The following is a 57,671-nucleotide window of genomic DNA, read 5'->3' as shown; positions in this document are numbered from 1 at the left end:
GCACCCGCGCGTATCGGAAGTAGCGGTAGGTCATCCGCAGCGCGCTGAGGAATGCGATCTCCAGGAACCAGTAGAGGACGATGGTCACCTTGCCGACAAAGAAGCTGCCACGGACGTTTGGTGCAACGAAGATGTAGTCCAGCACGAGCAGGGCCACCGTCAGCACGGTCGCGGCGCGGATGATGTTCAGCGCATCCGGCAGCGAGATGAAGCGCCATTTCGTCGTAGTCAGGTTTAAGGTGAAGAACACAACCACGCTGAAGGCGAGGAAGTAGGGCAGCATCTGCAACAATAGCGGCAAGCGTTCGAAGAAGCCGTCGCCACCTTCAAAGCGCAAATAGAAGGCGGCAAAGAGCGCCGCCGCGGTCGCTAGCAAGTCGTGGAGCGCGATCAGGAAATTGCGCGAGGTGAGATGCGAAAGATGCGTCATCCGCCGACCAATGAAACCCAGTTAGATTGCAATCTGACGCGCTGATAGCCCATCTGAACCAGACTTGCCAGCCGCGCGACGCTCAGGAACTGGCTTCCCTCATCTTGGCCTCGACCTGATGTGCCCGAATCACCATTCCGCCGGCTACGCCGACGCCAATGACGTACATCCAGCCCTCGTGGAAGTCGAACAGGTGGGAGTTGAACAACGAGGTGAAGACGTTCTGCACTACGACTAGCAATCCGATACAGTTGGCAAGTCCGCTGCCGCGAAACAGCCGCAGATGCAGCATCCAGATAGCGTAGAGGACGACGATCCCGATGACGCCCCATTGCACGGCAACGTTCAGCGTCTGATTATGCGGATTGCCGATCACCTCGGCGGATGCCAAGTACTGGCCTTTGGGCGTTGCGACCCGCTCGAACAATCCGCGCGTCGAGCCCGTGCCGTGTCCTTTGATGGGCGCCTCCGCGAAGAAGCCGAGCGACTTCCGCCAGAATTCGAGCCGTAGGCCCAGCGAGGTGGGCTCGCCCCTTTCCACATAGCGCGTGTAATCGTCGGTAAACCTCTCAGCCGTCTGGCGCAAATGCGGCGAAGCCTGCCAGGCCAAAAAAGCGCCGGCGAGCAGCGCAGCGGCGACGATCGCAATGTTGCGCCATTTGAGATGAACCAGCGCAAACACGCCGAACATGATCGGAATGGTGACGAGTGCGGTGCGCGACACCACCACGAAGATCATATTGACGAAGAAGCTCAGCGCAACCGCCGTGAGCACCCCGGCTAACCAGTATCGCTTTTTGCGCAGCAGCGTCACGATCGGATAGGCGAGCGCGACCGCGCTGAGGGTGAATTCCTGGCTCTGGTCGATGTAGTTCTTAACGAAGATGCCGCGTTCGGGCGCATCGGTCTTGAGCGCGAGGTCCGGGTAGAAGGCCACCAGCCAGGACATCATCGACAACAAGGCGCAGGATGCCAAAAAGGCGATGAAAATCCAGTGCCCGCGTGGCGAGCGCTCGAAATGGTAGAGCAGGACGGGTAGCACCAGCAGCTTGATGGTCGGATTGACCGCATAGAATCGCGCGCCCCAGGTCGCATCCGACCAGAGTGTCCCCACCAGCGCGATCAGCACCAGCGCGATCGGCGCGATGCAGATCGGCCGCTTCAGCGATTGCAGGAACGCGCGGACGTCGAGGAACGGCACCATGCACAGCAGCATCAGCGCGTTGAAGATCCCCGCAAGCGAGGTCGACCAGGGCAGGGAAGCCGCGGTCAGGACCGCAAATATATCAACGGTCTCGCGCCAGGCCATGGGGCTGCGCAGCCGGCGAAGCACCATCTCGCCCATCGTCTCGCGTGCGAGCGCTGTCACTTGTCCCCTCCCCGGGCGCGATGCACCAACGCGGTCGTACTGAAGCCCTGGAGGATGTCGACCAGCACGACCGTTCCGCCCGCGGCCTCGACGACCTCATGGCCGACCACCTGCTCGCGGGTGTAATCGCCCCCTTTGATCAGCGCGCTCGGCTTGATGCGGGTGATCAGGTCGATCGGCGTATCCTCATCGAAAATAACGACGAGATCGACCGCTTCGAGCGCCGCCAGCACTTCCGCACGCGCTCGCTCGTCCTGAACAGGGCGGTCGGCGCCCTTCAGCCGCCGCACCGAGGCGTCGCTGTTGAGGCCCACGATCAGGCGGTCGCAGGCGGAGCGCGCCGCTGTCAGCACCTTGACGTGGCCGGGATGCAGGATGTCGAAGCAGCCATTGGTGAAGCCGACGCGCTGGCCTTGCTTCTTCCATTCCGCGAGCTGCGCGTCGATCGCACCGGGCTCGAGCACGATCTTCTCTTCGGCCGCGAGATAGGCATGCGGCAATATCTTTCGCTTCAGCTCGGCCACACTCACGCTGGCGGTGCCCTGCTTGCCGACGGCGACGGCGGCCGCGGCACTGGCCATGCGAAGCGCCGTGTCCCAGTCTGCGCCGGCGGCGAGCGACACCGCGAGCGCGGCGGCAACGGTGTCGCCGGCGCCGGAGACGTCGCGCACCTTGACCGGAAACGCCGGAACGTGAACGGCCTCGCCATTGCGCGGCACCAGCGTCATGCCGTGCTCGCCTTGGGTGACCAGGATCGCCTCGCAATCGGCGAGCCGCATCACGTCCTCGCTGGCATCGACGATGCTCTGCGGCGTGTCGGCGCGGCTTCGGGTCGCTTCCGAAAATTCCTTGCGATTGGGCGTGAGCAACGTCGCGCCGCGATAGATCGCCCAGTTCAGGCTTTTGGGATCGACGATTACGGGCTTGCCGAGTTTTCGCGCGGCATCGATGGTGTGGCGGATGACGCGGGCAGTCAGCACGCCCTTGGCGTAATCGGATAGCAGCACGATGTCGGCGCGCGCGATCTGCGGCAGGATCGCCTCGATCAGCTTGGTCTCGATCGGATCGGAAGCAGGCTGTGCCTGCTCCCAATCCGCACGCAGCATGTGCGTGGAAAAATGCTCAGAGACGAAACGGACTTTTCGCGTGGTCGGACGCGAGGGATCGCACACCAGCACGCTTTCGATCGCGCCCTGCTCCGCAAGCGTCGAGGCGAGCTGCCTGCCCGCCTCGTCGTCACCGACGAGGCCGACGAAGATGCAGCGCGCGCCGAGCGCGGCGACGTTGCGCGCGACATTGCCGGCGCCGCCGATATGGATCTCGCTGCGCTGTGCCGCGATGACAGGCGCCGGCGCTTCCGGCGAGATCCGCGATACCTCGCCATAGACGAACTCGTCCAGCATGATGTCGCCGATGCACAGCACCCTGCGGCCCGAGATGGCTTGTGCGAGGGCATCGAAATCGAGAATGGGCGTCGGCATGGTGATGGGCCTCAGCGGAAGCGGTCGGGCCGGTCGAGATAATCCCCGACATAGGCCTTCACCGCGTCCTCGAGCGTCGTGAAACCGCCATTATAGCCGGCGCGGTGGAGGCGATCGACCTCGCTCTGGGTGAAGTACTGGTAGCTGCCGCGGATCTGCTCGGGCATGTCGATGTATTCGATGTTGGGGCTGGCGCCGAGCGCGGTATAAGCCGCCAGCATCAAATCCTTGAAGCTGCGCGCTTTGCCGGTGCCGACATTGAAGATGCCGGACACCGAGGGCGTCGCCAGCAGCCACATGATCACGCGCACGACGTCGTCGACATAGATGAAATCGCGGCGCTGATCGCCATCGGCAATGCCCTCGCGATGCGACTTGAACAATTGCACGACGCGGCCGGCTTTGACGTCGTCGAAGCGGCGCGCCAGCACGCTCATCATCGAGCCCTTGTGGTATTCGTTGGGGCCGAACACGTTGAAGAATTTCAGCCCGGCCCATTGCGGCGGCAGCTTCTCGCCGTTCGCTGCGCGCTCGGCGACGGCGAGATCGAACAGGTGCTTGCTCCAGCCGTAGAGATTCATCGGCCGCAGTTTTTTTAGCGCAGGCACGGAGCTGTCGTCGTCAAATCCTGCCTCGCCGTCGCCATAGGTCGCCGCCGAGGAGGCGTAGATCAACGGCACGGCATTCGCCGTGCACCAGTCCAGGAGGCGCATCGATAGGCGGAAGTTGGTCTCGAACACCAGGTCGCCGTCGGTCGCAGTGGTTGCGGAAATCGCCCCGAGATGGATCACCGCATCGAGCTTGCGGCCCTTCAGCCAGTCCGGCAGCTCAGCCGGCGGCACGATGTCCACAAGCTGCCGCTTGGCGAGGTTGCGCCATTTGCCCTCGTTGCCAAGGAGATCGCAGACCACGACGTCGCTGCGGCCGGCCTCGTTCAGCGCGGCGACGACATTCGATCCGATAAAACCGGCCCCGCCGGTCACCAGCAACATTCCAACTTCCCTGCCAGATTTTGCCTGCCCGAAGTTTTGCGGCCCGGTTCTGCCCTAGCGCATGATCCGCCAAAGTGTAAGCGGTTTTGGGATTGCCGCTCGGCCGGCTTTACCTGCCGGTCCGGAGCGGCTAACCGAAACCGCCACATCAGCGCACCTACGGCCCTATAACTAATGAACCAAGATTCGCAGCTTAGTGGACATGTAGATCGGAGCGACACGCGCCCGATCCTGATCGTCCCCTACATGTGGATCGGCGATTTCGTCCGGAATCACACCGTCGTGCGGGTTCTGAACGAGCGCTGGCCGAACCGGCCGGTCGATCTGCTCACGACCTCTCTATGCGCGCCCTTGGTCGATTACATGCCGGGCGTGCGCGAAGCGATCGTCTGGGACCTGCCGCGCGGCCGGCTCGCCGTGGGCCGCCAGCTCGGCCTGGCGAAGCTCCTGCGCGAGCGGAACTACGGCACCGCCTTGGTGCTACCCCGGACCTGGAAGGCCGCAATTGCGCCCGCTTTGGCCGGGATTCCGGAAAGGGTCGGCTTCGTCGGCGAGTTCCGATTCGGCCTGCTCAATCGCTGGCGCTGGGGCGAAAAGAAGCTGCCCCGCTTCATCGACAAGAACGCCGCCCTCGCCCAGCCCGATGGCGCCCCGCTGCCGGCGGAATGGCCGGTGCCTCAATTGCGGGTCCCGGCCGAGGACGTCGTTCGCTGGCGGCAGGCCAATGGCCTCAGCGCCGGCGCTGCCGTAGCGCTCGCCCCCGGCTCGGTCGGGGTGTCAAAACGCTGGACCTATTATCCCGAGGCCGCCCGCTTGCTCGCCGAGCGCGGCCTTGAGGTCTGGGTTGTCGGCGGCCCCGGGGAAAAGGGCCTGGCGCAGGAGATCGTCGCGGCTGGCGGCGCCGGGGTGCGGGACCTTACCGGCAATGATCTGCGCAACGGCGCGCTGGCCATGGCCGCGGCCGGCGTCGCGATCTCCAACGATTCCGGCCTGATGCACATCGCAGCCGCCCTCGGCACGCCGACAATGGGCATCTTCGGCCCGACCAGCCCCTATCTCTGGGCCCCCCTCAACGGCCTGGCCGCGACAGTGGTCCAGGGCAAGAGCGTGCTCTCCTGCCAGCCATGCCAGAGCACGATCTGCAAGATGAACGACCACCGCTGCATGCGAGATATCGCGGCGCAGGAGGTGGTCGAGATCGCGAGAGACGTGCTTGTGAGGACGCAGGGACTTGGAAATGTTTGACGGCCGCGCGGCGAAGCCCGCCGCATTCCTCGATCGCGACGGCGTCATCAACCATGACGATGGCTATATCGGGACGCAAGACCGCATCCGCTGGATGCCCAACGTTGCCGGGGCCATTCGCCGCCTCAACGAGGCCGGCTATTGGGTGTTCGTCTTCACCAACCAGTCCGGCGTCGCGCGCGGCCTCTTCACCGAAGTCGATGTGAACCGGCTGCACGGCTGGATGCGTGACGAACTCGCCCGTGACAGCGCACGGATCGACGACATCCGCTTCTGTCCATACCATCCGCAAGGAACGGTCGCCGGCTACATCGGAGAGCATGATTGGCGCAAGCCGGCACCTGGTATGTTGCGCGATCTCGTCCAGCACTGGCCGGTGCAACTCGACGGCAGCTTCGTAATCGGAGATCAGGCCCGGGACGTCGAGGCCGGCAAGGCGCTCGGACTGCCGAGCTTTCTCTTTCCAGGCGGTGATCTCGACGCGTTCGTGACCGAGGTGCTCGCCCGGACCAAGCGACCTTAGATTGCGGCGATCCGGCGGGACAATGAGTGGAGAAAGAACGTCAACGGGTCCCGTGCCGGAGCGCATCCCCGGAGGCCGCGCACAACCTGCAATGTCCCCTACTGACCTTAGGTGTCTCGTCCGACGGCTCAAACAAGCTCGTAAAATTCGCATTTGCATTGTATGGGCCGCGAAGCCATTGATTCCGCTGCCCCAGCTACTGTGCCGGGAAATGTTTTCTCCGCTCGCTCAGAGCAATGGCCGATAGACCTCACCGATCCGGGCCGCCTCGGCATCGAGGCTGAACCGTTCGAGCACCCGTGCCCGCCCGCGTTCGCCCATCGCGGTTGCGGCAGCCACATCGCGCATCAGCGGCTCCAGCGCTGCGGCCAACGCATCCACATCACCGGTGGGGATCAGCACGCCTGTCACGCCATCCTCGACCACGAGTTCGGCCGCGCCCGCGCGCGCGGCGACCAGCGCGCTGCCGGCCGCCATCGCCTCGATCAGCGTCAGGCCAAAACCTTCGTTGCGCGAGGTGAAAGCGTAGATCGTCAGCCGCTGATACCAGCGCTGCACGTCTTCGATCGGGAGTTCGCCGGTGATGACGATGCGCGATTCCAGACCGGCGGCCTCGATCCGCTTCTTCAGGTCGTTTGCAAAAGCGGTTTGCTCGGCTGTGACCTGACCGACGATGATTGCGGTGAAATCCGGATAGCGCGGCAGCAGGCGGCACATCGCATCGACAAACACATCGGTGCCCTTCTGCGCGCGCACGCGGCCGAAACAGCCGATCGCGTAGCGGCCCGACAGCGCGGCTTCCGCGAAAGTAGCCGTGCGGTCGAGCGGCGGCGCATAGATTTCGGTGTCTACGCCATGCGGAATCACCGTCGCCTTCACTTTCAGGAACGAGGCCGAAAGATCCGATGTCGCGATGATCGCGTCCATGCGCCGGATCAGCCAGCGCGTGATCCAGCTATGATGGCGCTGTGCCGCCGAGGTGAAGACGAGCTTGAGCGGCCAACCGAGCGCGCGCAACAGCACGCCCGCGATCATCTCGTTGTTGCGGCGCGCGTGCCAGATCACCGGGGCCTTGCGGCGCCATAACTTCAGGAGATCGCCACCATTCAGGCGCGCGATCCCCTCCGGCGCGTCGGAGCCGAACCACGCGGCGCGAAACAGCTTTGCCAGCCGCGGCGCCACCATCCGGTTGGTCGCGGTGACCCCGGAATAGCGCCTGTGCAGATTTGGCACGATCACTTCGAGATCGCCTGGGGAATTCGCCACGCCACGCTCCGTTTCGAAAGTCCCTATACGCAACATTAAGCATAGTGACCAGTTCAGCCGCGCCGATACCCACTCTTCACCACGTAAACGTTAGCTTGGAGCATTGATCGAAGACGGGTGAGATCATGACTGTGCTTGTCACCGGCGGTGCCGGCTATATCGGAAGCCACACGGTTCTGGCGCTGGCGGAAGCCGGCGAGGACGTCGTCGTGATCGACGATCTCTCCACCGGTTTCTCGGCCTATCTGCCCGAAGGCGTGCCGCTGTTCATTGGCGATGCCGGCGACGAGAACCTGCTCGAAGGCGTGATCGCCCAGCACAACATCGAGAGCATCATCCATTTCGCGGGCTCGGTGGTCGTGCCGGATTCGATGCGCGATCCGCTCGGCTATTACCGCAACAATTTCACGACCGCTCGCAACCTGCTCAATGTCGCAGTCAAGCGCGGCATCGACCGCTTCATCTTCTCCTCGACCGCGGCGGTCTACGGCGATCCGGACCAGGTGCCGGTGCCCGAGCATGCGCCGACACGGCCGCTGTCGCCCTACGGGTCGTCGAAGCTGATGACCGAGATCATGCTGCACGATGTCGCCGCCGCCTACGGCATGCAATACGTGACCCTGCGCTATTTCAACGTTGCGGGCGCCGATCCGCAGGCCCGCATCGGCCTTGCCACCATCGGCGCCACGCACCTGCTCAAGATCGCGGTGGAAGCCGCGACCGGCCAGCGCGCCAAGATCGACGTGTTCGGCACCGACTATCCGACCCCGGACGGCAGCTGCATTCGCGACTTCATCCATGTCACGGACCTGTCGCAGGCGCATCGCGCGGCGCTCGCTTATCTGCGCAACGGCGGCGCCTCGACGACGCTCAATTGCGGCTATGGCCGCGGCTACTCGGTGCTGGAGACCATCGACGCAGTGCGCCGCGTCTCGGGCCGCAGCTTCGCCGTGCAATACGCCCCGCGCCGGCCCGGCGACATCATGACCATGGTCGCCGACACCAGCCGCATCCGCGGCCTGCTCGACTGGAAGCCGCAATACGACGATCTCGAGACCATCGCAGCCCATGCGCTGGCCTGGGAGGACAAGCTGTTCCGCGAGCGTCACGGCGAGCTCCGCCACGCCGCCTCGGCCTAGATTCAATCCGGGCGCAAGCCCTTAATTGGGCTTGAAAAGCGCTGGCTTAGCGGGCACAGAGGCCGTTCGATCCCTGACGCGCGGGCAGGCTTATTCCTGTGCCGTCAATGGACTGCGGATGGCTCAGTTTCCAAAGAAAATCACCGACGATCCCTATGCGGCAGCAGTGCTGATTCGCCGCCTGGTCACGGAACAGGGGATCCTCTACTGGCGGCGCTACCTCGTCGCCTTCGCGCTGATGGCGCTTGCCGCCGGATCGACCGCGGGCGCGACCTACGTGCTCGGCCAGGTCATCAACCAGGCCTATGTCGACAAGAACATCCCGGGCATCGCGATGTTCTCGGGCATTACCGTGATCCTGCTCTTCATCAAGGGCGTAGCGACCTACGGTCATATGGTGATCCTGACCAAGATCTCCAACGCGATCCTCGCCACCAACCAGCGCCAGCTGTTCGCCAAGCTGATGCGCGAGAGCGTCGGATTCTTTTCCGAGCGGCATTCGTCGGAATTCCTGGCGCGGCTGACCGCCGGCGCAAAGTCCATCACCGATGTCCTCAACATGCTGGTCAATGCGGTCGGGCGCGACCTCATGATGCTGCTCGCCATGATCGGCGTGATGGTGTGGCAGGATCCGGTGATGTCGTTCATCGGCCTCGTCGCCGTGCCGCCGGCCATGCTGGTGCTGCGCAAGCTGGTCAAGCGCATCAAGGGGCTCGCCTACAACCAGTTCACCGGCACCGCCGACATCCTGGAGACGATGCAGGAATCGCTGCAGGGCATCCGCACGGTGAAAGCGTTCACGCTCGAAGACACCATGCAGAACCGCATCGACGAGAACATCGCGATCGTCGAGCGCAACGCCAACAAGATGGCCCGCGTCGCCAACCGCTCCAATCCGCTGATGGAGATGCTCGGCGGCTTCGCAGTCGCCGGCTGCCTGCTCTATGGCGGCTATAGCGTGGTCGCCCTCAACGCCACGCCCGGCGCGTTCTTTTCCTTCATGACCGCTTTCCTGATGGCGACCGAGCCGGCCAAGCGGCTGGCGCGGCTCAACATCGACCTCAACAGCCAGCTCGTCGGCGCTCGCATGCTGCTCGAAGTCGTCGACAGCCCCGCGAGCGAGCATTCCGACGACGACAAGCCGGCGCTGAAACTATCGACTGCACGCATCGAGCTGCGTGAGGTCAGCTTCTCCTATCGCAACGGTGAGACCGTCCTCAACCGCATGAGCTTTGTTGCCGAGCCCGGCAAGGTCACTGCGCTGGTCGGCCCCTCCGGCGGCGGCAAATCAACCGTGCTGGGGTTGCTGCTGCGCTTCTACGAGGTGACGCAAGGCGAGATCGTGATCGACGGCCAGTCGATCGGCGCCGTCTCGCGAAAATCGCTGCGGGCCCAGACCGCCTATGTCGGCCAGGACGTCTACCTGTTCCGCGACACCATCCGCAGCAACATCGCCTTCGGCCGCGCGGGCGCGACCGAAGAACAAATTATCGATGCTGCGAAAGCAGCCTGCGCGCATGATTTCATCATGGGCTTCCCGCTCGGCTACGACACGCCCGTCGGCGAGCACGGCACGCAACTGTCCGGCGGCCAGCGCCAGCGCATCGCGGTCGCGCGCGCGCTGATCAAGAACGCGCCAATCATCCTGCTCGACGAAGCAACCGCCGCGCTCGATTCCGAGTCCGAGCGGCAGGTGCAGGAGGCGATCGAGCATCTTTGCCAGAACCGCACCACAATCGTGATCGCGCATCGCCTGCACACCATCATGCACGCCGATGCGATCCTGGTGGTCGAGGGCGGCGAGATCGTCGAGCAGGGCCGGCATGACGAGCTGCTCCGCCGCGGCGGGCGCTACGCCTCGTTCTTCCGCCTGCAACATCACGACGCCGGCGCTCTGGCGCCGATCAGCGCAACCGCATAGAGTTCCTTTCACCTCAAGAGCAGCGAGATCGCACCATGAACGCCGCCTCCTACGTCATCCCGCTTCCGACCCAGGCTTCGCTTCCCGTCGTCGGGGAAAGCGGCCGTTATCCCGTGCGCCGCATCTGGTGCGTTGGTCGCAACTATCTCGAGCACATCCGCGAGATGGGCAATGACGAGCGCGCCCCGCCGTTCTTCTTCGCCAAGCACGCCGACATGCTGGTGCCGGACGGCGCCACCATTCCCTATCCGCCGCTGACCAAGGATCTCCATCACGAGGTCGAACTGATCGTCGCAATGAAGAGCGGCGGCCTCAACATTCCCGCCGAGAAGGCGCTCGACCATGTCTACGGCTATGCCGTCGGCATCGATTTGACCCGCCGCGACCTGCAGATCGCTTCGCGCAAGAAGGAGCGTCCGTGGGAGGTCGGCAAGTCGTTCGACTATTCGGCGCCTTGCTCCGCGGTGCAGCCGGCATCGAAGATCGGCCACCCTGCCAAGGGCAAGATCTGGCTCACGGTCAACGGCAAGGAAGCGCAGAAGGGTGACCTCACCGAGCTGATCTGGAACGTGCCCGAGATCATCTGGCAGCTCTCGCAGCAGGTGAAGCTCGCCGCCGGCGACATCATCATGACGGGCACGCCGGCCGGCGTGTCGCAGCTCCAGCCCGGCGACAAGCTCGAATGCGGCGTCGACGGCGTCGGTACGCTGAAGGTGAGCATCGATCAGCCGGAATAAGGCTGAGCTCGAGATCACGGGACAGCAAAGCCCCGGGCATCGCGTCCGGGGCTTTTTTGCGGATTCAAGTTCGTCGCTCGTACGCCCCTGCCGCGTTGATGTCCTTTCCGGTGTAATCGGTCATCATCGCCGTCGCGACCAGCGTCACGACCGCGCAGATCGCGATGTAGACCGCGATCGCGGTCGCCGAGTGGAAGGTGCCGTACAGCCAGGTGGCGATCAGCGGCGCGGGGCCGCCGGCGATCACGGATGCGAGCTGATAGCCGAGTGAGGAGCCGCTGTAGCGCAGGCGTCCGGTGAAGCTCTCGGCGATCAAGGCGGCTTGCGGTCCATACTGCATGTCGTGCGGAATCAGCGACAGGATGATCGCGAGGAAGATGATGGTCAGCGACCCCGTATTGAGCATGGCGAAATAGACGAAGCCGAAGATGCCCGTCACGGCAGCGCCGAGCATATACATGTTCTTGCGGCCGATCTGATCGGAGATATGTCCGCACAGCGGGATCGACACGAATGACAGCACCGAGGCCGAGAGCACCGCGGTCAGCAGGAAGTCGCGTGATACGTGCAGGGTGCCGATGCCATAGGAGAACACGAAGGCCGTGAAGATGTAGAACGGGGCCTGCTCCGACATGCGCGCAAGCGCAGACAGTAGAATCTCCTTCGGATATTCCCGGATCACCGTGAGCATCGGCGTGCGATCGACCTGGCGTTCGGCCACGAGCTTGGAGAACACCGGGGTTTCGAGAATGCCGAGCCTGATATAGAGGCCCACGCCGACCAGGATGATGCTGAGCGCGAAGGGAATACGCCAGCCCCATGCCAGGAACTGATCACCCGCCATCTGGCTGAACACCAGCACGGCAAGATTGGCCAGGAAAAGCCCGCAGGGCACACCGAACTGCGGCCATGATGCGATCAATCCACGGGATCGGTCGTTGCGCGCCCATTCCATCGACATCAGTACCGAGCCGCCCCACTCACCGCCGACGCCGACGCCCTGAATGAACCGCAGCACGGTCAGGATCACGGCGCCCCAGATACCGATGCTGGCATAGGTCGGCACCACGGCCACGGCAGCGGTCGCCAGTCCCATCAAGAGCAGCGTCGCGATCAGCGTGGATTTACGTCCGATGCGGTCGCCATAGTGGCCAAAGATTGCCGCGCCGACGGGCCGCGCGGCGAATCCGACCGCGTAGATCGCAAACGCCTCCAGCGTGCCGACCCAGGGATCGGAGTGAGGAAAGAAGAGCTTTGCGAAAACCAGACCCGTGACGGTGCTGTAAAGAAAGAAGTCATACCACTCGATCGCGGTCCCGATTGTGGAGGCGATCACGGCGCGGCGAAGCTGGCGCTGATGCTCGGGGGCAGAAAGCCGGGTGGCGTCGAGATCGAGTGTTGCCATGGGAGCGCATCCTCAGATTGGCCCCCGCTTGCGTGTTTTCACCTGTTATTGTTGCCGAAAAAACGACGTTGGGTTCCAAGAGTTCCAACCGGCGTGAAATGGGAGGCTAAAACTTTAGTCGGTCGATAAGCCCCGCGAGGGGGGCACTACCAAGCCTTCACCGGCCGATTGGCGTGGCTTGTCTGCGGCACACCGCGATTGAGCGACATGTGCGAATGCACGCAGAGCCAGCTATCGCCATGTCTTGAAAACACCATCGTGGCCCGGCCGGGGCGTGGAAACGCGCTGCCGTCGGGATGATAGCCCGTGCTCGTCCACGGCACGATCACTGTCGCCATTGTGCCATCGGACGATGCCAGGATCGAGGCCTGGTCGATGACGAAACGGAAGTCGGACGTCTTCGGCCAGACGTTGTCCCATTGCGTGGTGACCCATTGGTCGAGGCCGGGAATGACGTCGTTGTGCGTGCCGAACGCCAGCACATCCGGATGGAAGAGCGGCCGCGCCGAAGCATAGTCGACCTCGCGGACATAGCCCGCGAAGGTCTCCAGCCAGTGGCGAAAGAACTGCGTGATCTCGGTATTCGCGGTCGGCAAGGAGGCCATCGCCTGCTCCATGTTCGGCAACTCAATCGCGGCAATCTTTGTTGCCATGAGGCGAACCGTCCAGCAAGATATGTGGAGAGCACCGGTGGAGATCGATCCACGAACCGGGCCGATTTCATGGAGCAGACTCATGAGACGCCTTCTCCTGCTTGCGGCCACGCTTATCGTCTCGTGCAACGTTGTCGGCGCGCAGTCTGGTCAGCCCTATGCTGGCCTTGAGCATCGGCCCATCAAGGCACTCTCGCACCAGCAGATCGAGGATCTTCGAGCCGGACGTGGTATGGGTCTGGCGCTTGCCGCCGAGCTCAATGGATATCCCGGTCCGAGCCATGTTCTCGAGTTCGGTGATCGACTTGATTTGACCGCGGATCAGCGCATCCAGGTTCAGCGCCTCTTGGATGCCATGAAGCAAGAGGCGCTCCCGCTGGGTAACAAGCTGGTCGAGCAGGAAACGGAGTTGGACCGCCTCTTCTCCGCCCGCGTCGTGACATCGGAATCACTCAAGGCGGCCCTCATTGCCATTTCGGAAACCCAGGCACTGCTCCGCGAAAGCCACCTCAAATACCATCTATCGACAACTGCCTTGCTCGACCGGAGCCAAATGCAGCGATACGCGGAGCTGCGCGGTTACCAACGCCCTGATGGCTCTGAAGAACACAAGCACCGTCACTAAACGCGATCACCGCAATGCCGACAGCACGATGAGGCCGAGGATCAGCGCCGTCAGCGAATATTTGAGCGTGTAGTAGACGTTGCGATTCCATTGCTTGACCTTGCGGCTCGCGAGATGGATCTCGTAGAGCTTGCCGAATACCTTGTTGAGCACGCCGACGCTCTCGCCGTCGACGTTCTGGGTTGCAGAGGCCTTGACGATGTGGTGGCTGACCCAGCGGTTGATTGCGGTCATGAAGCCGTATTTCATCGGACGCTCGACGTCGCAGAACAGGATGATGCGATTGACGTCGGTGGCATTCTCGGCGCTGTGGATGAAGGTCTCGTCGAACATGAAGGCCTCACCGTCGCGCCAGATGCATTCGACGCCATCGACCAGGATCCGGCACCTGTTCGAGTTCGGCGTGACGAGGCCGCGGTGGTAGCGCAGCGAACCGGCAAAGGGATCGCGGTGGGCGCCGAGCTTGCCGCCGGGCGGCAGCATCGCAAACATCGCACCATGCACGCTCGGAATGGAGTTGAGCAGCTCCACCGTCTTCGGGCACAGCGTGCGCGCCGAGGGCAGGAAGTCATCGTACCATTTCAGGTAAAAGCGTTTCCAGCCGCTCTTGAAGAACGAGTAGAAGCCCCAATCGTTATTCTTCGCCGCCGCGCGAATGAAGCCTTCGTCGAACAGGCGAACGGCCTCATCGCGAATGGTCTCCCAATTTTCGCTGAGGGCTTTCAGCTCGGGAAACTGATCGACCGGGATCACCGGCTTGTTCGGCACCGCCGAGCCCGCATACATCAGCACATTGTAGGGCGCGAGATAGGTGGAGTGGTCGCCAAGCTGGCGCGCGAAGCGCAGCCGCTGCTTGCCGCGGAAATGAACGTAGATGGTCGATGCCGCCAGCACATAGAGAACGACGAGTTGCGGCGCAAAAAGCAGTTTTAACATCTCCCCAGTTCCCGGTGATTTAACCGGGGACGTGATCTATCCCGACGCGGCCCGAGTGGCAAGATATCGACATGCATCCTGAGGCTGCTCCGCAGGTTGTGATTGGCACGGCCCTGGGCGGGGCGGCGCACAAGGACAAATCAAAGCCGCGTCCACCTCAATACCGGCGTTGCAGCCGCTTTCGGTCGCGTGGTATCTTGGGTTCCACAGGTTGGGAATCTGGAGTTGCGTCTTGGGGATATGGCGGTCGTTGGCGGGCTTCGCGCTCGCGCTGTCTCTGCTTGGAATATCCGTACCCGCGAATAGCCAAGGCGTTCAGCCGCGGCCACAGCAGGGCAAGACGCCAGATCCGGCGCTGCGGGGCCAATGGCTGCGGCAAGGGCAGACATTCGCCTGCCGCGTCGAAACCAAGAAGGGCGCCGCCCCGCCGGATCCTGATTTACTCAGCTTCGCCTGCCAGCGCATGGGCGCGCTGGGCGTCGGCATCTCGGAGGCGTCACTGAAGGCCGCGCTCGGCGAACCGCACCGCAAGCTGCCGCCGGCGAACAACGCAACGAACTATGTGTACTTCCTCGGCAAGGCCGATCAGTCTCCTTATCTCGCCGCAACCGTGAAGGCGAACCGCGTGATCGCGCTTCAGGTCAGCGGGCCGGCACCTGCCCCCGGCTACAGCTTCAACCACATCAATCTCGGCGACAGCACCGAGAAACTGGTGGCGCAGTTCGGCGGCCCCTTCCATGTCGGGCCGAGCGGGCTGGAGAAGACCGAGCTCTGGACCTATCACCCATGGCCCTTCTCATTCGAAGTGCAGGCGGACCGCGTCACGTCAATCCGGATCAGCGATCCGACCGTCTAGTAAACAGATTGTACGGGACCCTGGTCACGCCCGTGACAGGGCCTGGAGACCCTTGAAGGTCAGGCGCTTCGGGTCGGTGACGCCGGCGAGATACAGGCGGCGAATGAACGTGATCACGGCGTCGCGGTCGCAATCGGTCAACGCGACGACGGCGTCGACCGCGATTCTCTGGGCTTCCATTGGGCTCACCTCGGCCTTGCAAGTAACCCCGGCCGAGACAGGCTAGGACTCCGCGGTTAATCCGGCGTTAACCGTTCGGGCAACATGGCCGATTCACCCGAGCGGCCGTATACGCAAAACAACGCATTGCCGGTGCACGCAGCGGCTCACCGCGCGGTGATGCTGTTCTTGAGCTGAGCAAACTGCTTCTTCAGCCGTGGCACCGCAAAGTCCGTGAAGGTCCGCACCTTCGGCACCGAGAGCCGGCCCTGCGGACAGATCAAATGCGCAGGGATCTCGGGATCCTCGTCGCCGGCCAGCACGATCTCGAGCTCGCCGCGCGCGACCTGCTCGCCCACCTGGTACGAATACATTCGCGCCACACCGCGGCCGGCGACGGCCGAGGCCACCGCCGCGTAGGTGCTGTTGACGACGAGCCGCGGCGTGAACTGCACCGTGCGGGCAGCCGACGAGCCGGCCTGCGGCGCAAAGGTCCAGGAATTGGGAAGGTGGGCCATCGCGACGATCTGGTGCTTGGCGAGATCGCCGGGCTCGGTGATGCGCGGGTGCTGCTTCAGATAGCGTGGGGATGCCACCACGACGCGGCTGATCTCGCCGACCCGCATCGCGACCATTGCCGAATCCGCGAGATGGCCGATGCGGAGCGCGACGTCGACCCCCTCCTCGATCAGATTGACCGCACGATCGAACAGCAGGAGTTTTGCCGACACGGTCGGAAAGGCATCGAGAAAAGCATCGAGGATCGGCCGCAGCACCATCTCACCCGACGCCACGGGCGCAGTGATCGTGAGCGAGCCACGGGGCGCCGTGCGGGGCCCGGCCGCAATGTCGTCGGCCTGCTCCAATTCGGTGAGCACGCGGCGACAGACCGCGACATGGCGCTCGCCCTCCTCGCTCAGCTTGATCGAACGTGTGGTCCGGTGCAGCAGCTCGGCACCGACCCGCTGCTCCAGGAAAGCAATGGCGCGGCTCACTGCCGCCGGCGAGCGGCCGAGCTTGCGGCCCGCGGCTGCGAGGCTACCCTCGTCCACCGCAAGGACGAACACCTTCATCGCATCCAGACGATCCATACGTTTCCCGCCAGCCCATCGAGCTCCGACTCCAAGCTAGGCGTTCGCTCCCGCTGCGACAACCACCGCCGGGCGCCGGTCCGGCATTCGTTCGCGCCGCGAAAGAGTGTCTGCCGGACAGCGCATATTCGCAGCCGGCCCGCTGCGGCGTACTTCAATCGCTAAGCCAGCCGCGGCTGGCGCAGATTATGAACGCCAACAACAGGAGCCCGTCATGGGTATCGAACAGAAGGTTGCCATCATCACCGGTGCTTCGCAGGGCATCGGTGCCGCCATTGTCCAGGGTTTTCGCGATCGCAACTATCGTGTCGTCGCGACGGCGCGCTCCATCAAGCCGTCGGGCGATGACGATGTCCTCGCTGTTCCCGGCGACATCTCCGAGAGGGCTACGGCCGAGCGCGTGGTCTCCCAAGCCATCTCCCGCTTCGGCCGTGTCGACACGCTGGTCAACAACGCCGGCATTTTCGTCGCAAAGCCGTTCACGCAGTACACGGCGGAGGACTATGCGGCGGTGATGGGCACCAACGTCGCAGGCTTCTTCCACGTCACGCAGCTCGCCATCGCCGAGATGGAGAAGCAGGGGTCGGGCCATGTCGTCCAGATCACGACCACGCTGGTCGACCAGGCCAATTCGAACGTGCCCTCGGTGCTGGCCTCGCTGAGCAAGGGCGGGTTGAGCGCCGCGACCAAGTCGCTCGCGATCGAATACGCCAGGCGCGGTATCCGCGTGAACGCGGTGTCGCCCGGCATCATCAAGTCGCCGATGCACCCCTTTGCGACGCACGCCCAGCTCGATGCGCTGCATCCCGTCGGCCATATGGGCGAGATGTCCGACATCGTCGATGCGGTGCTCTATCTCGAGGGCGCCTCCTTCGTCACCGGCGAGATCCTGCATGTCGACGGCGGCCAGAGCGCCGGCCACTGAACGCTAGCGCCTTCGCGCGCACGAGGACGACATGACGGACGCAGACGCCAAGCAGCAAGTCCACCCCGACCGCGTCAGCGGTCGGGTTCGACATCGGGCATTTCTTCACAGGCGCCGTCGTGCTCGCACTCGCGATTGATCTTGCGCTGCCGCTTACCACGCGCAAGGCATCGAATGCCGAGGTCGTTGTGATCAGGAGTAACGCATCACGCCGTCGTCGATCCGGCCGAACCGCAAGGAGACGATGTCGAGCGCGTAATTCTGGTAGAGCCGCCACGGTTGCTTCGAGCCCTGCTTCGGCATCTTTGCGACCGAGCGCTGAACATAGCCCGAGGTGAAATCGAGCGACGGCTGCGCGGTAATAGTAGGATCGTCATTATGCGGCATGCACTGCCGGAAATTGTGCCGGCCCATGTAGTTGATGAGCCGACAGACATACTCGCAGGTGAGGTCGCATTTCAGCGTCCATGATGCGTTGGTGTAGCCGAACGCAGAAGCCATGTTGGGCACGTCGGCATACATCATGCCTTTGTAGGTCAGCGTATTGGCGAAATCGACGATGCGGCCGTCGACGCTAACCTCAAGCCCGCCGACGACCTGGAGCACCAGTCCCGTCGCGGTCACGATGATGTCCGCCGCAAGCTCGCTGCCGTCCTTCAGGCGGATACCGTCGTGCGTGAACGTGTCGATCTCTTTGGTGACCACCGAGGCGCGCTGCTCGCGGATCGCCCTGAACAGATCGCCATCCGGCACAAGGCAGAGCCGCTGGTCCCAGGGATTGTAGCGCGGCGTGAAATGGGTCGCGACATCGTAGTCGGGGCCGAGCGCCATCTGCACGCCCTTGAGAACCAGCTCCTTGACCTTCGCAGGGCGGCGCCGACTGAGCTGAAAGAAGAACATCCCCCACATCACGTTGCGCCAGCGGATCAGGTGATAGGCAAGTCGCGTCGGCAGATTTCGCCGCAATTTGTTGGCGACGGGATCCTGCGCCGGGCGCGACACCACGTAAGTCGGCGAGCGCTGCAGCATGGTGACCTGCGCGGCCGTCTTGGCGAGCTCCGGCACCAGCGTCACCGCGGTCGCGCCCGAGCCGATCACGACGACGCGCTTGCCGGCGCAATCGATGTCGTCGGTCCATTTCTGCGGATGCACGACGCGGCCGGCGAAATCCGCGACGCCCGGAAACTCCGGCGTGTAGCCTGCCTCGTACTTGTAATAGCCCGAGCACATGAACAGGAAATTGCAGGTGAAGCGCACGGTTTCTGCCATGCCCTCGCCGGTGATGCTCTCGGCCTCAATGGTCCAACGTGCGTCCGGCGTCGACCACGCTGCACGCTTGACGCGATGGCGGAAGCGGATGTGCTTCTCGATACCGTTCTCGGCAGCGGTTTCGCGCACATAATTGAGAATCTGCGCGCCGTCGGCGATCGCCTTCGGATCGGTCCAGGGCTTGAAGGAATAGCCGAGCGTGAACATGTCGCTGTCGGAGCGGACGCCGGGATAGCGAAACAGATCCCAGGTGCCGCCGATGCAGTCGCGCCCCTCGAGAATGACGTAGCTCTTGCCCGGGCATTTGGTCTGAAGATGATAGCCCGCGCCGACGCCGGACAGGCCGGCACCGACGATCAGCACGTCGAAATGTTCTTGCGACATTTGTTTCCTCCGCCGTCAACGATTGTCTGACCGGGACGATCCCTCGTCAACCGGCAATCGCCCCCTGACACAACCGCGAGGAGACACGTGCGTCGCGCTCAAAACAACAAAGCCCCGGATCGCTCCGGGGCTTTGCGTCAATTGTAGATGCGATCAGCCGATCAGTACCGGTAATGGTCCGACTTGTACGGGCCTTCCTGCTTGACGCCGATGTAGTCGGCCTGGTCCTTGCGCAGTTCGGTCAGCTTGACGCCGATCTTGGCGAGATGCAGCCGGGCCACCTTCTCGTCCAGCGACTTCGGCAGCACGTAGACTTCCTTCTTGTACTTGCCGTCCTTGTTGTTGGCGAAAAGCTCGATCTGCGCCAGCGTCTGGTTGGTGAAGGAGGCCGACATCACGAATGACGGATGGCCCATCGCGTTGCCGAGGTTCACGAGGCGGCCTTCCGACAGCATGATGATGCGATGCTTGTCGGGGAATTCGATCTCGTCGACCTGCGGCTTAATGTTGGTCCACTTCAGGTTACGCAGACCCGCGATCTGGATCTCGTTGTCGAAGTGACCGATGTTGCAGACGATGGCGCGATCCTTCATCGCGCGCATGTGCTCGATCGTGATGATGTCCTTGTTGCCGGTCGCGGTGACGAAGATGTCAGCGCGGGGCGCGGCGTCTTCCATGGTCACGACTTCATAGCCTTCCATCGCCGCCTGCAGCGCGCAGATCGGATCAACTTCGGAGACCATGACGCGGCAGCCGGCCTGGCGCAGCGAGGCGGCCGAACCCTTGCCGACGTCGCCGAAGCCCGCGACCATCGCAACCTTGCCGGACATCATCACGTCGGTGCCGCGGCGAATGCCGTCGACCAGCGATTCACGGCAGCCGTAGAGGTTGTCGAACTTCGACTTGGTGACGCTGTCGTTGACGTTGATGGCCGGCCACAGCAGCGTGCCGGCCTTCTGCATGTCATAGAGACGATGCACGCCCGTGGTGGTTTCTTCGGAAACGCCCTTGATGCTCTTGGCGATCTCGGCGAAGTAGCCCTTCGGCTTCTCCTTAAGCTGCTTCTTCAGAAGCGCGAAGAAGACTTCCTCTTCTTCCGAACCCGGCTTGTCCAGGAACTTGGTGTCGCCGTTCTCGGCGCGCAGGCCGAGATGGACGTACATGGTGGCGTCGCCGCCGTCGTCGAGGATCATGTTCGGGTGACCGCCGCCGTGCCAGTCGAACAGCTTGGCGGTGTAGTCCCAGTATTCGGTAAGGCTCTCGCCCTTGACGGCGAACACAGGAATGCCGGCGGCTGCGATCGCCGCCGCGGCGTGGTCCTGCGTCGAATAGATGTTGCAGGAGACCCAGCGGATGTCGGCGCCGAGCGCTGCCAGCGTCTCGATCAGCACGCCGGTCTGGATCGTCATGTGCAGCGAGCCGGCGATGCGTGCGCCCTTCAGCGGCTGCTTCGGGCCATATTCTTCGCGGGTGGCCATCAGGCCGGGCATCTCGGTCTCGGCGAGCGAGAGCTCCTTGCGGCCGAAATCGGCGAGCGAAATGTCCTTGACGATGTAATCGGTGAAGCCGGGCTTCGCGTTCATGTCTGTTTCCTAGTGGTGGGTCTGGCGTGTCAGTAACGAAGCAAACGAAGCGCCTTGCGGCACAGTCTTCTCCCTCTCCCCGTTCTTGCGGGGAAAGGGCTGGGGTGAGGGGCTCCATCCGCGCACTGAGCCAGTGGAGAGTCCCCCTCACCCGCCGCTTCGCGGCGACCTCTCCCCGCAAGCAGGGCGAGGTAAGAGCGTTTAGACTGCGCGCTTGAGCGCTTCGACGAGATCGGTCTTCTCCCAGGAGAAGCCGCCCTCGTTGTCGGGGGTACGGCCGAAATGACCGTAGGCGGAGGTGCGCGCGTAGATCGGGCGGTTGAGATCGAGATGGCTGCGGATGCCCCGCGGGGTGAGATCCATCGCCTTGGCGGCGGCCTTCTCGAGCTGTTCCTCCGACACCTTACCGGTGCCGTGGGTGTCGATGTAGATCGACAGCGGACGCGCCACGCCGATGGCGTAGGCGAGCTGCAGCGTGCAGCGATCCGCAAGACCGGCCGCGACGATGTTCTTGGCGACGTAGCGAGCAGCGTAAGCCGCGGAGCGGTCGACCTTGGTGGGATCCTTGCCGGAGAACGCGCCGCCGCCGTGCGGGGCCGCGCCACCATAGGTGTCGACGATAATCTTGCGGCCAGTCAGGCCGGAATCGCCGTCGGGACCGCCGATGTAGAACTTGCCGGTCGGGTTGATGTGCCAGATGGTCTTCGCAGTGATCCATTCCTTCGGCAGCGCCTCGCGCACGTAGGGCTCGACGATGTCGCGAATTTGCTTGGACGAGATGTCCTCGACCAGATGCTGATGCGAGACCACGATCTCGCGCACGCCGACCGGCTTGCCGTTCTCGTACTGCACGGTGACCTGGCTCTTGGAGTCCGGGCCCAGCACCTTCTCGCGGCCGGAGTGACGCGCTTCCGAGATGAGGCGCAGAATCTTGTGGGCGTAGAAGATCGGCGCCGGCATCAGATCCGGCGTCTCGTTGGTGGCGTAGCCGAACATGATGCCCTGGTCGCCCGCGCCCTCTTCCTTGACTTCGCCCGGCTGCAGCGCATCGACGCCCTGCGCGATGTCGGCGGACTGCGGATGCAGCAGGATCTCGATGTCCGCCTTCTGCCAGTGGAAACCTTCCTGCTCGTAGCCGATGTCCTTGATCGCGGCGCGCACGACGCCTTCGATCTGCTCGTTGGTGACGGATGCGGGACCGCGGGTCTCACCGGCGATCACGACCTTGTTGGTGGTCGCGAGCGTTTCGCAGGCGGCACGAATTTGCCAGGGATCGATGCCGGCTTTCGGTCCTTCGCGGTAGAACAGATCGACGATCTCGTCGGAGATCCGGTCGCACACCTTGTCCGGATGGCCTTCGGACACGGACTCGCTGGTGAAGAGATAGGACGCGCGCATCAGTAACCCCTTGTTCCGCCGCTAGCTGGCGGGCGTTTGCGATGTTTAGCTTTCAATGATGTCAATCACGCCGGCGCGAGATGACGTAGGATTCGTCGAGAAACCAGAGCCCATTGTACTTTCGCAGCACGTCCCTGGCGGCATCCAGAGTGCGGCCGTTTTGAGTCATTTCCGTCAACCGGTCGTCCTCAATCTGAGCGACATACACCGCCGCATTCCAGGCTGCAAAGGCCGTCGAGGTTCCGATAGTGCCCGTCACCTCGTTGGGCAGCGCTTCCATATCATACCTGAAGATCGAGCGGTTATCTGCGTAAGCATTAAAATTTAAGTCGCGGCCCACCGAGCCGAGCTCATACTTCACCGCGCGCAATAGCTCATGACGGCTCACCGAGAAAGGGTTTTCTCCGGGCCAGATCGCCTGGATCATCTCCATGCCCGGATCCTGGCCATGGGAGTGAATTCCGATCAGGCGGCCGCCCGCCCGCAAGGCCCGGGCCAGGGGCGCAATGATCCGTTTTGCCCGAAAATTGACCGAGGACAGCGCGCGGTATGGCTGGGATGCAATAACGAGATCGAAATTGGCCTCGGCCTGGCCCGGCCGCGGAATGGTCGAATCGAGCAGAAACCGCTGGTCTTCACGGTAGAGCACCAGCACGACAGGCCGCTCATAGAGCGGCATTCCCGTGCGCGGGCTGACCGCTGCGCGCCAGTTCTGCTCCAAAAACGGCTTCAACTCCGCGATTTGCGTCTCGAACTCGCCCGAGGAAGCACCCCGCAGGGGAACTTCATGCCAGACTGTCGCGGCTGCCGCCGCGGGCGATGAAGGCGTGAGCCAAGGCGCCTCCGCATAAAGCATGTTGGTAAAAACGAACACCGAGGCCGGATGCTCGAAAATGCGATCCGGCACCTTGTCCAGCGTCAGGCGGAGGTCCTCGAGACTGAGCTCCTTGCCGGCGACATAGAACGGCATGTGTGGAAAGCGCTGATGCATCGAGCGCAGCACGCGCGCCAGTACCGTGCCGTCGCCAACACCGGCATCGAACACGCGCAGCGCCGGGGGCCGGGGATGGATGCTGGCAAGCTCCAGCGCCACGCGCTCGGCGACCACCCGCTTCTCACTGCAAGTGTGCACGAACAGCAGGTATTTCTGGCGGTTCTCGAAAAAGCGGAAATTGCCGCGCGGATCGCGCTTTTCCGGGGGCACCTGAAGTCCCCGCGGCGGCGGCACGCCGCCGGCCATCGATGCGGCCATGTAGGCCTGGATTCGGTCCAGGGTGTCGATCGTGATGCGCTTGCCCTCGCGCAGGCGGTGCACGAGCTTCCCATCGTTCACCGCGCGCCGTCCGAACGTCGACTCCGCCATGTCCGCCTTACGGCAGAACTCGGTGATTTGGCTCAGGATTTCGTCATTCTTCATGGAGTGGGACGCGGTGGGCAGAAGGGTTGGGTAATGCCTCGTAGCAAAATCTGCCCACTGAGGGAATAGGGATAGAGCCGCCCCCGTTTGCCATGTGCACAACAGCGAGGCCGTGAACCACCTTCCCCTGCCGGGCAACCAACAGACGCCTCTCCTCAACGGGACCACCGCCAATGCGTCGCCTGCTCGTCGCGCTCTGCCTGCTCGCCGCAACCCTGTGGTCGGCGCCCGCTTTTGCGCAGGCGCGCAGCCAGCTTGGGCCGCTCTGCACCACCGACACCACGCCGGCGGACCAGATGATCGATGCCTGCAGCAAGATCATTGCGCTGAAGGTGTTCAAGGGCGAGCAGCTCGCAACGGTCTACTTCTGGCGCGCGGTGGGCTGGAACAAGAAGGGCGAATACCTAAAGGTCATCGCCGACGCCACGGAAGCGATCCGGCTCCAGCCGAGCCAGGCAGTCTATAATCTCAGGGGATCGGCCTACTATGACAGAGGCGAGTACGAGATCGCGATCGCCGATTTCGACGATGCGCTGAACCTGGGCCCGCCTGATGGTACCATCTTCCATAATCGCGGCAATGCCTGGCGCGGCAAGGGCGATTACGCCAAGGCCATTGCCGATTACGATATGTCGATCAAAGCCGATCCGAAATCGGCATTCTCGTACCAGAACCGCGGCATCTCCAAGGAGGCGCTCGGCGACCTCGACGGCGCGCTGGCCGACATCAACCAGGCGATCCGGCTCGACCCGACGTTGCCGCAGCCGCTGATCAACCGGACCGCGATCTGGCGTGTCAGAGGCGATTACGATCGCGCGATTGCCGACGGCAGCGAAGCGATTCGGCTCGCGAAGGAGAAGCCGCCCGTCAACATCATGACGCCGCCGAACAGCGTGCTGATCTCGGGCTACACCCATCGCGCGCTGGCCTATGAGACGAAAGGCGATTACGCGCACGCGAGCGACGACTACAAGGCCACTCTGGCGATCGCGGCGTCCGATGCCGGCAGCAAGGCCAATCAAGCCACCGCAAAGGCGCGGCTGTCGCTGATCACCGACGCAAGCGCACCGATCCCGCGCGATGCGCCGTCACCGACGACGCAGCCGGCAAAGGCGCCGGCTCCCCAGCAGACGGGTGCCGCGGCGCCTCCCTCGCCTGCTCCGGCCGCGCGCGGCACGCGCATGGCGCTGATCATCGGCAACGGCGCCTATGCGCATGTCAAGGCGCTGCCCAATCCGCCCAATGACGCGCGCGCCGTTGCGAAGAGCCTGCGCGATATCGGCTTCACTGTATCAGAAGGCGTCGACCTCGACCGCTCGGCGATGCAGAAGATGACGCGTGACTTCTTGCGGGAGGCGGCGCGGGCGCAGGTCGTGGTGGTCTACTATGCTGGCCACGGCGTGCAGGTCGACGGCCGCAACTATCTCATTCCGGTCGACGTCGAACTCAAGCCGGGCGCGAGGATGACGGACGCGATGATCGACATGGACACGATCATGGCCGGCCTCGACGACCAGGTCCGCACCAACATTTTGATCTTCGATGCCTGCCGCAATAATCCGATGGCACAGCAGGTCGCATCAGCCGGCACCAACCGCGCCATCGAAGCTGCCTCGGGCCTCGCAGCGCCAACGAGCCTGGGCGCCGGCGCGACGCTCGGCGCCGGCACGCTGATCGCCTTCGCCACTGCGCCGGGCCAGGTCGCGCTCGACGGCGAAGGCGCCAACTCGCCGTTCTCCGCCGCGCTCTCTCGCCATCTCGGCACGCCCGGCCTGGAAGTGCAGCAAATGCTGACGCGGGTGCGGGCCGAGGTGGTCTCGACCACGAAGAACAAGCAGGTGCCGTGGTCGAACTCGTCGCTACTGGGCGAGGTTTATCTGGCGGAGAAATGAAGGGCGTGTGCCTCACCCTCAGCTGTCATCGCCCGGCTTGACCGGGCGATCCAGTACGCCGAGAAGTCAGCGATTCTCCGAGAAGCCGCGGCGTACTGGATTCCCCGCCTGCGCGGGGAATGACAGCGAGCGAGTGGGGCCTTATTGGCCCCACACTTCCTTCGCGATCTCCACGGCGAGGCTGAGCTTGGCCCACTGCTCCTCTTCGGAGAGGACGTTGCCCTCCTCCGTCGAGGCAAAACCGCACTGCGGGGAGAGTGCGAGCTGCTCCAGTGGGGCGAACTTGGCAGCTTCTTCGAGACGACGCTTGATGGCGTCCTTATTCTCGAGCTCACCGAACTTCGAGGTGATGACGCCGACCACGACGACCTTGTTGCCCTTGGGCAGGAAGCGCAGCGGCTCGAAGCCACCGGCACGGTCGCTGTCGTATTCGAGGAAATAGCCGTCGTAATTGGTGCCGGCGAGCATGGTCTCGGCAACCGGCTCGTAACCGCCTGACGAAATCCAGGTCGAACGGAAATTGCCGCGGCAGACATGCGTCGTCACCACCATGTCGGCGGGCTTCTCGGCCAACGCGTAGTTGATGACGCGCGCATAGATCTGCTGGAGACCCTCGGGATTGTCGCCCCGCTCGCGCGCCTTCTGCAATTCGTCCGGCGAGCAGAGATAGGCCCACACGGTGTCGTCGAACTGGAGATAGCGGCAGCCGGCGTCGTAGAACGCCTTCACGGCCTTGCGGTAGGTCTTGCCGAGGTCCTCGTAGAACGCGTCGAGATCGGGATAGACGTCTTTGGAGATCGCCTTGCGGCCACCGCGGAAGTGCAGCACCGCCGGCGACGGGATCGTCATCTTGGCGGTGACGTGAGCCTGGTCGGCGACCTTCTTCAGGAAGCGGAAGTGATCCAGCATCGGATGGCCGTCGGGAAAATCGAGCTTGCCGATCACGCGCACCGCGTCATGCCGCGTCTCGACGCCCGCGAACTGGATGCCTGTGTCGGGGTGGAACATTTCGCAGCCGGTGAGCTTTGCCAGGAAGTCGAAATGCCACCAGGAGCGGCGGAATTCGCCGTCGGTTGCGAGCTTCAGGCCAAGCGAAGCCTGCTTATGCACGACCTTCTCGATCTCCATGTCCTCGATCTTGCGCAGGTCGTCGGCCGAGATCTCGCCCTTCTCCAGCCTGGCGCGGGCTTCCTTGATCTTGGCGGGGCGCAGGAGGCTGCCGACCTCGTCGGCGCGGAAGGGGGCTTTGGTTCGCTGCATTCTTAAACTCCCGTGAATTTTTTAGTGGGCCGCCGCCCCTGCGACGCCGAGGTGGCGCTCGAGGACCGACGGGTCGGCCTTCAGCGCGGCGCTCGGGGCGTCGTGGACGATCGTTCCGCGCTCCAATATCACAACACGGTCGGCCAGCCCCAGAATCTTTTGGGCATTCTGCTCAACGATGATCGAGCAGATGCCGCCCGCCCGCGTGATGGTCCCGATCGCTCTCAAGAGCTCCTCGACGATGATGGGGGCAAGGCCCTCGGTCGGCTCGTCCAGGAGAAGCACTTTCGGATTGAGGGTCAGCGCGCGACCGATCGCCAGCATCTGCTGCTCGCCGCCGGAGAGCTGGTTGCCAAAATTGCTCCGCCGCTCCTTCAGCCGCGGGAACATCTCGTAGACCCTCTCGACGGTCCAGGGGCCGGGCTGGGCCACTGCGGACATGTTCTCCTCCACCGTGAGCGAGCGGAAGATGTTGCGCTCCTGCGGCACCCAGCCGATCCCGGCGCGCGCCCGCTGGTCCGGCCGCAAGGTCGTGACGTCGGTGCCGGCCAGCCCGACAGTGCCGGAGAAGCGACGGGTGACGCCGACGATCGAGTTGATCAGCGTGGTCTTGCCGGTGCCGTTGCGCCCCAACAGCGCCAGCACCTGGCCTTCGGCGAGACGCAGGGACATGTTCGGCAGCACCACGGCCTCGCCGTAACCGGCGCGAAGCGAGTCGATCGCGAGCAGGTCAGACATTGACCGCCTCCTCGCCGAGATAGACCGCCTTCACTTGCGGGTCGCGCGCGACCTGCTCGGGCGGGCCTTCGGTGAGCAGCGCGCCGGAGACCAGGACAGAGATGCGGTCGGCGAAAGAGAACACGAGGTCCATGTCGTGCTCGATCAGTAGCACGGTCACATCGCGCGGCAGGCTGCCGACGACGGCGAGGATGTCGTGGCGCTCGCTCTCGGGCACGCCGGCGGCGGGCTCGTCCAGCAGCAGCACGCGCGGCTTGGCGGCGATCGCGACCGCGATCTCGAGCAGGCGCTGCTTGCCATAAGGCAGCGTCACGGTCTGCTCGTTCATGACGTCGAGCAGGTGGAAACGCGTCAGGAGGTCGGCGATCTCGCCGTTGACGTCCCTGCGCGTGCCCATCCGCCGCCACCAGTCGCCGCCATGGCCTAGGCGCTCAGAGACAGCGAGACCGATGGTCTCGAGCGGGGTCAGGTCGGGATAGAGCTGGTTGATTTGGAAGGTACGCGATAAGCCGCGCAACACGCGCTTGTGCACGGGCAGATCCGTGATGTCCTGCCCTTCGAGCAGGATGCGGCCCGAGTTCGGCTTGAGCACGCCGGTGAGCTGGTTGATGACCGTGGTCTTGCCGGCGCCGTTCGGGCCGATCAGCGCGTGGCGGGCGCCCTGCTCGATTTTCAAGGACAGATCGCGGGTGACGCGCAGACCGCCGAACTGCTTTTCGAGATTCTGCGTTTCGAGCGCGATAGTCATGCGTCGCTCTCCGGCGCGGCGACGACGGCCTTGCGCCCGGCTATCTGCCTGATGACCAGATTGGGCACATACAGCATCCAGCGATGCAGGCGCTGCCGTCCGATCAGGACGATCGCGACCAGCACGAGGCCGATCCAGAACTGCCAGTATTGCGGGGTGATGGTCGAGAACAATTCCTGGAGCATGCGAAACAGCACTGCGCCGATCAGCCCGCCATAGAGATAGCCGGTGCCGCCGATGACGAGCACCAGCATCAGGTCCGCCGAGCGCTCGAAGGCGAACACATCGAGAGAGGCGATCGCGGTGGTCTGGGTGAACAGCGCGCCTGCGATGCCGGCATAGAACGCCGCGAGCGTGTAGATCGCAATCAGGCGGCGGTTGACGGGTATGCCGATGGCGGCCGCGCGCAGCGGATTGTTCTTGATCGCGCGCAATGACAGCCCGAACGGCGAGTGCGCGACGCGGCGGGCGAACAGGAACAACAAGAACAGAACGGCGAGCGAATAGAAGAACCCGGTCTTGCCGAACATGTCGAACGGGATCTCGCCGAAGATCGGCTGCATCTCGATACCCTGCAGGCCGTCGGTGCCACCGGTGATGTTGGAGAAGCGTTCGGCCAATGCCTCAAGCAGCAACGCGATGCCGAGCGTCACCATCAGCCGCGTGAGATCGACGCCACGGATCACCAGGAAGCTGGTGGCGAAGCCGAGCACCATCGCGACAAGGCCGGCGACAACAAGCGCAAGGACGGGCTCGTTGATGATCCCGTGCAGCGCGAGAAGCCCCGCCGCGTAAGCGCCGACGCCGAAGAAGGCGGCATGGCCGAGCGAGACGATGCCGGCGTAGCCGAGGATCAGATCGAGCGACATCGCAAACAGCGCGAGCCGCAGGATGTCCGTCATGATCAGGTAGCGCGTGGGAAATACGAAGCCGCAGGCCAGCACGATCAGCCAGAAAGCGGCCTCGCCATAGTGCCAGCGTGCCTGGCGCTGGGCGTGATAGCCGACGTCGGAGGAGGCGCTCATCGGCGACTCAACGCGCAGCCGTGCGGCCGAACAGACCGTTCGGGCGCCAGATCAGGATCACGATCATCATGGTGTAGATCACGAAAGGTCCCATCTTCGGGACGTAATATTTGCCGGCGACGTCGCCGATGCCGAGCAGCAGCGAGGCCAGGAACGGGCCGGTGATCGAGGACGAGCCGCCGACGGTGACCACGATCAGGAAGTAGATCATGAACTTCAGCGGAAAGTACGGGTCGAGGCCGAGGATCTCGGCGCTCAGCGCGCCACCGAGGCCGGCCAGGCCGCAGCCAAAAGCGAATGTGAAGGCGAACACCTGCGGCACGTTGATTCCGAGGCCGCTCGCGGCGCGGGGATCGTCGACCGCAGCGCGCAGGCGGCTGCCGAACCGCGTCTTGGCCAGCACCATCTGGAGACCGATGGTGAGCAGCCCGCAGATCACGATGATCATCAGCCGGTAGCGGCCGATGCCAACGCCGAACAGGTCGAACTGACCCTGGAGCGCCGCCGGCAGGTTGATGAAGACCCGCGACGAACCCTGGATGTAATCGACGGCCGCGACCGACATGAAAGTGAGGCCGATCGTGAACAGCACCTGGTCGAGATGGCTGCGCGCATAGAGGTGTCGGTACAGCGTGCGCTCGAGCACGATGCCGATCGCAGCGGAGGAGACGAAGGCGAGCGGCAATGCCGCGAAGAATGGCCAGCCCATCCGGTTGACCAGCACCATGCAGACATAGCCGCCGGCCATGGCGAAGGCGCCATGGGCGAGGTTGACGAAGTTCATCAAGCCGAGCGTGACCGCGAGCCCGCAAGCCAGCACGAACAGCAGCATGCCGTAGGCAACGCCATCGAACAGGTTGGTGAGGATTGAGGTCATTGAAGGCCGGAAGTTATCTCAGGTGTAGCCAGGGGTGTGCTGCGCTCCCTCTCCCGCTTGCGGGAGAGGGTTGGGGAGAGGGTGCCTCAACAACGAAGACTCCCCCAGAGGAGAGAACCCTCACCCGGCGCTTTGCGCCGACCTCTCCCGCAAGCGGGACAGGTGAGAGTTCCGGGATGACGCGCTTTCGCGCGTCACTTCTTGGTCTTGCCGAGATCCTTGACGGCCTCGAAGGTCGCGAACTCGACGTTGTAAAGCTCGCCGTCGACCTTCTCGACCTTCCGGATGTAGATGTTCTGCACGATGTCGCGGGTCTCGGGGTCGATCGAGATCGGGCCGCGCGGGCTCTCCCATTTCTGGCCCTTCATGGCTTCGACCAGCTTGGTGCCGTCGGTGTCGCCATTGGTCTTCTTCAGCGCTTCGTAGATCAGGTGAATGCCGTCATAGCCGCCCACCGCCATGAAGCCCGGCCGGTTTCCGTAGGCCTTCTTGTAGGCCGCGACGAAATCCTTGTTCATCTGCGAGGGATGTGCCGCCGAATAGAGGTGCGCGGTGACCGTGCCCAGCACGGCGTCGCCCATGTTGTTGAGGAGGTCGTCGTCGGTCACATCGCCCGGTCCGATCACCTTGATGCCGGCCTTGTCGAGCCCGCGTTCGGCATACTGCTTCATGAAGTTACCGCCTTGGCCGGCCGGCACGAACACGAAGATCGCGTCAGGCTTGGCGTCCTTCATGCGTTGGAGGAACGGTGCGAAATCGGGATTGGCGAGCGGCGTCTTCACCTCTTCGACCACCTCGCCGCCACCGGCGGTGAAGTTCTGCTTGAAGAAGTTGAGCGCGTCATTGCCCGGCGCGTAGTCCGAAGTCAGGGTCGCCACCTTCTTGATGCCGTTTTTCACCGCCCAGTCGGCGATGATGGTGGAGGACTGCGCCAGCGTGAAGCTGGTGCGCACGATATAGGGCGAGCGCTCGGTGATGATCGAGGTGCCGGCCGCCATCACGATCTCCGGGATCTTGGCTTGCGTGGCCAGCGGCGCCGCCGCGAGCGCGGCCGGCGTCACGCCGAAACCGGCGATGAAATTGACCTTGTCGTTGACGATCAACTCCTGCGCGGCGGTCTTGGTCTTGTCGGGAATCGCAGCATCGTCCTTGAGGATGATCTCGATTTTCTTACCGGCGACGGTGTCGCCCTTCTGCTGCATGTAGAGCTTGATCGCGTTCTCGATCTGCTTGCCGGTGGAGGCCTGGCCGCCGGTCATCGGCAGGATCAGACCGACCTTGACGCTATCCTCGGCCTTGGCCGGTGCGATGGCCGCAAGGCCCGCGATGGCGGCAGCTGCTGCAGCCCAAACAGTCCTACGAGACAGTTGTTTGCGTTCGAACATCAGATGTCCCTCCCCTTCATTCCTGATCTCTTGTGCGCTGGACCGAGTGCCCGATCCTTGCCTTAAAGTTTAGCTCACGCACGCGTGATGTCGCGCGCCACATGGCGTCTTTCGCGCCCTTATTGTCAATCGGACGTTTGGCGACCATTCCGCGCAAGCCGAGCGTTCCGATTGCCGACGGCAGAAGCGATATCGGGTGACGTCCGAGTAAACCCGGCATCGCGATTGCAATCGCTTATCATTTGTACGATTGTACAAACAAAATGGACCTGTCAACGAAAAAGCCCTATCTCCCGATCAAGGCGCTTTGTCGCGAGCTCTTGCCGCAGTCTAGAAACGCTGTCAGCCGGGTGGATGGAGGATTTCGTCTTTTGTTTGCAGAATTTGAACATCGGCAGGGCCTGGGTCGGCACACTCCGGTATCAAATTACCCACCTCGAATAAGTCTATTTTACCTGTTGAAGGCTACTCTCCCGGCGACAGCCTGACCTGGCGTCCAACACGACTGACCTCGCGTCCGTACAATGCCCAGACCCTCCCGTTCCCTCCTGATCCTCCTCGCGCTCTCCGCGGGCCTGTCCGGCTGCGGCACCGTCAACGAAAAGCTCTCGTCCGACATGGGCGACTACGTCCCGCAATGGGCCGGCGGCTTGCCGGCGGACGCCCCGCCGCGGGCGGGGACGCCGCAATACGATGCCTACATGAAGGAACGCGAGCGCAAGCGGCTGATGCCGGCAGCGGACCGCGAAAAGGAAGAGCAGGCGCAGAAGGGCGCAACGGGCTCAGCGTCCGGCACCGCGGTGCGTTAAGTCGTGCCCCTCGCCGCCTGCGGCGAGAGGTGACGCAAATCAATCCACGAACACGACGGTCTTGCGGCCATTGAGAATGACGCGGTCGTTGAGATGGTAGCGGATCGCGCGCGCGAGCACGCGGCGCTCGATGTCGCGGCCCTTGCGGACGAGATCCTCAGGCGTGTCGCGATGGCTGATGCGCTCGACGTCCTGATCAATGATCGGGCCCTCGTCGAGGTCGCGGGTGACGTAGTGCGCGGTGGCGCCAATCAGCTTGACGCCACGCTCATGGGCCTGGTGATAGGGTTTTGCGCCCTTGAAACCTGGCAGGAACGAGTGGTGGATGTTGATGCAGCGTCCCGACAGGTTTGCCGAGAGATCGTCCGACAATATCTGCATATAGCGGGCGAGAACGACGAGATCCGTGCCGGTCTTGGCGACGAGGTCGAGGATCTGCGCCTCCTGCTCGCGCTTGGTCTCTTTCGTAACAGGCAGAAAGTGGAACGGAACCCCGCCGAAATCGAGCCCGTCATAGACCTCGCGCGGATGGTTGGAGACGATGGCGGCCAAAGTCATCGGCAGCTCGCCGGTGCGCCAGCGATAGAGGATGTCGACCAGGCAGTGATCGGACTTTGACACCAGCAGCATCACCTTGCGATGCGCGGCGCGATCGCGCATCTGCCATTCCATGCCGAAACGCTCGGCGATCGCGGTAAAGCCGGTCTGGAGCGCCGACAGCTCCACGGCTAGATCGGCGGCGGTGAACACCACCCGCATGAAGAACTTATTGGTCTCGGTGTCGTCGAACTGTTGGGCGTCGAGGATGTTCTGTCCGGAATTCGCCAGGAAGGTCGACACCGCCGAGACGATGCCGGGACGATCCGGACAGGACAGGGTCAGGACATATTGATGATCTGGCATGGGCCTTGATGAAGGTTTGGGCAGCGGCTGCGGAACGCCCCGCGATTTGCGCCCTGCTCTATCACCGACCCCACCTTGCGCCAATCCCGACCGTGGAGTCAGGATGAACGCACCATTGCTTTGACTGACCGGAGTAGGCTCATGGCCGACCGCTTGAACGGCACCCGCATCCTGATCCTGGAAACGCGCGAGGAGGCGCAGTTTTCGAAGCTGCTGGCCGAGCAAGGCGCCGAGGTCGTGCAATGCCCGATGTTCACGATCCAGGATGCGCCGGACCCCGCCCCGGTCGAGGCCTGGATCCGCCGCGCCGTCGACAGGCCCTTCGACGATCTCGTGCTGATGACCGGCGAAGGGCTGCGGCGGATCATGAAGCTCGCGCGAACCCGTGGTCTCGACCAGGCCTTGGTTGCTTCCCTCGCCCGATCGCGAAAATTCACCCGCGGCCCGAAGCCCGGCAAGGCGCTACGCGAGATCGGGCTCGAGCAGCAGCAGATGACGGAGAAGCCGACCACCGAGGGTGTGATCGAGATGCTGGGCAAGCTCGACCTGAACGGACGTCGCCTCGGCCTCCAGCTCTATCCCGACAAGGACCACAGCGCGCTGACCGGCGCGCTCGCCGCGCAAGGTGCCGAGGTCGATACCGTGTTGCCTTACGTCTACGATCCAAAGGCTGCGGACGCCAGCATCGTCACCGCAATCGACGACATGGCGGAAGGGCGGATCGACGCCATCGCACTGACCAATCTCGGCCAGGTGCGCCGTCTCCTCGAAGCTGCGAGGGCGCATGGCAGCGAGGCGCGCCTGCGCGCAGGATTCGAGCGGACGCTGATCGCGTCAGTGGGGCCGGCCGTCTCCGGCGAGCTCGTAGCGCTCGGCTTGCGCACGGACATCTCGCCGGTGGAAGACCACTATTTCATGCGCCCGCTGATCTCGGCGATGGCCGCAGCATTGGCGGACAAGCGGCCGAAGGTGGCGGAATGATCGCCAGACGCGGTGCCTAGCTTGCCATCTGCGAGGCGGCCGACATCAGCTCCTGCGGGCTCGGCGCGGCAAACATGCGATGGCCGCCTTCGGGCACCTCGGTAAAGCTCCAGCGCACAACCCCCTCGCGGTCGAGCAGAAACTGCCCGAAGAGCTGGCCCTGGCCGGTTGCCGCCATGCGCTGATCGGCTTCCGTTATCTCATAGCCGTCCTTGTTATTGAGGTACTCCGCGGCCGCGGGCCGGTTCATCGGGCCGGGCAATTCGCCGGGCATGTCGACTTGCATGCTCATGACCACGTTCATGCCGACCTTGTGCGGCCACTCGGTCTCGTTCTCCGTGAACTCGAGATTGGGCAGGCCGAACGCGCGGTGCGAGATCCGCTCGGGATCGGACGCAGCGAGCAGGTTGGGTAACGGATGGTAACGGAAATAGAGTCGCGCGCGCTCGATCGGCGTGTTGACCACCGTGAGACTTTCGACGCCTTTCTCGTGCAAGGCGGCATCAAGTTGCGCCTGTGCCGCGATATGGCGGCGGCAGAACGGGCAATGCAGCCCCCGATACAGGCCCACCAATATCGGGCTTTGTCCGCGAAAGTCTTCGAGCGCGATCTTTCCGTCGCGTGTGATCGCGTCCAGCACGACGTTCGGTGCACGATCGCCCGGTTGAAGTGGTCCCTCGACGTGACGTTCAGACATGATGGCACTCCTTCACATGATCTAGTCAAGAAACGGCAGTACGATCAGCCCTGCGGGATCAAGCCCGTGCCGCGTGCAGACGTCCTGTGCCAGCGTGAAATATCGCTCGGCTTCGGGCATGTCGCCTCGATCAAGGTTCAGCGTCGCAAGACCATCATAGCATGGAAACAGCTGCTGCGGCTCGCCGGTTTCGCTCGCCACCTCGATTGCCTCATTGTAGCAACGAGCAGCCAGATCGGGCCGGAAATGGCATTGATGGATTTGCCCGAGCACGATCAACGGCACGGAGAGATGCTCGCGCTGATCAAGCGCGCGGTCGATTTCGATCGCCTTTTCGGCGGCCGGCACCCCCTCCTCAGTACATTTGTCGGTGAAGGTGCAACAGGCAACGGCAAAATTGGCGAGAAGGCGCGCCTGGAACCCGAGATCGCCGATCCGACGCGCGACATCGAGTCCGCGCCGGCAAATCTCCACGGCTTTCGCAGGGTCGACAATCGTGTAGAGCACACCGAGATTGGTGTAACCGCGGCAGGCCACGTTGAGGAGACCGGCGGCCTCGGCTGCTGCGACACTTTGCTCCACCTCGCGGACCGCCTCCTGGTGTCGGCCAAGCCGCGCCAGTGCCACCCCCTTGGTGTTGAGCGACTCTGCAATGGCGCGCGCCGCCTCGAATCCGACTTGCCTGTCGGCGTCCGCCGGTACGCTTCGGGCGTAGCCAAGCGCCTCGTCCGCCCATCTCGCGGCGGCCACGTGATCGCCCGTGCGAAACGAAAGACGGCCGCGCTCTTGCAGGAGGTGCGCCCACTCGATGGGCGCGTCGGTCCCTCCCAGCCGTTCGGCCGCCTCGGCATAATGCGCCTCTGCCTTGATCCGCTTGCCGGCGTCCCACAACAATCGGCCAAGCTTGCGGAGAATTCGCGCTTCGCCGATGCGGTCCTCCGCATTGCGATGACCTTCCAGCGCACTCTGGTAGTGCTCCTCAGCCGTGATCCTCCGGCCGGCCGCGGCACACAGCTCCGCGATCCGCTCGCAGAGGATCAGGCGTTCGGGCTCCCGTTCCCCGCCGGCCAACAACACGGCGAGAGCCTGTTGGTAGAAGCGAATGGCATCGTCATTGGCGTAGGTCGCGCGGGCGCGATCGCCGGCCGCGCGCAGATAGCGCGCACCTTTCGGCTTGCTCGCGCTCAGGCTGAAATGGTGTCCGAGCAGTATGAGGTCCTCGAGGCGCTCGGGCTCATTGCCATAGAGCCGCTCCAGCGCGGCACCAATCCGTCCATGGAGCTCGATCCGACGCTGCAAGAGCAGGTTTTGATAGATCACGTCCTGAAGCATGGTTTGCGTAAAGCGATAAGATCGCAGCGAGATCGAGTTCGCACCCGCGACCTCCTCGACAATCTCGGCATCGCACAGAAGTTCGAGCCCCGCTTCCACCTTCGTCCTCTCAGATGCCATCGCACCGAGAAGAGCCGCGTCAAAACGGGGGCCGATCACCGCGGCCTCCTGGGCCAAGCGGCGCACCTCATGCGGCAGCCGGTCCAGGCGCGCCAGTAACAGGGCCTGAATGCTTGCCGGTATACCGGCGGCGGCTTCATCTGACTTGATCCGCCACCGTGAGCCGTCACGCTCCAAGGCGCCAGCTTCGATGAGACCGCGGATGATTTCCTCAAAGAAGAGTGGATTGCCGCCCGCGCGCTCGAGGATTCGGCTGAACAGATTGCCCGGCGGTTCACTCCAGCCGTGGCTGAAGTAGGCCGCGAGCAGCTTTTGTCCGTCTGCATCACCAAGTGGAAGCAATCGAAGGGTTGTATGGCTGATCCGTCCCGAGCCGAACTGATCCAGTTCCAACATGGGCCGATGCGTAAACAACAGCATCAGCCGCGTACGCTCCAGCCGGTCCATCAGGAATCGCAGCGCTTCAAGCGATACAGCATCGGCCCAGTGCAGATCCTCGACAATGATCAGGAGCGGCGACAGGACCAGGCGCCGTTCGAACACGGTACGAATCGCAAAGAATATCTGCCGCCGAAGCTGCTCGGGCTCGACGTGCTGCAGCGCGGCGTCCGGATCGCCGAGGCCGAGAACGTGGAAATAAAGGGGCATCAGGCGATCGGCCTCTTCGACCGCAAGGCCGAGCTCCGACAGTGCCGTGGCCAGCTTGGCCTGGGCCTCCGCCACGGTCGCCTTCTGCGCGATGCCGTAGGCGCTGCGCAGCACAGCGGCAAGGGTGCCATAGGACTGTTCGCCCAGCGGCGAGCAGACAGCGCGCCGGATCGCCACGCCGGCGAAACGGTCCTCATCGCGGGCGTGGGCAACGAATTCGTCCACCAGACGCGTTTTGCCGATGCCGGCTTCACCGACCAGCCGCACCAGCTGCGCCGCGCCGCCACACGCGAGATCAAGATTGTCGACTAGACGGGCGAGCTCGGCGTCGCGCCCAATCACCGGCGCACTGAGGCCCAGCGTATCGAGGCCGCGTGCCGCACGGGGCGTGTCGAGCGCTCCGTTCAAGCGATGGACCAGGACGCTGCCCATCTTGCCCTTCAGCGAGACCTCGCCAAGCGATTCATATGAGAATGCATGCCGCGTAAGACGGTAGGTCAGCGGCCCGACCAGCACCTCGCCCGTGGAAGCCATCGACTGCAATCGTTGAGCCGTATTCACCGTATCGCCCGTGACCGAGTAGGATTTGGCAACTCCAACACCCAGTCCGCCAGCAACCACGTGCCCGGTGTTGATGCCGACATGAAGCAGGAGCGGTGACCCGGCATACGCCTTTGCACGTTCGCTGAGTTGCGCCGTTCGGCCCATCATATCGAGCGCGGCGCGGACGGCCCGCTCGGGGTCGTCTTCGTGCGCGGCCGGCGCTCCGAATAGCGCAAGCAGCGCGTCGCCGATGAATTTGTCCACGAAGCCGCCAAAGCTTTGCACCGCCGCCGTTAGCTCCTCGAACAATTCGTTCTGAAGCGCCTGCATGACTTCAGGATCGAGTCGCTCGCTCATCGTGGTGAAGCCGCTAAGGTCGGCAAACAGCACGGTAATGGTGCGGCGGTTGGCTTCGCTGTCGATCTTGTCCGGCTGCGATCGAAACCCGTATAGGGCGTCGACCGTCGGCGCCAGCGGTGGCGAGGACGCCCTGGTTGGGATTGTCACGCGGCTGGCCTGCATTGATGCCTGCCCGCCGGCCTTGGAGGCTTCACTGACGAGGGCGCCGCATTTCGGGCAGTACGCGAAATCCGGTGCGCACGCATAGCCGCAGCCGGGGCAGGCGTTCGGCTGCTTCGTGCCGCATTTCGGGCAGAAGGCAAAGCCGCTCTGAACCTCGGAACCGCAACAGGAGCAGTTCATGGGTCGAGACCCCGCGGGCGCCGCGATGGCGCAGTCTGCTGGATCCGGTCAGATGGGCCCAGGATCCCGGCAAGGATGGGCTCGTCGTGCCGGAAGAGCAAGCGGTGATAGCGGCCGCGAACGCGGCTTCACTCCTCCCCGTATCCCCTTAGCCGCTCGATATCCAAAATGGTCACGCCGCCGTACTCCAGCCGCAGCAGCCCCTCTTTCTCCAGCCGGTTCAGCGCGCGGTTGGCATTCTGGCGGGACATGCCGGAAAGCGCGCCGATCTCTTCCTGGGTGATCTCCAGATGCGCGGTGGATTCCGGATAGAGGATCGGATTGAACAGCGAGGCGATGCTGCGGGCAAGCCGCGCGGTGGCATCCAGCGTGCGGTTGACCTCGAGCATGCCGATGAACTGGCCGAGCCGCTCGTTGAGCTGGCGGACCAGGAAACGATTGAAGCCGACGCTGTTCTCGAACAGCCACATGAAGGCGCTGCGCTCCATTAGCGCGACGCGACTGTCGCGAAGCGCGACGACGTCATAGCGGCGCGGCTCGTTCTTGAGCACGCTGCCCTCGCCGAACCAGGCCCCTGCCGTCAGCCCGGCAAGACTCGTCTCCTTGCCGTCGCGCGAGACCCCGCCCATCCGGGCAAGCCCAAAGACCATGCCGGCCCAATAGTCGAACGTGTCGCCGCGCATGAAAACGGTCTCGCCCGTGCCGTAGGACCGCTCCGTGATCCCGGTACGAGCGACCTCGATCTCCGCTGGCGTGAGCTCGCGCGACCAGGCAGCGACGCGCTTCAGTTGATCCTCTGAAATCATGATCCCGAAGCCAGCCGCACCGTTCGTCACTCCTGTTCTGCTGCAACGCAGCATGACCGTTTCGACCACCATCCAACGAAAGATGGATGATCCCCCCATCCAAAAACTTTGTCGCAGAATTGTCAGGCGGGAGACATTTCAAAATAGCGCTTTCCCCTATTGAGGACCACCTCGGGCGATGCGGCTTTTGATCCCAAACGGGAAGGGAGCGGCGCGGCTCCGGTCGAGACCATCTGCTGCATGGCCTCACCGGCACGGTCGTACTAGGATCGCACGACAGAAACGGACGAAGAGCGCCACTGAAAGCGCCATCACCGGGAGGGATCTGTTTGGTGGCTACCAGTCTTGAAGTGCGCGGCGTGTCCTTGCGATTCGGCGGCGTTCGTGCGCTGACCGATGTCGGCTTCGCCATCAGGGAAGGCGAGCTGTTCTCGATCATCGGCCCCAACGGCGCCGGCAAGACCTCGATCGTGAACTGTATTTCCGGCCGCTACAAGCCGACCGAAGGCCAGTTGTTCTACCAGGGCCGCGACATCACCGGCCTGACGCCCAACGCGCGCGCTTCGCTCGGCATCGGCCGCACCTTCCAGAACCTGGCGCTGTTCCACCATATGAGCGTGCTCGACAACATCATGGTCGGCCGCCATCACCTCCTGAAGAACAATTTTCTCACGGGCTCGCTGTACTGGCTCACCGGCGCGCGCAAGGAAGAGCTCGAGCACCGCCGCAAGGTAGAAGAAATCATTGATTTCCTCGACCTCCAGTCGGTGCGAAAGGCGCCGGCCGGCACCCTCTCCTACGGCTTGCGCAAGCGCGTCGAGCTCGCCCGCGCCATGGCGCTGGAGCCGCGCCTCATTCTCCTCGACGAGCCGATGGCCGGCATGAACTTCGAGGAGAAGGAGGACATGGCCCGGTACATCGTCGATCTCAACGAGGAGTTCGGCATGACCGTGGTGATGATCGAGCACGACATGGGCGTGGTGATGGACATCTCCCACCGCGTCATGGTGCTTGATTTCGGCCGCAAGATCGCCGAGGGCGATCCGGCCGCCGTGCTCGCCGATCCCCACGTCAGGCGCGCCTATCTCGGCGAAGAGGACGAGGTGCTGGTCGATCCTGACGATGCTCCGCCGGCGCAGGAGAGCGCGGCATGATGGATTACGCAGGCCGCGTCGCCCAGGCCGACACCTATCCGAAAATGCTCCGGCTCAATGCGAAGGAGTACGGCAACGAGATCGCACTCCGGGAGAAGGATCTCGGGCTCTGGCGCCCGTTCACCTGGAACGCCTACCAGACGCGGGTGCGCGATTTCGCGCTCGGCCTCATCGAACTGGGCCTTGGGCGCCAAGACGTTATAGGCATCATCGGCGACAACCGGCCGGACTGGGTCGCGGCGGAAATCGCCACTCATGCGGTTGGAGGGTTGAGCCTCGGGCTCTACCGCGACGTGCTCGACGAAGAAGCTTCGTATCTCCTCAATTATGGCGAGGCGCAGCTCGTTTTCGCCGAGGACGAGGAGCAGGTCGACAAGCTGCTTACGCTGGCCGACCGCGTCCCAAAGCTGAAGCACATCATCTATTCCGATCCGCGCGGCATGCGGAAATACGACGATCCGCGCTTGATGTCAGCGGAGACGTTTGCCGAACTCGGCCGGGCGCGGGCTACGCGCGAGCCGGAACTTTACGACCGGCTGGTGGACACGACCAAGGGCGAGGACGTCGCGATCCTCTGCACGACATCAGGCACCACCTCGCATCCAAAGCTCGCGATGCTCGCGGCCGGCCGCGTGCTCGGCCACTGCGCGACCTATCTCGCTTTCGATCCGAAAGGGCCGGACGACGAATACGTGTCGGTGCTGCCGCTGCCCTGGATCATGGAACAGGTCTATGTACTCGGCAAAGGTCTCTTGTGCCGGATGAAGATCAACTTCGTCGAGGAGCCCGAGACCATGATGAACGATCTGCGCGAGATCGCGCCGACGTTTGTCCTGTTTGCACCGCGCGTTTGGGAATCGATTGCCGCCGACGTCCGCGCCAGGGTGATGGACGCAACGCCGTTCAAGCAGCGCCTGTTCGACATCGGCATGAAGAGCGGACTTGCCGCGCTCGAACAGGGCGAGCGTTCCGGCTTCGCCGACGCGATCCTGTTCCGCGCGTTGCGCGACCGCCTCGGCTTCACCCGCCTGCGTTCGGCCGCAACCGGCGGCGCGGCACTTGGGCCCGAGACCTTCAAGTTCTTCCAGGCCATGGGCGTGCCGCTGCGCACGCTCTACGGCCAGACCGAGCTACTGGGGGCCTACACGCTGCATCCCGCGGGCAAGGTCGATCCCGACACGACGGGCGTGCCGATGGCCGACAGCGTCGAAATCCGCATCGACAATGCCGACGTCCACGGCGTCGGCGAGATCGTGGTGCGGCATCCCAACATGTTCCTCGGCTACTACAAGAACCCGGAGGCGAGCGTTGCCGACATCAAGGACGGCTGGATGCTGTCGGGCGACGCCGGCTATTTCAACGACGACAAGCAGCTCGTGGTGATCGACCGCATCAAAGACCTCGCCGAGACCTCGCGCGGCGAGCGCTTCTCGCCGCAATTCATCGAGAACAAGCTGAAGTTCTCCCCCTATATCGCCGAAGCCGTGGTGCTGGGCTCGGGACGCGACGCGCTCGCCGCAATGATCTGCATTCGCTACTCCATCATCTCCAAATGGGCGGAGAAGAACCGGCTCTCGTTTACGACCTACAGTGACCTGGCCTCGCGGCCCGAGGTCTACGCACTACTCCGCAAGGAGGTTGAGACCGTCAACGCCACGCTGCCGCCGGCGCAGCGCATCTCGCGCTTCCTGTTGCTCTACAAGGAGCTCGACGCCGACGACGGCGAGCTCACCCGCACGCGGAAAGTGCGCCGCAGCGTCATCAACGAGAAATACGAAGGCATCATCGACGCGATCTACGGCGGCCAGGCCGAGATCCCCGTGGACACCGTGATCCGGTTCCAGGACGGCACCACGCAAAGGGTGCGGACGACGCTGCGAGTGGTGGATTTGGGCGGACCGGGGCATTTGGCGGAGGCCGCGGAGTGAACACGCTTTCAAACGAGCGCACGCTGCCAGTCGATGCGCCCCATCCCCTTGTGGGAGAGGGCATCTCCGCCGTCAGCGAAGACCCCACTCGGGTGAGGGGTCCTGTCTCCGCACCGTCGCTGCGGAGACAACCCCTCATCCGGCTTCGCTTCGCGAAGCCACCCTCTTCCGCAAGGGGAGACGGTGCACCGTTATCGCTTCTGCATTTTACGCGGACATCGGCATGAACACCGCCTTCCTCATCCAGCTTCTGGTCAATGGCCTCGTGGTCGGCACGCTCTATGGCGTGGTCGCGATGTCGTTCGTGCTGATCTACAAGGCCTCGCAGGTCGTCAATTTCGCGCAGGGCGAGCTCTTGCTGGTCGGCGCCTGGGTGTGCTGGACCTTGCTCGCGAAATACCAGGTGCCGTTCTGGATCGGCATGCCGTTGACGCTGGTGTTCATGTTCGTGTTCGGCATCGCGGTGCAGGTCCTGATCCTGCGACCGATGATCGGCGAACCCATCATCTCGGTCATCATGGTGACGATCGGCCTCTCCACCGTGCTGCAGGCCACGCTGAAATGGATGTTCGGCGTCAATCCGCAGCCGTTCCCGCGCGTGTTCGAGAGCCAGTCCGTCAGCCTGCTCGGGCTCCAGATCCAGACCGTCTATGTCATGAGCCTCGTCGTCTCGATCGCGATGATGATTGGCATGGCCTGGTTCTTCCGCGCGTCAAAGTACGGCCTTGCGATGCGCGCCACTGCGTTCAACCAACAGGTCGCGCAATCGCTCGGCATTTCCGTGAAAAGCGTGTTCGCGATGGCCTGGGCGATCTCCGCAACGGTGTCGGCGGTTGCAGGCGTCGTGGTCGCGGTCGTGAACGGCGTATCCTCGGGCCTTGCCGCCTATGGGATCAAAGTGTTTCCGGCTGCGATCCTCGGCGGGCTCGATTCCGTCGGCGGTGCCGTGCTCGGCGGCATCATCATCGGATTACTCGAGAACATCGCGCAATATGTCGACAGCGAATACCTTCACTGGGGCAATCTCTACGAGATCGCGCCGTTCTACGTCCTCATCATCGTGCTGATGATCAAGCCCTACGGCCTGTTCGGCACCCACGACATCGAACGGATCTGACCCATGGCCGGCCCCGCCCTCATCCCTGCTGGTGATTTCCGCACCTCTTACGCGGCTGACACCACGATCTTCCCGACCGCGACCAGCCGCAACTTTGCGATCGTCGGCGTGGTGCTGCTCTGCCTCGTGCCGCAATTCCTTGGTGGATACTGGCTCAGCATCCTGATCCAGATCGGCATCTTCTCGATCGCCGCGCTTGGCCTCAACATCCTGGTCGGCTTCACAGGCCAAATTTCGATTGGCCATGCCGCGTTCTTCCTGCTCGGCGCCTTCACGTCTGCCTACATCTCGAACAGCACATCGATCCCGGTGTTCTTCGCGATACCCCTCGCGGGCGTCGTCACTGCGCTGATCGGGCTGATCTTCGGCATCCCGGCGGCGCGGCTGAAGGGGCTCTACCTCGTGATCGCCACGCTCGCCGCGCAATATATCCTGCTCGACTTCTTCTCCCGCGCGGAGTGGTTCACCGGCGGCTCGGTGCCGGCCAGCGCCAATCCGTTCTCGATCTTCGGCTACACGCTGCGCGGCGACAGGCAATATTTCTACGTCGTACTCGCCTACGTAGTTGCAAGCTACGTTCTCGTCACCAATCTGATGCGCACGCGCGATGGCCGCGCGCTGGTGGCGATCCGCGACCATTATCTCTCCGCGGAGATCATGGGCATCAATCTCACCAAGTACCGCACGCTGTCATTTGGGCTCGCGGCGTTCTTCGCCGGCATCGCCGGCGCGCTCTATGCGCACTACCAGCTCGTGGTGTCGCAAGAGGGTTTCGGCATCGAACGTTCGATCCTGTTCCTCGCCATGATCATCATCGGCGGCACCGGTTCGATCATGGGCACGCTGATGGGCACTGCGTTCGTGGTGCTGCTGCCCGAGACGATGGAGTTCCTCAGCGTGACGTTGAAGGGCGGCGCGATCGACAAGGCGCTGTCGCTCAACAACAACATCACCTTCCTGCGCGAGATCGCGATCGGGGTGATCATCATCGCGTTCCTGATGTTCGAGCCCGACGGGCTCGCCCATCGCTGGCGACAGATCAAGGCGTATTGGAAACTCTACCCGTTCTCCCATTGAGCGCGGGCAACTCTCTAACCAACAAATAAACAGGAGGAGGCAACCAATGAAGACAAAATCCTTTTTGAGCACCGCATCGCTTGCACTGGCGATCGCCGCATTCTCGTCAGGCGCGCAGGCGCAGATCGCAATCGGGCATCTCGCCGATTATTCCGGCGGCACGTCCGATGTCGGCACGCCCTACGGCCAGGCCGTCGCCGACACCTTCGCCTGGGTCAACAAGAACGGTGGCGTCGGCGGCAAGCAGCTTAACGTCGACACCAACGACTATGGCTACCAGGTGCCGCGCGCCATCGCGCTCTACAAGAAGTGGTCGGCGCCGGACTCCAAGGTCGCGGCGATCATGGGCTGGGGTACGGCAGACACCGAAGCGCTGACCGGCTTCCTCGCACAAGATAAAATCCCCGATCTCTCCGGCTCCTACGCCGCCGCCCTCACCGATCCCGAAGGCGTCAGCGGCAAGGCCAAGCCCGCGCCTTATAATTTCTTCTATGGTCCGAGCTATTCGGACTCGCTGCGCGCGATGCTGATGTGGGCAGCCGAAGACTGGAAGGCCAAGGGCAAGTCCGGCAAGCCGAAATTCGTCCACATGGGGGCCAACCACCCGTACCCGAACGCGCCGAAGGCCGCCGGCGAAGCCATGGCGCAGGAGCTCGGCTTCGAGGTGCTGCCGCCGCTGGTGTTCGCGCTCGCGCCGGGTGACTACAGCGCGCAGTGCCTGAGCCTGAAATCCTCGGGCGCCAACTACGCCTATCTCGGCAACACCGCCGCGTCCAACATCTCGGTGATGAAGGCCTGCAAGACCGCCGGAGTCGACATCCAGTTCATGGGCAATGTCTGGGGCATGGACGAGAACGCCGCCAAGACCGCGGGCGATGCCGCCGACGGCGTGATCTTCCCGCTGCGCACCGCGGTGAGCTGGGGCGGCGATGCGCCCGGCATGAAGACGGTGATGGAGATCTCCAAGATGTCCGATCCCACCGGCAAGGTCTATCGCCCGGTGCACTACATCGCGGCGGTCTGCTCGGCGCTCTACATGAAGGAGGCGATCGATTGGGCCGCCAAGAACGGCGGCGCCACCGGCGAGAACGTCGCCAAGGGCTTCTACCAGAAGAAGGACTGGGTGCCGGCCGGCATGGAAGGCGTCTGCAATCCCTCGACCTGGACCGACAAGGACCACCGCGGCACGCTGAAGGTCGACCTCTACCGCACCAAGATTGCGGGCGCGACCGACGGCGACCTCAACGACCTCATGGCCAAGGGCGCGATCAAGCTCGAGAAGGTCAAGACCGTCGAGCTGCCGCGCAAGCCGGAATTGCTGGGCTGGTGAGCATGTAGCCAGTTCGTCGTTCCGGTGCGATGCGCACCATCGAACCCGGAACCTCGAGATTCCGGGTTCGGTCTTGCGGACCGCCCGGAAGACTGGAGGAAACTGCGACGACATCGAGAGAGTAACTGACCATGAGTGAAGCGGCTCACATCGAGCGCCCCTCGCCGACCGTGGTACCCGCGCCGCCTCTCCTTGGCGTGCGCAACATCGAGGTCGTATATGACGACGTCATCCTGGTGCTGCGCGGCCTCAGTCTCGACGTGCCCAAGGGCGCGATCGTGGCGCTGCTCGGCGCAAACGGCGCCGGCAAGTCGACGACGCTGAAGGCGATCTCCGGGCTGCTCAAGACCGAGGACGGCGAAGTCACGCGCGGCGAGATCCTGTTCGAGGGCGAGCGCATCAACGGCGTCGATCCCGACAAGATCGTCCGCCGCGGCATCTTCCAGGTAATGGAGGGCCGGCGCATCGTGGCCGACATGACCTCGCTGGAAAACCTCAAGCTCGGCGCCTTCACTCGCAGGGACCGCGAGGTCGGCGCCGATCTCGATATGGTCTTCAACTATTTCCCGCGCCTGAAGGAGCGCACCGGGTTGGCCGGTTATCTCTCCGGCGGCGAGCAGCAGATGCTCGCGATCGGCCGCGCGCTGATGGCGCGCCCGAAGATGATCCTGATGGACGAACCCTCGATGGGTCTGTCGCCGCTGCTGGTCAAAGAGGTGTTCTCGATCATCCAGAAGATCAACCGTGACCTCGGCGTCACCATTCTCCTGGTCGAGCAGAACGCCCGCGCTGCGCTGTCGGTGGCAAGCCACGGCTACATCATGGAGCAGGGCAAGGTCGTGCTCGACGGCACCGCGGACGAATTGCGCGACAACGAGGACGTCAAGGAATTCTACCTCGGCGGCGCCGGCGACCAGCGCAAGAGCTTCAAGAACCTCAAGAGCTTCAAGCGGCGCAAGCGCTGGCTTTAACCTTCCAATACCTGTTCCGCTTCCGTGACTGCGCAGAGAACATGATAGAACGACGACGCAGGAATGGTGTCGATCAGCGATTTGCCGTCGCGGTCGAACTGGTCGTACCAGCCGCCCCGCACGGGATGGCTGAGATAATGCCGTTCGAGCCGCGCCAGCGCCACGCGCGCCTCGTCCGCCGCGCCCGCCTCGCCGGATTCGGCCTGCGCAATCCACGCCTTCGCAATCTCGGTCTGCGGCCACAGCCGGCGCGTGTTGCGGCGAATCTTGCCGGCGTCGTCACCCTCGTCGATCAGGCAGCCGGTGGCCTCGTCGCGATAGCGCAGCGCGGTTTCCAGCAGCTCCGCGCGCCGCTGTCCGGTCGGGCAGCCCGTGATGCGTTCGAACCCCTTCAGCAACCAGACCCATTCCGCCTGGTGGCCGGGCTCGACGCTGACCGGCGCGATCTTCGACCAGTCCTCTTCGAAATATTCGCCGAGCGCGCGCGTCCGCTTGTCGTAGAGATTGGCGAGGAACAGCGCGAAGAACTCGCCGGCACGGTTCTGGAACGACAAATCGTGGGTCGCGTCGAAGCACGCGATCATCGCCTCGAACAGATGCATATGCGGGTTCTGCCGGCGCGGCAGCGAGACCGGAAGGCCTTCGTGGACGCCGCCGTGCGGCGAGCGCAGATGGCCATCGAGGAAGGCGAGCAGCGCATCGATCTCGGCGCGAATTTGTGCGTCCTGGTCGAGCGCATAGACGGCCGCGAGCGCAAACAGGATGAAGGCGTGGTCGTAGGCGTCGCGCCGGCCGTCCAGCACCGCGCCCTCCGGCGTCAGCCGGTGCACGTAGCCGGGCCGGCCGTCGGGCGTCTTTGCTTTGGCGAGCAGATGCTCGAGCCCCTTCAGCGCGATGGCGCGCCCGTCAGGGTACCAGCCCATCTGCGCAGCCTTGGCGTAGCACCAGATCTGGCGGGCCTGCACGAACACCCGGCGCGGCGCGGTCACGTCCGCCGTGCCGTCGCGGTGCAGCCGATCGATGAAACCACCCGCGCCATGGTCCCAGCCGACTGTCGACCACAGCGGCAGCGCCTCGTCGATCGTGCGGCGCTTCAGGCGCGCGACGACGTCCGCCGCCTCGTCCGCCGCACTGATTCCCTCGTCCGCCATCGCGTCCTCTTCAAACCTCGCCAATGGCCGTCTGATACCCATGCCGGCGGCGGCACGCAACGGATGCCAACACGGAAAGATCAGCCATGACCGCCCATTACGACGCCCTCGAGACACGCGAGCAAGCCGCGCGCGAGGCCGATCTGTTCGCCCGCCTGCCCGGCGTGCTGCGCTCTGCGATGACCGCGCCCGCCTATGCTGATCGGCTGAAAGGCCTGGATCCGGCTGCCGTGACCTCCAGGGCGGCACTGGCGGGCCTCCCAGTGCTGCGCAAGTCGGAACTGCCGGCCCTGCACAAGGCCTCCACGCCCTTCGGAGGGTTCGTCGCGGCGGCGCCCGGCTCGTTCGCTCGCCTCTTCACCTCCCCCGGGCCAATTTTCGAGCCGGAGGGGCGACAGGCCGACCCTTGGCGCGGCGCACGGGCACTGTTCGCGGCCGAGTTCCGGCCCGACGACATCGTGCTCAACACCTTCAGCTACCATCTCACCCCCGGCGGCTTCATCTTCGATGCGTCGGCCCGCGCGCTCGGTTGCGCCGTAATCCCGGCCGGTCCAGGGAATACGGAGCAGCAATTCGAGCTGATCGAGGCCTACCGTCCCGTCGGCTACAGCGGCACGCCGGACTTCCTTAAGATCTTGCTCGATGCTGCCGCAAGCTCGGGCCGCGACGTCTCCTCGATCAAGCGCGCGCTGGTCTCGGGCGCAGCCTTCCCGCCCTCGCTCCAGGCCGAGATCAAGGCACGCGGCATCGAAGCCTACCAGGCCTTCGGCACCGCCGATCTCGGCATCATCGCCTTCGAGACCAGCGCGCGCGACGGCTTGGTCGTGAACGAGCATCTGATCATGGAGATCGTCAAGCCCGGGACCGGCGATGCAGTGGCGCCCGGCGACGTCGGCGAGATCGTCGTGACCTCGCTCGACCCGCACCATCCCTGGATCCGGCTCGCTCTCGGCGACCTCACCGCGGCACTGCCGGGCACCAGCCCCTGCGGGCGCACCAACATGCGCATCAAGGGCTGGATGGGCCGCGCCGACCAGACCACCAAGGTCAAGGGCATGTTCGTCCGCCCCGAGCAGGTCGCCGAGATCGGCAAGCGCCATTCCGCGCTCGGAAGATTACGCCTCGTCGTCACACGCCAAGGCGAGGCCGATGCAATGACGCTGAAAGCGGAGACGGCGGCCGCGAACGATGCGTTGCGCGAGGAGATTGCAGGCACTTTGCGCGCCGTGACGAAACTCGGAGGCGACGTTGAATTGGTGAGACCCGGCGCGCTGCCGAACGACGGCAAGGTGATCGCGGACGAGCGGTAGAGCTGATCGTCTCCTCATAAGTGCAGCAAACATCTGGATCTTCGCCGCAGGCATACCGTAGGGTCGTTACTTAATCAGCGGACGTCCGCTTGGGCCCCAAGAGCTGAGGGCAAACTTCCCATCGCTCAACTCGTGTCAACTACTCGCTTCACTTCGGGACCTGCGGTTGTCATCAACGACAGCGGTCACGCCATCGATGAAAGCTTGACACTCAGCGTGGGTCTTAAACGTGCCCTTGTACTTCCCGAATAGGAAGACGGTCCGGCCCTGACCCTTTCCGAAAAAGTATTGGCCGACGTGTCCGCCGCTTTCGTCTTTGAGCTCAATACTACCAAGGCCTTGCACTGACTTGAGGTCTGTTTCGGGTAGCTTGATCTCCACATCTGTCTCCGCGATTCAGGCCGGCTCCATGCTATCACGAACTGCGCGGACTCCGCACTTAGCGCCAGGATGGCTGGTCGCCTCTCAGGAGGGCTGGCGGTCTAAGGACCTGGTAGTGGCCACAGCGTCAACTCGCGGGTCTACCAGATCAGCGCTCCGCCGCGTTGCCGGCCAATTCCATCGCTAGATCCAGAGCTGCGACTCCAATTTGATCTGAAGAATTAGATTTGCAGCGCCGGTCCATCCAAGCAACAATCGCGGAGAAATCGCCGCCGCCGACAATGTCCCTTTCGGCACTCACGTTTAGCCCGCTGACGAAGCCCACGACCCAGGATTCAAAAGCTGCCTTTGCGACTAAGTTCTTCTTGCTATTCATCCAGGCGGTACAAGATTGCGAGGCAGCGCCCACGATCGTTGATTCGGCGTTCAGCTACGTCAAAAATAGCATCATCACAATGGCAAGCGCTCGTTTCATCTCTTCCTCGACCGAAAACGGCTACTTCCAAGGAGGCTTTATCTGTCATTGCTTATGCCAGCTTATCCGTCCCGTCGAGAGCTTACGTGTCCGCACTTTGCAGGCCGAGAACTCACCGCAATGCCGCGAGAAATCGCGGAGTCGAGCTTGGAACGGTGTGAGAAGGCTGCCCTCTCGCGGTACCGGCGGGGGCTCAGACACGCGAAGCGGAATCCCCGATCAGAACCAGAAGCTGGGTAGGACCACTGGCAGTGTAGGGGGTTTCAGGCCGGGGAGCGTCGCGCCGATTGGACGGGCTGCTAGTATTTCAAAGTCTTGGAGGCTACATGAACAACATTTTCCCATTGCTGGCTGTCGGGATCACCATCGGCCTGTTTGTACTCTACGCTGTGGTGCGGCAGAACTTACGTCTATTCCACCGCGCCGATGACGTTCCTCACTGGCCGGATTGGAGCCTGAGATAGACGATTGGCCGTAGAAGTGTCCCTCGCCATACGCAGGCGCATCGAAAAAACCGAATTTAGCTTGCGCCGTCGGGCAAAACAGTGGTTTATGGGGTGCTGGTCCAGTCGCAAATGGAGTCCAGCCAAATGTCCAAGAATGCAAGGCTTTGTCCGATCTGCCGGATAACCAAGCTTAACGGAAAAGCCGAAGGGACTACGGGAAGCTTCTCAGAGCTTTCTTGTATCTCCGTTCGATCAGCGCCGCCCGTCAACGGTGCTGGTTTTGGACCCGTTGCTTTCAGCCATTGCTCCGCGGCTGGCGTGGCTGGGGGAGCGGCGTGTATCGCTATGAGCTGCAGTTGACTAGCCGGAGAGCAATTGGCGGGTTAGGGCGCATGACTGTGCCGCACTCTCGCAGCCCTGGAAATCAAAAGGGTGCAACTGACGACCACAAATATCTCATTGGCTTTGGTTCCGCGCCCTCAATCATCGCCAAGATCAGAACTAACCTAAGAGCTCGCAGACGATCCTGGCGACTCCTAGCTTGAGCCAGATTTTGAAGTGCGTCTTCCATGTCCGTCCCTTGAAGACTTCCGCAAGGACTGCATCGAAGCTAGAACCAGCGGGCTCGTCCCAACGAGATAAGCCATGCCCCGACAGGCTTTGCGGTTCGACGCTGCGCTTGTTTGCGGCCCGGTAGTCCTCGCTGCGTTTGCGCGATTGGCTTCATTTGTCGTTTTGACGCCAACTTGCTTCCTTGATTTCTCTACTTAGCAAATCGAGCAATCCGTTTGCCGCGAAGACAACGACGTCAATCCTCGGTTCCGGCTCCTCCGCGATGCGACGGTGACTGATCCGGAGGATACGACCGATCCGTCAACAACGGGGCAATGAACGTATGGAGGTTTGATCCATCAAACAGATAGGCTGCTATTCCGGCCGGCTGCGCCGCAGCAAGGTCGCTCTGCTTGTCGCCAATCATGAAGCTAGCATCGATATCCACCGAGTACCGCTCAAGGAGGCCTCTGATCATCCCCGGCTGTGGCTTACGACAGTTGCAGAGGACACGGAAACGCTCAATCAGACCATCGGGGTGATGCGGGCAAAATTCGAACGCATCGATACGGGCACCAACAATAGCAAGTTCACGCGACATCCATTCGTGCAGATTGCGGACATGCCGCTCCTCGTAAAGCCCCCTCGCAATTCCTGATTGGTTGGTCACGACAAACGCGAGATACCCGGCGTCATTGACTGCTTTGACGGCCTGCTGGGCTCCTTCCACCCACCGGATCTTGCCCGGATCGAAAGCATAGCCATCGTCCTTATTGAGGACGCCATCACGATCGAAGAATACTGCCGGATAATTCAAATCTCACAGGCCCAAGTTGGAGGCGATACCCGCCGATCTTCCGACAATCACGACTTCATTCAACATGTCATGCGACTGAAGAACATCGTTCTCGGCGAGCGCGCCTTTTGCATCCAGGTCTTTGCTTTTCATGCGTGAATTGGCTTCCTTTTATCGGTTTATACCGGTCAGCCTCGTCTCGTCCTTGCCCTCAGCGCGTGAGAACAAGAGCCATTCCTGCCGCCAAAAACGTACGCATCCGGCGAAGCTTTCAATTACCCATAACGTTGACCACTCGGACTGATCCGCTGATCGGCGAAATCTTGAATCGAAAAAATCACTTGTGATTCCTTTCTGAGCACCTGATTCGCGAGGGGGTGCTCTATGGGGGTGATATTAAGGGATCGATCGGCAAAAGGCTGTTCGCGGTCCTTGGAAGGTGAATGTTGGATTGATCAAGAGAGTAGTGGATGCGACTTTAGGGAAGCGCGGCTCGGCGGCAGATTCCGCAAACTGCTCACGCAGATTGGAAGCGCCATGGGACAAAGCATTCCGCTCGTCTGCCAGGATTGGGCAAATACCAAGGCAGCCCATCGCTTCTTCTCCAATGAGCGGGTCAGCGAAGCGGACATTCTGGCCGGCCACTTCCAATCGACACGTGATCGTGCCGCCGCCGCTGAAAGTCTCGTTCTTGTGCTGCACGACACAACCGAGTTCAGCTATCAACGCGAGAAGTCAGAAGCGATCGGCATCACCAAGAGCATAAACAGTGGACGGGATAAGGCGGGCCGCCTCAGATCGCACACGGTTTGCGGCATCCTGATGCATTCGAGCCTCGCGGTTACAATCGAGGGGGTGCCGCTGGGGTTGGCGGCCGTTAAGTTCTGGACCCGGAAGAAATTCAAAGGGACGGCAGCGCTTAAAAAGAAGATCAATCCGACCCGGATTCCCATCGAGAAAAAGGAAAGCGTCCGGTGGTTGGAAAATCTCAAGCACTCTACGCAGCTCTTGGATCATCCGGGACGATGCATCCATATCGGTGATCGCGAGAGTGACATCTACGAGCTCTTCTGCGCAGCACAGGAGATCGGAACTCATTTCCTGATCAGGACCTGCGTCGACCGCTTGGCTGGAGATGGGGATCATACGATCGCCGACGAAATGGACGAAGTCGCCGTCAAAGGGCTGCATCGCATCGAAGTCAGAGATAGCAACGGCGATCCCGACCAGGCCGTTCTTGAGATCAGGTATCGCAAGATTCGCGTCCTGCCGCCGATCGGAAAGCAGAAGCGCTATCCCGCTCTGACCCTGACGGTGATCCATGCCGAAGAGCGCGGGACCCCGAAGAACAGAAAGAAGATCGATTGGAAGCTGATCACCGACCTGCCTGTTGGATCCCGCACCGACGCTATTGAGAAGCTCGAATGGTATGCTTTGAGATGGAAGATCGAGGTGTTCCACAAGATCCTCAAATCGGACTGCAAAGCTGAGGAGTCGAAGCTCAGGACCGCCCAGCGTCTGACCAATCTGATCGCGCTCTTTTGCATCCTGAGTTGGCGGGTCTTCTGGATGACGATGCTCAACCGTTCCGCCCCAGACGCGCCGCCAACCCTCGCGTTGACTGCGACTGAAATCGGCGTGCTCGATCGCCTCGTCAACGACAAACCAAAAGGAAGACAGAAAACGCTCTCGCACTATCTCATCAAGATCGCCCGGCTCGGCGGTTATCTCGCCCGCGCCAGCGATCCGCCGCCCGGCAATACCGTTATGTGGCGCGGGCTGTCACGCCTCACTGACATCGCGCTGGGCGCCATGGTCGGAGGAGAATTTGTTGGTAATTGAAAGCTTCACCGGAAGCATACCCAAAAACGAGCAAGATTGTTGCTGCAGAAAGAACTGGCCTTCATCCGCGATTGGAGCGTTCTGATTCGACCGGGGGCGCCACCTTCGATCGTAGCGCCGGTATCTAGCCTCGCGGACGCGGGGCTTGCGGCAGTGCGGCATGTGTCGCCGCTTGTTTTTGCGTAGGAGATATCGGTGACAACAGTTCAAAGAAACGGCGCCGATGCGCCCAATCACCTCATCAGGTTCAATCCCAATGACCGCCGCTTTGGCAAGAGAAACGCGGAGAGGTCGCACCAGAAGATCTCCCGGATAATCTCATCGTCCAGGTCGGCACGGTAACGGAGGTCCTCAATCGCAACTGGTACCAGCGCTCAACAGGATAAACCATCTCGGACATCCAGAACCGCATTCGGCATACGTGCACAATTGGATGGCGGGAAGCTTTGTGGACCAGCATCTTGCGCCCAACTACTTCAACGTGATCAAATCTCTCTGCGGAAACATGGACGACATTTGAGCGCGTGGGAACGATGCTTGCTGGAATAGGCGGTCCGCCGAGGTCTGAGCGGTCTACATTGCGATGCATCGAGTCAGATGCGGATAAATCCATGCAGAACGGCTTCATCGAGAGCTTCAACGGCCTGCTGCGGCATGAATTGTTGAACGAGGCGCTGTTCACGTCACTGGTCCAGGTCCCCGTCACGCTTGGATGCTGGCGGGCCGATTACAACAACGCACGACTGCACTCGCAGTTCGGGTGAAGACCCGTCGGAGTTCGCCTTCACCTGTCATCCGCGCCGGGATCTGGTGCTGCGCTGTGCCGAAGGCTCCGCGCCAGCTCCCGTCGCTCCCATCCCGCCAACCGGGCAAATCCAACGACCGGGGCGAACTCAGAATTGGATAAAGCTTGGTGGCAAGGTCAAGATTAATCGCCTCCGCACGAGATCGGCTGGATCCGTCCTATTTCAGGTTCAGAGTTCTTGAACACGAGGAAATGTGAGATACAAAAATTTGCTCCGAACGCCGCGATAATTGAGGCGAGCTTCGCACTGGGAACATTGGAATACTGCGAGAGCACGACCAGCACCGTTGTTGCAGCTGTCAAGCCGAGGATGCCGGACGACGCAAAGCGAAGATACTGTCCAAGATTCAAAACTCCGCCGGTCTCACGCCCGAAGGTGATCTTGCTATTCATCGCGTAAGAGCCTGTGACGGCAATTAGCCATGCAACAATATTCGACAAGATCAGCGGCAGATGGAGGACATGAAAGGCTGCCGTGAAAGCGCCGACGTCAACCGCGACGTTCACAACCCCAATCGAGGCAAAGCTGAAAAGCTTGGCCAGCACGGTGCGGCGATGCCAAGTGTCGGCGATCTTGAGCAGGATGGGCTCCATTTGCGGACTGTTACCAATTTTCTTCTACTTCGTCCCGCCTTCCAGGGCCGCGGCGGCGCACAATCCTTGGAGGTGAGGATTTCGTGCAACAGCTCGGTCTGGCTCAAGCCAAGGAGAAAGCTGATCGATGCCTGGCAGGATCTGGTTACGCAAGCTTTGCACTCTGACGCGCCGTGCAGCCGCCCGGAGGAGATCAAAATCACGCGTGCCATCAACAGTGCCTTCGTTGAAAATTCATCGCGGCAGAATTGTGGGTTAGCGTCGGCCGATGGGTCAACCTTCGTTTCTGCAAAGCATTGGACTTGTCGCTGCAACTGCGAGAGTGATATCCGGAATCGAATATTGACTGAGCCATCGCAAGTCACCGAAGTCGTGCGGCGAGGAATTTACGTCCAGATGGCACAGCATCACGGCCAACCTTCACGGCCGGTATTTTGAAGGAGCATGAGGGCCGACGTTTCGGTCGCCGATTCGTCACCTCACTCGCCCCGCATCACCCCTGGATCGGCTTGCGCTCGGCGATCTAACGACAGCTCTGTCCGGGACTAGCCCGTGCGGGGCGCACCAACATGCGCATCAAGGGCTGGATGGCCGCGCCGACCAGACCACCAAGGTCTAGGGCATGTTCGTATGTCCTGAACAGATCGCCGAGATCGGCAAGCGCCATCCCGAACTCGGACGGCTGCGCCTCCTGGTCACGCGGGCCGGCGAGAGCGACCTGATGACGCTGAAGGCGGAAACAGCATTTCCGAGTTCGCCACTTCGAGATGATCTTGCCGCGACGTAGCGCGCCGTGACAAAGCTCGGCGGAAGTGCCGAATTGGTCGGCACTGGGTCTGTGCCAAACGACGGGAAGGTAATATTGGATGAACGTACCTAGCCCACTACTCGCCAAGTCCTAGGTTTGGTTTCAAATTTTCCGCCCGAGCCTTGACTATCGCCCGCGCTCGACCCACAACGGCGACTCTCCGTGCAACACGCAAATGAGATTCTCGGATTAGCGCATTTCATATCATATTCTGGCCGACTTGTATCTGGCTGGTGAACCTCCGAGCCCGACCGTGATTAGTACACCTTATCAAAGCTCCTACAAAACTGGATGGGACGGTAAACCAGAGCATGAGGCTCTCATACCATTACTTTGCACGGGCTTGTTGGCCGTTCTTTTGGCACGTACCGCGTGGCAAGCCGATGATGCGTATGCTGCTTGGCGGTTGGTAGACAATTTTGTAAACGGAAACGGACTGCGTTACAATTTGGACGAGCGCGTCCAGACGTTTACTTCAACTCTATGGACCTTTTTGGTAGCAACCGTTTATTATTTTACAGGGAATATTTATTACACTTCGATTTTTTTGTCGATAACGCTGACACTTATGGCCGTTGCGGCCATCGCTTTTCCGCACAGAAGGCACATTGCGGCAGTTCTCGTCTGCTATATCACTTTGGGGATGTCCGTCGCGTTTACGGATTTTGCTGCCGCAGGCTTCGAAAATCCGCTTAGCTATTTTCTGTTAGCTGGGTTTAGCTATCTTTTTTTCAATGCCGACTTAAACCAACGCGGATCCTTCCGACTGTTTTGTGCTTTGGCTGCACTTGCCGCGCTCAATCGTTTGGACACGCCAGCGTTCTATATACCACCGATTCTCTACGTGCTCAGCGTCTCCAAGCTGCCTTCGCGCGAAAAATTCCTTGGTGTCTCCATTCTGCTCGCGCCGGTTCTGCTGTGGCACTGTTTTGCTCTGTTCTACTTTGGATTTCCTCTTCAGAACGCGGCGTATGCCAAGCGATTCAACAATCTTCCCTTGCTGGAGTACGTCAAAGCAGGAATCGACTACTACTTGAATTCCATAAATCGAGATCCCGTAACGCTCACAGTAATCTTTTCTGCCCTTGCACTGGCTGCATTTTCTGCTGGAGTTAGATTAAGAGTGTTTAGCTTTGGGATTTTTGCCTATCTATTGTATGTTGTGTTCATAGGGGGGGATTACATGAGCGGGCGCTTTTTTAGCGTGCCCCTTTTTGCATCAGTTATCCTTCTACTAAATTCACGGGTTCTAAACGATCTGCCTGTGGCTGTTTCGACTGCAGGTCTGATCATTGTAATGGGGCTACTGTCCCCACACGCACCGTTCCTGAATGACCGCCTCTTTGGGCAATTGCGGGGACTCAGCCCTACATCCGAATGGGAACAGAGAGGAATAGCGGACGAACGCGCGAGTTGGTATCAACACTCTGGTCTCCTGCTGGCAAGTCGCTTTGCACCTATGCCGCGCGAAACGCCCGAGTGGCCCTTTCGTAAAGCTATCGCTGAGTTCGAACAAAGTGCGGAGCAACAAACCTGCGTAGGAATGATAATGCCAACCGGCTACTTTGGGTTTTACGTCGCCAAGAAGTCGTCCGTGAAGAGCGGCTAAGCGATTGAGCTAGGATCGCATTTGACTTTGTGGACTGTTTTTGGAATGCAGGATT

The 57,671-nt window shown here is 62.5% G+C and carries 50 protein-coding genes and 2 pseudogenes (1 of these 52 running past the window's edge); 23 read left to right on the top strand and 29 right to left on the bottom strand.

Annotated elements, in window-relative coordinates; all coding sequences use genetic code 11:
- The 4 genes from AC0L30_RS32080 to rfaD form a co-directional block, all read right to left on the bottom strand.
- On the bottom strand, positions 1–430 hold the beginning of the coding sequence (locus AC0L30_RS32080) for an SDR family NAD(P)-dependent oxidoreductase (protein WP_007602002.1). Its footprint begins 1,484 nt before the window's first position; 430 of the gene's 1,914 nt are visible here — the first part of the coding sequence; its start codon is at positions 428–430; its stop codon lies beyond the left edge, outside the window.
- An 82-nt stretch (positions 431–512) separates the two neighbouring features.
- Positions 513–1,799 carry an O-antigen ligase family protein gene (locus AC0L30_RS32075; RefSeq protein WP_473406049.1) on the bottom strand — a complete coding sequence of 429 codons (1,287 nt, stop codon included), beginning with the start codon at positions 1,797–1,799 and terminating at the stop codon, positions 513–515.
- Positions 1,796–3,280: a D-glycero-beta-D-manno-heptose-7-phosphate kinase gene (rfaE1, locus tag AC0L30_RS32070; protein ID WP_007601998.1), complete on the bottom strand. Its 1,485-nt coding sequence runs from the start codon at positions 3,278–3,280 to the stop codon at positions 1,796–1,798. The genes AC0L30_RS32075 and rfaE1 overlap by 4 nt, the downstream gene beginning before the upstream one ends.
- 11 nt (positions 3,281–3,291) lie before the next feature.
- On the bottom strand, positions 3,292–4,272 hold the full coding sequence (gene rfaD / locus AC0L30_RS32065; RefSeq protein WP_007601996.1) for an ADP-glyceromanno-heptose 6-epimerase: 981 nt from the start codon (positions 4,270–4,272) through the stop codon (positions 3,292–3,294).
- A 174-nt stretch (positions 4,273–4,446) separates the two neighbouring features.
- Between rfaD and waaF the strand changes: the two genes are divergently transcribed.
- A complete protein-coding gene (gene waaF / locus AC0L30_RS32060; RefSeq protein WP_354202121.1) occupies positions 4,447–5,517 on the top strand; it encodes a lipopolysaccharide heptosyltransferase II in 1,071 nt (356 codons plus the stop codon).
- Positions 5,510–6,040, top strand: a complete 531-nt coding sequence (locus AC0L30_RS32055; protein ID WP_354202120.1) for a D-glycero-alpha-D-manno-heptose-1,7-bisphosphate 7-phosphatase — start codon at positions 5,510–5,512, stop codon at positions 6,038–6,040. The genes waaF and AC0L30_RS32055 overlap by 8 nt, the downstream gene beginning before the upstream one ends.
- Positions 6,041–6,268: 228 nt before the next feature.
- Here the strand turns inward: AC0L30_RS32055 and AC0L30_RS32050 are convergent, their stop codons facing one another.
- Complete coding sequence (locus AC0L30_RS32050; RefSeq protein WP_473406048.1) at positions 6,269–7,306, bottom strand: glycosyltransferase family 4 protein; 1,038 nt, start codon at positions 7,304–7,306, stop codon at positions 6,269–6,271.
- A gap of 125 nt (positions 7,307–7,431) precedes the next feature.
- Here AC0L30_RS32050 and galE point away from each other — a divergent pair, with 125 nt between their 5' ends.
- The 3 genes from galE to AC0L30_RS32035 all read left to right on the top strand — a co-directional run bounded on the left by galE (position 7,432) and on the right by AC0L30_RS32035 (position 11,103).
- Positions 7,432–8,445 (top strand): UDP-glucose 4-epimerase GalE, encoded by a 1,014-nt coding sequence (gene galE, locus AC0L30_RS32045; RefSeq protein ID WP_473406047.1) that lies wholly within the window; start codon positions 7,432–7,434, stop codon positions 8,443–8,445.
- Between the two features lie 118 nt (positions 8,446–8,563).
- Positions 8,564–10,366, top strand: a complete 1,803-nt coding sequence (locus AC0L30_RS32040; RefSeq protein ID WP_007601991.1) for an ABC transporter ATP-binding protein — start codon at positions 8,564–8,566, stop codon at positions 10,364–10,366.
- A gap of 35 nt (positions 10,367–10,401) precedes the next feature.
- A complete protein-coding gene (locus AC0L30_RS32035; RefSeq protein WP_007601990.1) occupies positions 10,402–11,103 on the top strand; it encodes a fumarylacetoacetate hydrolase family protein in 702 nt (233 codons plus the stop codon).
- Positions 11,104–11,167: 64 nt separating this feature from the next.
- Here the strand turns inward: AC0L30_RS32035 and AC0L30_RS32030 are convergent, their stop codons facing one another.
- Both AC0L30_RS32030 and AC0L30_RS32025 read right to left on the bottom strand, forming a co-directional pair.
- On the bottom strand, positions 11,168–12,508 hold the full coding sequence (locus AC0L30_RS32030; protein ID WP_007601989.1) for an MFS transporter: 1,341 nt from the start codon (positions 12,506–12,508) through the stop codon (positions 11,168–11,170).
- 146 nt (positions 12,509–12,654) lie between these two features.
- Entirely contained in the window at positions 12,655–13,113 is a 459-nt protein-coding gene (locus AC0L30_RS32025; protein ID WP_035995651.1) for a YybH family protein, read from the bottom strand.
- 130 nt (positions 13,114–13,243) lie between these two features.
- Between AC0L30_RS32025 and AC0L30_RS32020 the strand changes: the two genes are divergently transcribed.
- Positions 13,244–13,786, top strand: coding sequence for a periplasmic heavy metal sensor (locus tag AC0L30_RS32020; RefSeq protein ID WP_035994551.1), 543 nt, complete (start codon positions 13,244–13,246; stop codon positions 13,784–13,786).
- Positions 13,787–13,792: 6 nt separating this feature from the next.
- Here the strand turns inward: AC0L30_RS32020 and AC0L30_RS32015 are convergent, their stop codons facing one another.
- Positions 13,793–14,722: an aspartyl/asparaginyl beta-hydroxylase domain-containing protein gene (locus tag AC0L30_RS32015; protein WP_473406046.1), complete on the bottom strand. Its 930-nt coding sequence runs from the start codon at positions 14,720–14,722 to the stop codon at positions 13,793–13,795.
- A gap of 232 nt (positions 14,723–14,954) precedes the next feature.
- Between AC0L30_RS32015 and AC0L30_RS32010 the strand changes: the two genes are divergently transcribed.
- Complete coding sequence (locus tag AC0L30_RS32010) at positions 14,955–15,578, top strand: hypothetical protein (RefSeq protein ID WP_473406045.1); 624 nt, start codon at positions 14,955–14,957, stop codon at positions 15,576–15,578.
- Positions 15,579–15,602: 24 nt separating this feature from the next.
- Here AC0L30_RS32010 and AC0L30_RS32005 read toward each other — a convergent pair whose 3' ends face one another.
- Both AC0L30_RS32005 and AC0L30_RS32000 read right to left on the bottom strand, forming a co-directional pair.
- Entirely contained in the window at positions 15,603–15,758 is a 156-nt protein-coding gene (locus AC0L30_RS32005) for a hypothetical protein (protein WP_007601983.1), read from the bottom strand.
- A gap of 146 nt (positions 15,759–15,904) precedes the next feature.
- A complete protein-coding gene (locus tag AC0L30_RS32000; RefSeq protein WP_007601982.1) occupies positions 15,905–16,828 on the bottom strand; it encodes a LysR family transcriptional regulator in 924 nt (307 codons plus the stop codon).
- Positions 16,829–17,042: 214 nt separating this feature from the next.
- Between AC0L30_RS32000 and AC0L30_RS31995 the strand changes: the two genes are divergently transcribed.
- Complete coding sequence (locus AC0L30_RS31995) at positions 17,043–17,753, top strand: SDR family NAD(P)-dependent oxidoreductase (RefSeq protein WP_007601981.1); 711 nt, start codon at positions 17,043–17,045, stop codon at positions 17,751–17,753.
- 192 nt (positions 17,754–17,945) lie between these two features.
- On the opposite strand, the gene AC0L30_RS31990 is transcribed toward AC0L30_RS31995, so the two are convergent.
- From AC0L30_RS31990 to AC0L30_RS31975, 4 genes are all read right to left on the bottom strand, one after another.
- Entirely contained in the window at positions 17,946–19,406 is a 1,461-nt protein-coding gene (locus tag AC0L30_RS31990; RefSeq protein WP_007601980.1) for a flavin-containing monooxygenase, read from the bottom strand.
- Between the two features lie 161 nt (positions 19,407–19,567).
- Positions 19,568–20,989: an adenosylhomocysteinase gene (ahcY, locus tag AC0L30_RS31985; protein ID WP_007601979.1), complete on the bottom strand. Its 1,422-nt coding sequence runs from the start codon at positions 20,987–20,989 to the stop codon at positions 19,568–19,570.
- Positions 20,990–21,190: 201 nt separating this feature from the next.
- Positions 21,191–22,387, bottom strand: coding sequence for a methionine adenosyltransferase (metK, locus tag AC0L30_RS31980; RefSeq protein WP_007601978.1), 1,197 nt, complete (start codon positions 22,385–22,387; stop codon positions 21,191–21,193).
- Positions 22,388–22,448: 61 nt separating this feature from the next.
- The gene (locus AC0L30_RS31975) at positions 22,449–23,804 is read right to left on the bottom strand and encodes a hypothetical protein (protein WP_007601977.1); all 1,356 of its coding nucleotides are present in this window, start codon (positions 23,802–23,804) and stop codon (positions 22,449–22,451) included.
- 173 nt (positions 23,805–23,977) lie between these two features.
- On the opposite strand from AC0L30_RS31975, the gene AC0L30_RS31970 reads away from it, so the two are divergent.
- Entirely contained in the window at positions 23,978–25,696 is a 1,719-nt protein-coding gene (locus tag AC0L30_RS31970; RefSeq protein WP_473406044.1) for a caspase family protein, read from the top strand.
- 141 nt (positions 25,697–25,837) lie between these two features.
- Here AC0L30_RS31970 and AC0L30_RS31965 read toward each other — a convergent pair whose 3' ends face one another.
- From AC0L30_RS31965 to AC0L30_RS31940, 6 genes are all read right to left on the bottom strand, one after another.
- Entirely contained in the window at positions 25,838–26,956 is a 1,119-nt protein-coding gene (locus tag AC0L30_RS31965) for a cobalamin-independent methionine synthase II family protein (protein WP_007601975.1), read from the bottom strand.
- Positions 26,957–26,977: 21 nt separating this feature from the next.
- Entirely contained in the window at positions 26,978–27,694 is a 717-nt protein-coding gene (locus tag AC0L30_RS31960; RefSeq protein WP_007601974.1) for an ABC transporter ATP-binding protein, read from the bottom strand.
- Entirely contained in the window at positions 27,687–28,442 is a 756-nt protein-coding gene (locus AC0L30_RS31955; protein WP_007601973.1) for an ABC transporter ATP-binding protein, read from the bottom strand. The genes AC0L30_RS31960 and AC0L30_RS31955 overlap by 8 nt, the downstream gene beginning before the upstream one ends.
- Positions 28,439–29,467, bottom strand: a complete 1,029-nt coding sequence (locus AC0L30_RS31950) for a branched-chain amino acid ABC transporter permease (RefSeq protein WP_007601972.1) — start codon at positions 29,465–29,467, stop codon at positions 28,439–28,441. Before AC0L30_RS31950 ends, AC0L30_RS31955 begins: the two co-directional genes overlap by 4 nt.
- A 7-nt stretch (positions 29,468–29,474) precedes the next feature.
- Positions 29,475–30,344 carry a branched-chain amino acid ABC transporter permease gene (locus AC0L30_RS31945; RefSeq protein WP_007601971.1) on the bottom strand — a complete coding sequence of 290 codons (870 nt, stop codon included), beginning with the start codon at positions 30,342–30,344 and terminating at the stop codon, positions 29,475–29,477.
- Between the two features lie 194 nt (positions 30,345–30,538).
- Positions 30,539–31,729 carry an ABC transporter substrate-binding protein gene (locus tag AC0L30_RS31940; protein ID WP_007601970.1) on the bottom strand — a complete coding sequence of 397 codons (1,191 nt, stop codon included), beginning with the start codon at positions 31,727–31,729 and terminating at the stop codon, positions 30,539–30,541.
- 524 nt (positions 31,730–32,253) lie between these two features.
- Between AC0L30_RS31940 and AC0L30_RS31935 the strand changes: the two genes are divergently transcribed.
- Complete coding sequence (locus tag AC0L30_RS31935; RefSeq protein WP_007601969.1) at positions 32,254–32,538, top strand: hypothetical protein; 285 nt, start codon at positions 32,254–32,256, stop codon at positions 32,536–32,538.
- A 39-nt stretch (positions 32,539–32,577) separates the two neighbouring features.
- Here AC0L30_RS31935 and purU read toward each other — a convergent pair whose 3' ends face one another.
- The gene (purU, locus tag AC0L30_RS31930) at positions 32,578–33,441 is read right to left on the bottom strand and encodes a formyltetrahydrofolate deformylase (protein ID WP_007601968.1); all 864 of its coding nucleotides are present in this window, start codon (positions 33,439–33,441) and stop codon (positions 32,578–32,580) included.
- Positions 33,442–33,582: 141 nt separating this feature from the next.
- On the opposite strand from purU, the gene AC0L30_RS31925 reads away from it, so the two are divergent.
- Positions 33,583–34,422, top strand: coding sequence for a uroporphyrinogen-III synthase (locus AC0L30_RS31925; RefSeq protein ID WP_007601967.1), 840 nt, complete (start codon positions 33,583–33,585; stop codon positions 34,420–34,422).
- A gap of 16 nt (positions 34,423–34,438) precedes the next feature.
- On the opposite strand, the gene AC0L30_RS31920 is transcribed toward AC0L30_RS31925, so the two are convergent.
- From AC0L30_RS31920 to AC0L30_RS31910, 3 genes are all read right to left on the bottom strand, one after another.
- Positions 34,439–35,119 (bottom strand): redoxin domain-containing protein, encoded by a 681-nt coding sequence (locus AC0L30_RS31920; protein ID WP_007601966.1) that lies wholly within the window; start codon positions 35,117–35,119, stop codon positions 34,439–34,441.
- Between the two features lie 21 nt (positions 35,120–35,140).
- The gene (locus AC0L30_RS31915; RefSeq protein WP_007601965.1) at positions 35,141–38,464 is read right to left on the bottom strand and encodes an adenylate/guanylate cyclase domain-containing protein; all 3,324 of its coding nucleotides are present in this window, start codon (positions 38,462–38,464) and stop codon (positions 35,141–35,143) included.
- A gap of 128 nt (positions 38,465–38,592) precedes the next feature.
- Entirely contained in the window at positions 38,593–39,270 is a 678-nt protein-coding gene (locus AC0L30_RS31910; protein WP_035995649.1) for a Crp/Fnr family transcriptional regulator, read from the bottom strand.
- Between the two features lie 332 nt (positions 39,271–39,602).
- Here AC0L30_RS31910 and AC0L30_RS31905 point away from each other — a divergent pair, with 332 nt between their 5' ends.
- From AC0L30_RS31905 to AC0L30_RS31880, 6 genes are all read left to right on the top strand, one after another.
- On the top strand, positions 39,603–40,424 hold the full coding sequence (locus tag AC0L30_RS31905) for an ABC transporter ATP-binding protein (RefSeq protein WP_007601963.1): 822 nt from the start codon (positions 39,603–39,605) through the stop codon (positions 40,422–40,424).
- Entirely contained in the window at positions 40,421–42,352 is a 1,932-nt protein-coding gene (locus AC0L30_RS31900; RefSeq protein WP_007601962.1) for a long-chain fatty acid--CoA ligase, read from the top strand. Before AC0L30_RS31905 ends, AC0L30_RS31900 begins: the two co-directional genes overlap by 4 nt.
- A 223-nt stretch (positions 42,353–42,575) precedes the next feature.
- Positions 42,576–43,469, top strand: coding sequence for a branched-chain amino acid ABC transporter permease (locus AC0L30_RS31895; RefSeq protein WP_007601961.1), 894 nt, complete (start codon positions 42,576–42,578; stop codon positions 43,467–43,469).
- Between the two features lie 3 nt (positions 43,470–43,472).
- Positions 43,473–44,546, top strand: coding sequence for a branched-chain amino acid ABC transporter permease (locus AC0L30_RS31890; RefSeq protein ID WP_354202096.1), 1,074 nt, complete (start codon positions 43,473–43,475; stop codon positions 44,544–44,546).
- A 46-nt stretch (positions 44,547–44,592) separates the two neighbouring features.
- Positions 44,593–45,876 (top strand): ABC transporter substrate-binding protein, encoded by a 1,284-nt coding sequence (locus AC0L30_RS31885; protein ID WP_007601959.1) that lies wholly within the window; start codon positions 44,593–44,595, stop codon positions 45,874–45,876.
- A gap of 131 nt (positions 45,877–46,007) precedes the next feature.
- Entirely contained in the window at positions 46,008–46,847 is an 840-nt protein-coding gene (locus AC0L30_RS31880; protein WP_007601958.1) for an ABC transporter ATP-binding protein, read from the top strand.
- On the opposite strand, the gene AC0L30_RS31875 is transcribed toward AC0L30_RS31880, so the two are convergent.
- Complete coding sequence (locus tag AC0L30_RS31875) at positions 46,844–47,998, bottom strand: AGE family epimerase/isomerase (protein WP_007601957.1); 1,155 nt, start codon at positions 47,996–47,998, stop codon at positions 46,844–46,846. The two genes, AC0L30_RS31880 and AC0L30_RS31875, sit on opposite strands and share 4 nt — an antisense overlap.
- 86 nt (positions 47,999–48,084) lie before the next feature.
- Here AC0L30_RS31875 and AC0L30_RS31870 point away from each other — a divergent pair, with 86 nt between their 5' ends.
- Positions 48,085–49,308, top strand: coding sequence for a phenylacetate--CoA ligase family protein (locus AC0L30_RS31870; RefSeq protein WP_007601956.1), 1,224 nt, complete (start codon positions 48,085–48,087; stop codon positions 49,306–49,308).
- 529 nt (positions 49,309–49,837) lie between these two features.
- On the opposite strand, the gene AC0L30_RS31865 is transcribed toward AC0L30_RS31870, so the two are convergent.
- On the bottom strand, positions 49,838–50,065 hold the full coding sequence (locus tag AC0L30_RS31865; protein ID WP_245286039.1) for a hypothetical protein: 228 nt from the start codon (positions 50,063–50,065) through the stop codon (positions 49,838–49,840).
- A 425-nt stretch (positions 50,066–50,490) separates the two neighbouring features.
- Between AC0L30_RS31865 and AC0L30_RS31860 the strand changes: the two genes are divergently transcribed.
- Positions 50,491–50,628, top strand: a complete 138-nt coding sequence (locus AC0L30_RS31860; RefSeq protein ID WP_007601953.1) for a hypothetical protein — start codon at positions 50,491–50,493, stop codon at positions 50,626–50,628.
- 790 nt (positions 50,629–51,418) lie between these two features.
- Here the strand turns inward: AC0L30_RS31860 and AC0L30_RS31855 are convergent.
- Positions 51,419–51,979, bottom strand: a complete 561-nt coding sequence (locus tag AC0L30_RS31855; RefSeq protein ID WP_007601951.1) for a D-glycero-alpha-D-manno-heptose-1,7-bisphosphate 7-phosphatase — start codon at positions 51,977–51,979, stop codon at positions 51,419–51,421.
- 3 nt (positions 51,980–51,982) lie between these two features.
- Positions 51,983–52,111, bottom strand: a complete 129-nt coding sequence (locus AC0L30_RS31850; RefSeq protein WP_256375812.1) for a hypothetical protein — start codon at positions 52,109–52,111, stop codon at positions 51,983–51,985.
- A gap of 231 nt (positions 52,112–52,342) precedes the next feature.
- On the opposite strand from AC0L30_RS31850, the gene AC0L30_RS31845 reads away from it, so the two are divergent.
- Together AC0L30_RS31845 and AC0L30_RS31840 are read left to right on the top strand one after the other, a co-directional pair.
- Positions 52,343–53,800, top strand: a complete 1,458-nt coding sequence (locus AC0L30_RS31845; protein WP_473406043.1) for an IS4 family transposase — start codon at positions 52,343–52,345, stop codon at positions 53,798–53,800.
- Between the two features lie 605 nt (positions 53,801–54,405).
- Positions 54,406–54,646, top strand: a pseudogene (locus tag AC0L30_RS31840) (integrase core domain-containing protein); the annotation flags it as partial.
- A gap of 82 nt (positions 54,647–54,728) precedes the next feature.
- Here the strand turns inward: AC0L30_RS31840 and AC0L30_RS31835 are convergent.
- Positions 54,729–55,199 (bottom strand): GtrA family protein, encoded by a 471-nt coding sequence (locus AC0L30_RS31835; protein ID WP_007601948.1) that lies wholly within the window; start codon positions 55,197–55,199, stop codon positions 54,729–54,731.
- A 461-nt stretch (positions 55,200–55,660) separates the two neighbouring features.
- Here AC0L30_RS31835 and AC0L30_RS31830 point away from each other — a divergent pair.
- Positions 55,661–56,079: pseudogene (locus AC0L30_RS31830) on the top strand (phenylacetate--CoA ligase family protein); the annotation flags it as partial.
- 181 nt (positions 56,080–56,260) lie between these two features.
- Positions 56,261–57,616 (top strand): hypothetical protein, encoded by a 1,356-nt coding sequence (locus tag AC0L30_RS31825; RefSeq protein WP_473406042.1) that lies wholly within the window; start codon positions 56,261–56,263, stop codon positions 57,614–57,616.
- Positions 57,617–57,671: the final 55 nt, after the last annotated feature.

The sequence above is a fragment of the Bradyrhizobium sp. MI1.11 genome (genome assembly GCF_055811255.1).
Note: the sequence above shows the minus strand (reverse complement) of the source record. Positions and strands in the feature narration are given on the sequence as shown.

Coding starts and splice junctions, on each gene's coding strand:
- rfaE1 (WP_007601998.1), bottom strand. CDS start 3,280: ATGCCGACGCCCATTCTCGATTTCGATGCCCTCGCACAAGCCATCTCG.
- rfaD (WP_007601996.1), bottom strand. CDS start 4,272: ATGTTGCTGGTGACCGGCGGGGCCGGTTTTATCGGATCGAATGTCGTC.
- waaF (WP_354202121.1), top strand. CDS start 4,447: ATGAACCAAGATTCGCAGCTTAGTGGACATGTAGATCGGAGCGACACG.
- AC0L30_RS32055 (WP_354202120.1), top strand. CDS start 5,510: ATGTTTGACGGCCGCGCGGCGAAGCCCGCCGCATTCCTCGATCGCGAC.
- galE (WP_473406047.1), top strand. CDS start 7,432: ATGACTGTGCTTGTCACCGGCGGTGCCGGCTATATCGGAAGCCACACG.
- AC0L30_RS32040 (WP_007601991.1), top strand. CDS start 8,564: ATGGCTCAGTTTCCAAAGAAAATCACCGACGATCCCTATGCGGCAGCA.
- AC0L30_RS32035 (WP_007601990.1), top strand. CDS start 10,402: ATGAACGCCGCCTCCTACGTCATCCCGCTTCCGACCCAGGCTTCGCTT.
- AC0L30_RS32030 (WP_007601989.1), bottom strand. CDS start 12,508: ATGGCAACACTCGATCTCGACGCCACCCGGCTTTCTGCCCCCGAGCAT.
- AC0L30_RS32025 (WP_035995651.1), bottom strand. CDS start 13,113: ATGGCCTCCTTGCCGACCGCGAATACCGAGATCACGCAGTTCTTTCGC.
- AC0L30_RS32020 (WP_035994551.1), top strand. CDS start 13,244: ATGAGACGCCTTCTCCTGCTTGCGGCCACGCTTATCGTCTCGTGCAAC.
- AC0L30_RS32015 (WP_473406046.1), bottom strand. CDS start 14,722: ATGTTAAAACTGCTTTTTGCGCCGCAACTCGTCGTTCTCTATGTGCTG.
- AC0L30_RS32005 (WP_007601983.1), bottom strand. CDS start 15,758: ATGGAAGCCCAGAGAATCGCGGTCGACGCCGTCGTCGCGTTGACCGAT.
- AC0L30_RS32000 (WP_007601982.1), bottom strand. CDS start 16,828: ATGGATCGTCTGGATGCGATGAAGGTGTTCGTCCTTGCGGTGGACGAG.
- AC0L30_RS31995 (WP_007601981.1), top strand. CDS start 17,043: ATGGGTATCGAACAGAAGGTTGCCATCATCACCGGTGCTTCGCAGGGC.
- AC0L30_RS31990 (WP_007601980.1), bottom strand. CDS start 19,406: ATGTCGCAAGAACATTTCGACGTGCTGATCGTCGGTGCCGGCCTGTCC.
- ahcY (WP_007601979.1), bottom strand. CDS start 20,989: ATGAACGCGAAGCCCGGCTTCACCGATTACATCGTCAAGGACATTTCG.
- metK (WP_007601978.1), bottom strand. CDS start 22,387: ATGCGCGCGTCCTATCTCTTCACCAGCGAGTCCGTGTCCGAAGGCCAT.
- AC0L30_RS31975 (WP_007601977.1), bottom strand. CDS start 23,804: ATGAAGAATGACGAAATCCTGAGCCAAATCACCGAGTTCTGCCGTAAG.
- AC0L30_RS31970 (WP_473406044.1), top strand. CDS start 23,978: ATGCGTCGCCTGCTCGTCGCGCTCTGCCTGCTCGCCGCAACCCTGTGG.
- AC0L30_RS31965 (WP_007601975.1), bottom strand. CDS start 26,956: ATGCAGCGAACCAAAGCCCCCTTCCGCGCCGACGAGGTCGGCAGCCTC.
- AC0L30_RS31960 (WP_007601974.1), bottom strand. CDS start 27,694: ATGTCTGACCTGCTCGCGATCGACTCGCTTCGCGCCGGTTACGGCGAG.
- AC0L30_RS31955 (WP_007601973.1), bottom strand. CDS start 28,442: ATGACTATCGCGCTCGAAACGCAGAATCTCGAAAAGCAGTTCGGCGGT.
- AC0L30_RS31950 (WP_007601972.1), bottom strand. CDS start 29,467: ATGAGCGCCTCCTCCGACGTCGGCTATCACGCCCAGCGCCAGGCACGC.
- AC0L30_RS31945 (WP_007601971.1), bottom strand. CDS start 30,344: ATGACCTCAATCCTCACCAACCTGTTCGATGGCGTTGCCTACGGCATG.
- AC0L30_RS31940 (WP_007601970.1), bottom strand. CDS start 31,729: ATGTTCGAACGCAAACAACTGTCTCGTAGGACTGTTTGGGCTGCAGCA.
- AC0L30_RS31935 (WP_007601969.1), top strand. CDS start 32,254: ATGCCCAGACCCTCCCGTTCCCTCCTGATCCTCCTCGCGCTCTCCGCG.
- purU (WP_007601968.1), bottom strand. CDS start 33,441: ATGCCAGATCATCAATATGTCCTGACCCTGTCCTGTCCGGATCGTCCC.
- AC0L30_RS31925 (WP_007601967.1), top strand. CDS start 33,583: ATGGCCGACCGCTTGAACGGCACCCGCATCCTGATCCTGGAAACGCGC.
- AC0L30_RS31920 (WP_007601966.1), bottom strand. CDS start 35,119: ATGTCTGAACGTCACGTCGAGGGACCACTTCAACCGGGCGATCGTGCA.
- AC0L30_RS31915 (WP_007601965.1), bottom strand. CDS start 38,464: ATGAACTGCTCCTGTTGCGGTTCCGAGGTTCAGAGCGGCTTTGCCTTC.
- AC0L30_RS31910 (WP_035995649.1), bottom strand. CDS start 39,270: ATGATTTCAGAGGATCAACTGAAGCGCGTCGCTGCCTGGTCGCGCGAG.
- AC0L30_RS31900 (WP_007601962.1), top strand. CDS start 40,421: ATGATGGATTACGCAGGCCGCGTCGCCCAGGCCGACACCTATCCGAAA.
- AC0L30_RS31895 (WP_007601961.1), top strand. CDS start 42,576: ATGAACACCGCCTTCCTCATCCAGCTTCTGGTCAATGGCCTCGTGGTC.
- AC0L30_RS31890 (WP_354202096.1), top strand. CDS start 43,473: ATGGCCGGCCCCGCCCTCATCCCTGCTGGTGATTTCCGCACCTCTTAC.
- AC0L30_RS31885 (WP_007601959.1), top strand. CDS start 44,593: ATGAAGACAAAATCCTTTTTGAGCACCGCATCGCTTGCACTGGCGATC.
- AC0L30_RS31880 (WP_007601958.1), top strand. CDS start 46,008: ATGAGTGAAGCGGCTCACATCGAGCGCCCCTCGCCGACCGTGGTACCC.
- AC0L30_RS31875 (WP_007601957.1), bottom strand. CDS start 47,998: ATGGCGGACGAGGGAATCAGTGCGGCGGACGAGGCGGCGGACGTCGTC.
- AC0L30_RS31870 (WP_007601956.1), top strand. CDS start 48,085: ATGACCGCCCATTACGACGCCCTCGAGACACGCGAGCAAGCCGCGCGC.
- AC0L30_RS31865 (WP_245286039.1), bottom strand. CDS start 50,065: ATGAATAGCAAGAAGAACTTAGTCGCAAAGGCAGCTTTTGAATCCTGG.
- AC0L30_RS31860 (WP_007601953.1), top strand. CDS start 50,491: ATGAACAACATTTTCCCATTGCTGGCTGTCGGGATCACCATCGGCCTG.
- AC0L30_RS31850 (WP_256375812.1), bottom strand. CDS start 52,111: ATGAAAAGCAAAGACCTGGATGCAAAAGGCGCGCTCGCCGAGAACGAT.
- AC0L30_RS31845 (WP_473406043.1), top strand. CDS start 52,343: ATGGGGGTGATATTAAGGGATCGATCGGCAAAAGGCTGTTCGCGGTCC.
- AC0L30_RS31835 (WP_007601948.1), bottom strand. CDS start 55,199: ATGGAGCCCATCCTGCTCAAGATCGCCGACACTTGGCATCGCCGCACC.